Source organism: Micromonospora noduli, from assembly GCF_003264365.1.
In the GTDB taxonomy this organism is placed as follows: Bacteria; Actinomycetota; Actinomycetes; order Mycobacteriales; family Micromonosporaceae; genus Micromonospora; species Micromonospora noduli.
Window position 1 is genome coordinate 1 of the sequence record NZ_PYAK01000048.1, and the last position, 46184, is coordinate 46184.

The 46184-nt window shown below is 70.6% G+C and carries 44 protein-coding genes and 1 pseudogene; 11 read left to right on the top strand and 34 right to left on the bottom strand.

Features of this window, described 5'->3' with window-relative positions; all coding sequences use genetic code 11:
- The coding region (locus GUI43_RS25950) for an SseB family protein (RefSeq protein WP_146765959.1) at positions 1-647 on the bottom strand (647 nt) is incomplete at its 3' end.
- Positions 648-799: 152 nt separating this feature from the next.
- Here GUI43_RS25950 and mycP point away from each other — a divergent pair.
- On the top strand, positions 800-2023 hold the full coding sequence (gene mycP / locus GUI43_RS25955) for a type VII secretion-associated serine protease mycosin (RefSeq protein ID WP_112699993.1): 1224 nt from the start codon (positions 800-802) through the stop codon (positions 2021-2023).
- 127 nt (positions 2024-2150) lie between these two features.
- Here the strand turns inward: mycP and GUI43_RS25960 are convergent, their stop codons facing one another.
- Together GUI43_RS25960 and GUI43_RS25965 are read right to left on the bottom strand one after the other, a co-directional pair.
- A complete protein-coding gene (locus GUI43_RS25960; protein WP_112585712.1) occupies positions 2151-2444 on the bottom strand; it encodes a WXG100 family type VII secretion target in 294 nt (97 codons plus the stop codon).
- Positions 2445-2465: 21 nt separating this feature from the next.
- Positions 2466-2786, bottom strand: a complete 321-nt coding sequence (locus GUI43_RS25965; RefSeq protein WP_091395516.1) for a WXG100 family type VII secretion target — start codon at positions 2784-2786, stop codon at positions 2466-2468.
- A 203-nt stretch (positions 2787-2989) separates the two neighbouring features.
- Here GUI43_RS25965 and eccE point away from each other — a divergent pair, with 203 nt between their 5' ends.
- From eccE to rarD, 4 genes are all read left to right on the top strand, one after another.
- On the top strand, positions 2990-5038 hold the full coding sequence (gene eccE, locus GUI43_RS25970; RefSeq protein ID WP_112699994.1) for a type VII secretion protein EccE: 2049 nt from the start codon (positions 2990-2992) through the stop codon (positions 5036-5038).
- A gap of 62 nt (positions 5039-5100) precedes the next feature.
- Entirely contained in the window at positions 5101-5487 is a 387-nt protein-coding gene (locus GUI43_RS25975; RefSeq protein ID WP_091395522.1) for a phage holin family protein, read from the top strand.
- Positions 5488-5615: 128 nt separating this feature from the next.
- The gene (locus tag GUI43_RS25980) at positions 5616-6113 is read left to right on the top strand and encodes a GNAT family N-acetyltransferase (RefSeq protein WP_112699995.1); all 498 of its coding nucleotides are present in this window, start codon (positions 5616-5618) and stop codon (positions 6111-6113) included.
- On the top strand, positions 6110-7036 hold the full coding sequence (rarD, locus tag GUI43_RS25985; protein WP_112699996.1) for an EamA family transporter RarD: 927 nt from the start codon (positions 6110-6112) through the stop codon (positions 7034-7036). The genes GUI43_RS25980 and rarD overlap by 4 nt, the downstream gene beginning before the upstream one ends.
- Positions 7037-7136: 100 nt before the next feature.
- On the opposite strand, the gene GUI43_RS25990 is transcribed toward rarD, so the two are convergent.
- On the bottom strand, positions 7137-7853 hold the full coding sequence (locus GUI43_RS25990) for an anti-sigma factor family protein (RefSeq protein WP_091395531.1): 717 nt from the start codon (positions 7851-7853) through the stop codon (positions 7137-7139).
- Entirely contained in the window at positions 7850-8365 is a 516-nt protein-coding gene (locus tag GUI43_RS25995; RefSeq protein ID WP_091395533.1) for a sigma-70 family RNA polymerase sigma factor, read from the bottom strand. Before GUI43_RS25995 ends, GUI43_RS25990 begins: the two co-directional genes overlap by 4 nt.
- 227 nt (positions 8366-8592) lie before the next feature.
- Between GUI43_RS25995 and GUI43_RS26000 the strand changes: the two genes are divergently transcribed.
- Positions 8593-10719, top strand: a complete 2127-nt coding sequence (locus GUI43_RS26000; RefSeq protein ID WP_112699997.1) for a PhoX family protein — start codon at positions 8593-8595, stop codon at positions 10717-10719.
- Positions 10720-10821: 102 nt separating this feature from the next.
- On the opposite strand, the gene GUI43_RS26005 is transcribed toward GUI43_RS26000, so the two are convergent.
- Positions 10822-11604 (bottom strand): IclR family transcriptional regulator, encoded by a 783-nt coding sequence (locus GUI43_RS26005; protein WP_091395539.1) that lies wholly within the window; start codon positions 11602-11604, stop codon positions 10822-10824.
- 154 nt (positions 11605-11758) lie between these two features.
- Here GUI43_RS26005 and GUI43_RS26010 point away from each other — a divergent pair, with 154 nt between their 5' ends.
- Positions 11759-12988: an MFS transporter gene (locus tag GUI43_RS26010; RefSeq protein WP_112699998.1), complete on the top strand. Its 1230-nt coding sequence runs from the start codon at positions 11759-11761 to the stop codon at positions 12986-12988.
- Here GUI43_RS26010 and GUI43_RS26015 read toward each other — a convergent pair.
- The 20 genes and pseudogenes from GUI43_RS26015 to mqnC form a co-directional block, all read right to left on the bottom strand.
- Positions 12964-14049, bottom strand: a complete 1086-nt coding sequence (locus GUI43_RS26015; protein ID WP_112699999.1) for a polyprenyl synthetase family protein — start codon at positions 14047-14049, stop codon at positions 12964-12966. The two genes, GUI43_RS26010 and GUI43_RS26015, sit on opposite strands and share 25 nt — an antisense overlap.
- A 90-nt stretch (positions 14050-14139) precedes the next feature.
- Positions 14140-15693 (bottom strand): NADH-quinone oxidoreductase subunit NuoN, encoded by a 1554-nt coding sequence (gene nuoN / locus GUI43_RS26020; RefSeq protein ID WP_112585698.1) that lies wholly within the window; start codon positions 15691-15693, stop codon positions 14140-14142.
- Positions 15690-17225: an NADH-quinone oxidoreductase subunit M gene (locus GUI43_RS26025; RefSeq protein WP_112585696.1), complete on the bottom strand. Its 1536-nt coding sequence runs from the start codon at positions 17223-17225 to the stop codon at positions 15690-15692. The genes nuoN and GUI43_RS26025 overlap by 4 nt, the downstream gene beginning before the upstream one ends.
- A 64-nt stretch (positions 17226-17289) precedes the next feature.
- Positions 17290-19215, bottom strand: a complete 1926-nt coding sequence (gene nuoL / locus GUI43_RS26030) for an NADH-quinone oxidoreductase subunit L (RefSeq protein WP_112604005.1) — start codon at positions 19213-19215, stop codon at positions 17290-17292.
- 12 nt (positions 19216-19227) lie between these two features.
- The gene (nuoK, locus tag GUI43_RS26035) at positions 19228-19545 is read right to left on the bottom strand and encodes an NADH-quinone oxidoreductase subunit NuoK (RefSeq protein WP_091395556.1); all 318 of its coding nucleotides are present in this window, start codon (positions 19543-19545) and stop codon (positions 19228-19230) included.
- Positions 19545-20315, bottom strand: a complete 771-nt coding sequence (locus GUI43_RS26040) for an NADH-quinone oxidoreductase subunit J (protein WP_091395559.1) — start codon at positions 20313-20315, stop codon at positions 19545-19547. The genes nuoK and GUI43_RS26040 overlap by 1 nt, the downstream gene beginning before the upstream one ends.
- Entirely contained in the window at positions 20312-20953 is a 642-nt protein-coding gene (gene nuoI, locus GUI43_RS26045; RefSeq protein WP_112585694.1) for an NADH-quinone oxidoreductase subunit NuoI, read from the bottom strand. The genes GUI43_RS26040 and nuoI overlap by 4 nt, the downstream gene beginning before the upstream one ends.
- Position 20954: 1 nt before the next feature.
- Positions 20955-22307, bottom strand: coding sequence for an NADH-quinone oxidoreductase subunit NuoH (gene nuoH, locus GUI43_RS26050; RefSeq protein WP_112585692.1), 1353 nt, complete (start codon positions 22305-22307; stop codon positions 20955-20957).
- Entirely contained in the window at positions 22304-24811 is a 2508-nt protein-coding gene (locus tag GUI43_RS26055) for an NADH-quinone oxidoreductase subunit G (protein WP_112585690.1), read from the bottom strand. Before GUI43_RS26055 ends, nuoH begins: the two co-directional genes overlap by 4 nt.
- Positions 24811-26127: an NADH-quinone oxidoreductase subunit NuoF gene (nuoF, locus tag GUI43_RS26060; RefSeq protein WP_112585688.1), complete on the bottom strand. Its 1317-nt coding sequence runs from the start codon at positions 26125-26127 to the stop codon at positions 24811-24813. The genes GUI43_RS26055 and nuoF overlap by 1 nt, the downstream gene beginning before the upstream one ends.
- Positions 26124-27296: an NADH-quinone oxidoreductase subunit NuoE gene (gene nuoE, locus GUI43_RS26065; protein ID WP_112604000.1), complete on the bottom strand. Its 1173-nt coding sequence runs from the start codon at positions 27294-27296 to the stop codon at positions 26124-26126. Before nuoE ends, nuoF begins: the two co-directional genes overlap by 4 nt.
- 52 nt (positions 27297-27348) lie before the next feature.
- Positions 27349-28674, bottom strand: a complete 1326-nt coding sequence (locus tag GUI43_RS26070) for an NADH-quinone oxidoreductase subunit D (RefSeq protein WP_112585684.1) — start codon at positions 28672-28674, stop codon at positions 27349-27351.
- A gap of 55 nt (positions 28675-28729) precedes the next feature.
- Positions 28730-29467, bottom strand: a complete 738-nt coding sequence (locus GUI43_RS26075) for an NADH-quinone oxidoreductase subunit C (RefSeq protein ID WP_112585682.1) — start codon at positions 29465-29467, stop codon at positions 28730-28732.
- Complete coding sequence (locus tag GUI43_RS26080; protein ID WP_030486262.1) at positions 29464-30141, bottom strand: NuoB/complex I 20 kDa subunit family protein; 678 nt, start codon at positions 30139-30141, stop codon at positions 29464-29466. The genes GUI43_RS26075 and GUI43_RS26080 overlap by 4 nt, the downstream gene beginning before the upstream one ends.
- Before the next feature lie 14 nt (positions 30142-30155).
- Positions 30156-30521 carry an NADH-quinone oxidoreductase subunit A gene (locus GUI43_RS26085; protein WP_007454588.1) on the bottom strand — a complete coding sequence of 122 codons (366 nt, stop codon included), beginning with the start codon at positions 30519-30521 and terminating at the stop codon, positions 30156-30158.
- 135 nt (positions 30522-30656) lie between these two features.
- Complete coding sequence (locus tag GUI43_RS26090; RefSeq protein WP_112585680.1) at positions 30657-31934, bottom strand: geranylgeranyl reductase family protein; 1278 nt, start codon at positions 31932-31934, stop codon at positions 30657-30659.
- A 139-nt stretch (positions 31935-32073) separates the two neighbouring features.
- Complete coding sequence (locus GUI43_RS26095) at positions 32074-32298, bottom strand: hypothetical protein (RefSeq protein WP_112700000.1); 225 nt, start codon at positions 32296-32298, stop codon at positions 32074-32076.
- Positions 32299-32384: 86 nt separating this feature from the next.
- Entirely contained in the window at positions 32385-33095 is a 711-nt protein-coding gene (locus tag GUI43_RS26100; protein WP_091395591.1) for a demethylmenaquinone methyltransferase, read from the bottom strand.
- Positions 33096-33905: 810 nt separating this feature from the next.
- Positions 33906-34961: pseudogene (locus GUI43_RS35045) on the bottom strand (cell wall anchor protein); the annotation flags it as partial.
- 374 nt (positions 34962-35335) lie between these two features.
- Positions 35336-36526 carry a cyclic dehypoxanthinyl futalosine synthase gene (gene mqnC / locus GUI43_RS26110; RefSeq protein WP_112585678.1) on the bottom strand — a complete coding sequence of 397 codons (1191 nt, stop codon included), beginning with the start codon at positions 36524-36526 and terminating at the stop codon, positions 35336-35338.
- A 177-nt stretch (positions 36527-36703) separates the two neighbouring features.
- Here mqnC and GUI43_RS26115 point away from each other — a divergent pair, with 177 nt between their 5' ends.
- Together GUI43_RS26115 and GUI43_RS26120 are read left to right on the top strand one after the other, a co-directional pair.
- A complete protein-coding gene (locus GUI43_RS26115; protein WP_112700001.1) occupies positions 36704-37099 on the top strand; it encodes a hypothetical protein in 396 nt (131 codons plus the stop codon).
- A 38-nt stretch (positions 37100-37137) separates the two neighbouring features.
- Complete coding sequence (locus tag GUI43_RS26120) at positions 37138-37665, top strand: hypothetical protein (protein WP_112700002.1); 528 nt, start codon at positions 37138-37140, stop codon at positions 37663-37665.
- Positions 37666-37938: 273 nt separating this feature from the next.
- Here the strand turns inward: GUI43_RS26120 and GUI43_RS26125 are convergent, their stop codons facing one another.
- From GUI43_RS26125 to paaA, 6 genes are read right to left on the bottom strand one after another with little or no spacing between them, the layout of a single operon-like run.
- Positions 37939-38340, bottom strand: a complete 402-nt coding sequence (locus tag GUI43_RS26125; protein WP_112605729.1) for a hypothetical protein — start codon at positions 38338-38340, stop codon at positions 37939-37941.
- Positions 38337-39446, bottom strand: a complete 1110-nt coding sequence (gene paaE, locus GUI43_RS26130; protein ID WP_112700003.1) for a 1,2-phenylacetyl-CoA epoxidase subunit PaaE — start codon at positions 39444-39446, stop codon at positions 38337-38339. The genes GUI43_RS26125 and paaE overlap by 4 nt, the downstream gene beginning before the upstream one ends.
- Entirely contained in the window at positions 39443-39937 is a 495-nt protein-coding gene (gene paaD / locus GUI43_RS26135; RefSeq protein ID WP_112605738.1) for a 1,2-phenylacetyl-CoA epoxidase subunit PaaD, read from the bottom strand. The genes paaE and paaD overlap by 4 nt, the downstream gene beginning before the upstream one ends.
- Positions 39938-39960: 23 nt before the next feature.
- On the bottom strand, positions 39961-40686 hold the full coding sequence (gene paaC / locus GUI43_RS26140; RefSeq protein ID WP_112700004.1) for a 1,2-phenylacetyl-CoA epoxidase subunit PaaC: 726 nt from the start codon (positions 40684-40686) through the stop codon (positions 39961-39963).
- A gap of 43 nt (positions 40687-40729) precedes the next feature.
- Positions 40730-41014: a 1,2-phenylacetyl-CoA epoxidase subunit PaaB gene (gene paaB, locus GUI43_RS26145; protein WP_091395615.1), complete on the bottom strand. Its 285-nt coding sequence runs from the start codon at positions 41012-41014 to the stop codon at positions 40730-40732.
- The gene (gene paaA, locus GUI43_RS26150; RefSeq protein ID WP_112585670.1) at positions 41011-42087 is read right to left on the bottom strand and encodes a 1,2-phenylacetyl-CoA epoxidase subunit PaaA; all 1077 of its coding nucleotides are present in this window, start codon (positions 42085-42087) and stop codon (positions 41011-41013) included. Before paaA ends, paaB begins: the two co-directional genes overlap by 4 nt.
- A gap of 371 nt (positions 42088-42458) precedes the next feature.
- Between paaA and GUI43_RS26155 the strand changes: the two genes are divergently transcribed.
- Entirely contained in the window at positions 42459-43445 is a 987-nt protein-coding gene (locus tag GUI43_RS26155; RefSeq protein WP_112585668.1) for a serine hydrolase, read from the top strand.
- Positions 43445-44407: a serine hydrolase gene (locus GUI43_RS26160; RefSeq protein WP_112700005.1), complete on the top strand. Its 963-nt coding sequence runs from the start codon at positions 43445-43447 to the stop codon at positions 44405-44407. Before GUI43_RS26155 ends, GUI43_RS26160 begins: the two co-directional genes overlap by 1 nt.
- A gap of 140 nt (positions 44408-44547) precedes the next feature.
- Here the strand turns inward: GUI43_RS26160 and GUI43_RS26165 are convergent, their stop codons facing one another.
- Positions 44548-45399 (bottom strand): menaquinone biosynthetic enzyme MqnA/MqnD family protein, encoded by an 852-nt coding sequence (locus GUI43_RS26165; protein ID WP_112585664.1) that lies wholly within the window; start codon positions 45397-45399, stop codon positions 44548-44550.
- A partial coding sequence (locus GUI43_RS26170) for an MFS transporter (RefSeq protein ID WP_146765960.1) occupies positions 45351-46184 on the bottom strand: 834 nt, incomplete at its 5' end. The genes GUI43_RS26165 and GUI43_RS26170, both read right to left, overlap by 49 nt.

Genomic DNA, 46184 nt, shown 5'->3' on the forward strand with positions numbered 1-46184 from the left:
CCCCCTCGGCGCGGCGGCTCGGCGGGGACGGGTGGCCGGGGCGCCGGACCCGGCACCGGCGGGGCACCCACCCGAGGGCCCGGGCTCCGCGCGGGCCTTCGGGGTGCGAGCGGAGCACTCTCGGGCCCGGACGAGGTTGCCGCCGTCACCGGAGGCGATCCAGCGGCTGGCGCGGCGTCCCGCGGCGGCATGCCGGGCCGGGTGCGGGCCAACGTCTCGGCCCGCTCCAGGCGAGCGCGGGCACCCATGGCACGGCCGGGCAGTCGCACGTCGCCTCGGGACAGCTGCGACACGAACCAGGCCGGCAGGTAGCCCTCGACCGGCAGGCCCGGATTGACGGCGAGCCACCACTCGTGGTTGGGCCAACTGGCCGCGAGATCGGCGAAGGGGATGCGTCGGTTGCCGCCGGCGTGATCGCCGAGACAGGCCCGCAGGGCGGCGGCGGAGGTGAAGGCCAGGACGTGGGTCCGGCCGCCGGTGGTCCACGTGCCCCATCCGGCGGGTGGCTGACCGGGCTGCGTCGGCGCGGAGACCGGCAGCAGCACATCGGTGCGGGACAGGAGCCGGAAGTAGAGCTCCTGGTCGTTGGCGCGCAGCGCGTCGCGCATCGCCACCTCGGCCTCCGTGGCCGGCTCCCATGCGGTCACGGCCACCTCCCCTTCCGAGAACAGGCCACAGGTATCGCGTACAACCTACAAGGTGGTACCAAGATCACAATGGCTGGCTGCCGGCGGTCAGCCAGGGCGTGCAGGAGGGGATAACATCCCGTTCCGGAGCCGACACGATACGGAGGGTGTCGATGTCCCGATCGATCACACGCCCGGTCCTCGCAGGTCTGGCCGCCAGCCTGTTGACCGTACCGGCCCTTCCGACCGTCGCCGCCACCGCCGGGCTCCGGGCGGCACCGGCCTGCGCGACAGCACTCGCCCCCGTCCGGCCGGTCGCGGCCACGCCCTGGCCACAGCAACGGTACGACCCCGCGCGGCTCGCGCCGCTGGCCACCGGCGCCGGGGTGACCGTCGCGGTGGTCGACTCCGGGGTGGACCGGGTGCACCCGCAGCTGGCTGGGCGGGTGCTGGCCGGCGCCGACCTGCTCGACCCCGGCGGGGACGGTGGTCGGGACTGCGCCGGGCACGGCACCGGTGTGGCGAGCATCATCGTCGCGGCACCCCGCCGCGACGTCGCCTTCCGCGGCTTGGCACCGGGTGCCCGGATCCTGCCGGTGCGGGTGAGTGAGCAGCAGGTGGTGCAGGGGCGGGAGTCGGGGCGTACGGTCAGCGCCGACGAGTTCGCCCGGGCCATCCGGTGGGCCGTCGACCATGACGCCGACGTGGTGAACCTGTCCGTGGTGCTGTACGCGGACGACCCGGAGGTCCGTTCGGCCGTGCGGTACGCGGTCGACCGGGACGTGGTGCTGGTGGCCGCCGCCGGCAACCTGCACGGCAGCGGGGACCCCCGACCATTCCCCGCCGGCTACGACGGGGTGCTCGGCGTGGGCGCGATCGGGGCGGACGGCGGGCGGGCGGCGTTCTCGCAGACCGGCCCGTACGTCGACCTCGTGGCCCCGGGCAGCGAGGTGCTTACCGCCGCACCCGGTGCCGGCCACCATCGGGTCGAAGGCACCAGTTACGCGGCGCCCTTCGTGGCCGCCACCGCCGCGTTGCTGCGGGAATATCGGCCGGAGCTGACCGCCGCCCAGGTGGCGGAGCGGATCATCGCCACCGCCGATCCAGCGCCGGGCGCGGGCCGGGGCGGCGCATACGGCGCCGGGGTGTTGAACCCCTACCGGGCGGTCACCGAGACCAGCGGCGGCCGTGTGGGCGGCGCTCGGCCGGTCGCCGCCCTCGCCGACGATCCGGCCGACCCGGCGCAGCTCGCCCACCAGGCCCGCCGGGCCGCCGCACGGGACCGAGCCCTGCTGGTCGGCGCGGTGGCCGGCATCACGGCGGTCACCGTGGCGCTGCTCGCCCTGGTGGTGCCCCGTGGCGCCCGTCGGCGCTGGCGCCCGGCCGGCCCCGCCTGAGCCCACCCGCGCACGGCTTGAGCCCGCCCACACACGGTCTGAGCCCGCCCGCGTACGGCCCTGACCGCCGACCGGCTGCGGGCGGGGCGCTGACCCGGACACGGTCAGCGCTCCCGGCCCACATCGCTCACTGGAACAGCCCGGTGTTCTTCTTCTCGGTGTCCAGGTAGTCGGTGGCGGAGTCGTTCACCGCCAACCTGATGTCACGCAGCATCCCCTGCAGGTCCTGCGAGGCCGAACGCCACCGCGCCTGGCGCTGCTCGTAGGCCTGCCGCGCCTCGCCCGTCCAGCTCGCCACCAGCGGGGCGGCGTCGCGTTCGAGTTGGCCGAGTTGCGCGTCGAGGGTGTTCAACGCCTTCTGAATGTCAGCGCCGGCCTGCTGCAGCGCGGCGAAGTTGACGACCAGCACACCATGGTCCATCGGATTCACTCCCCAGCGGGATCAGAGCGGCAACTGGATGCCGCCGCGGTTGGTGCCGGCCACCCGGCTGGCCACCTCGTCGTCGGACGCGTGGTACTGCCGGCCGGCGGTGCGGATCGCACCGGCGGTCTCTCGCAGCGCGCGGTGCAGCGCCGCCTGGTCCTGTGACCACTGCTGCTTGACCTGCTCGAACGACCGGCCACCAGCGCCACGCCAGGCCTGCTGCAACACCTCCAGCTCGGCCAGCAGGCCGGTCAGCATGGACTGCAACGACTGGTCCACCTGCTCGAACTTCGCGGCAGTCTGCTGCATCACCGCTGCTTCTGCCTTGGTTTGGGACATCCGGACGTCACCTCGTCTCTCGGATCGCACCTGGCCGTCGACGCGCCCACCCCTGGGTGACGCGTCGTCGCTGGGCCCGGTCGTCGAGCACTGAGACACGGGTCAGCGACTGACTTCGTGGCTGACGGTAGCGAGCTCGTAGCAGTTCTGCTACCCCACCGGCTTCCCCTGTGGACAACCGAGGCGGCCATCGGTCGCTTACGATGTGCCGCAGCCACGTCGCGGCGCGTGACGGGCCGCCGGAGGGCGGCCGGCCGCCCGACCCGGTCCCCACTGGTCGAGGAGGCACGGTGCCGGCGATCACCACCGGAGGGCCGCACCCGCCGACCCCGGTCGGGTCCGAGGCAGGTGCCTCCCCACGGGTGGGCGGGCCAGGCCGACCCACCGACCGCGGTCCGGGGTCGGTCGATCAGCGCACCCCCCGTCGCCGGTCGCCGGTGGCCCACTGGGTCGCACTCGGCCGTCGTGCGGCTGCCGGAGCGCGAGCCGGCCAACTGGTCACCGCACAGGTCGCGGCGGCGCTCGTGCTCGTCGCCCTCGGCCGGCCCGCACCGGTCGTCGCGGCGGCCGTACTGGTGGCCGTGCTGCTGGTGGCCGCCGCCTGGGTGCCGGTGCGCGGGCGGTGGCTGTTCGAGTGGCTGGGCACCGCCATCGGGCACCTCACCCGCCGGCGGGTGTTGACCGGGCCGGCCGACGCGGCCGAACTGCTCGACCTGGTCGCCCCGGGCACTGTGGTCCGCTCGACCGAGTTGACCGGCGGGCCGGCGGCCGTCCTGGAGGACACCACCGGCATGGTCGCGCTCCTGGAGCTCGGCGACCCCGGCGACCTGCTGGGCGACGTGTCCCAGGCGATCCCCGCCCCGGCCGCGTTACTCCCCCCGACCGGGCCGGACCAGCCCCCGCTGCTGGTCCAACTGCTGCTCGCCGGTGCGCCGGCGCCGGTGCCGAGCACCGGTGGCACTGTCGGCACGTCGTACCGGCAGCTCACCGACGGGCGGCTCGCCGGGCGCGAGCGGGCGGTGGTGGCGGTCCGGGTGCTGCGGGTGAACGGTTGGTCCGAGGAGGACCTGCGCCGGGCCCTCGCCGGCACGGTTCGCCGGATCGTCCGCCGACTCGGGCCGTTGGCCGCGCGGCCGCTCGGGGTGCCGGCGGCGCTGCGTGTCCTGGGCGAGCTGGCCCACCACGACGGCGAACCGGTCCGGGAGTCCTGGCCGGCGATCCGGTCCGGCACTCTCGTCCAGGCCACCTTCCGTCTGCTCCACTGGCCCGACGCGCGCGCTGCGGCCGGACGCCGGCTGGTGCCCCGCCTGCTCGCGCTGCCGGCGACGGCCACGACGGTGTCGATCTGCTCAGGTCCGTCGCCGACGGTGTCGACGTCGTCGGGTCCGCCGGCGGCCAGTGAAGTGCCGACCGAGCTGACCGTACGCCTGGCCGCCGGGACGGCGGCCGAGTTGACGGCGGCCACCGAGGCGCTGGTCCGCCTGGTGACCGACCTGGGCGGAAAGCTGCGACGACTTGACGGCGCCCACCTGAGCGGGCTGGCCGCCACGCTGCCGTTGGCGCTGACGGCACCCGGGGCGCGTCCCCGCCCACCGGCACCCGGAGCGCGACCCGACTCGGCGGTCGACGACTGGGAGCTGTCACTGGGCGACGCGGGAATGATGGTCGGCACCAACCGGCACGGCCGAGCGGTCACCGTGCGTCTGTTCCGGCCGGAGAGCACCCGTGTGCTGCTGGTCGGCGGGGTGCGGGCAGCCCAGCTGGTGGCCCTGCGCGCCCTGGCACTCGGCGCCCTGGTGGTGGTGCAGACCGCCCGGCCACGCGCCTGGGAACCGTTCATCCGAGGAGTTGGCGCGCCGGGCGGCACGATCCCGTTGCTCCCTCCCGGTCGGGCGGTCGCCGACGGGGTGGGCACCGCGCTGCGTCCGTTGCTGCTGATCGTCGACGCCGGGCCGGTGGCGGCCGAGGCCGCGCCGGGCCCGCCGTGGCGGGCCACCCTGGTCGTACGCGACGAGCTGACCCCGGCCGATGTGGACGCGTTGAGCCGGGCCGACCTGGCGTTGCTCCAGCCACTGACCTCCACCGAGGCCACCCTGGCCGGAGCCGCGCTGGGACTGGGCGGCTCGGCCGAGTGGCTGACCCGGATCCGGGAAGACATGGTGGCCGTGGTCAACCGTCGGGCGCTGCGCTGGGCACTGCTCTCCCCCACTCCGATCGAGGCGCAACTGATCGGGCCGCCGACGCGCGGCTGAATCCACCGGGACGGCCAGCCGGCGGGTTACGTCGGTGCGGTGTCCGTGGCACGATCCCCGCCATGGGTTTTCTGAAAGGTCTGCTGATTCGGCTGGCCAGCACAGCTCTGGCTTTCTGGCTGGCCACGCTCCTCATCCCGGGCATCTCCCTGGATTCGAACTCGGCCACCGAGACGGTGACCACGCTGCTCCTGGTGGCGGTGATCTTCGGCGTGGTCAACGCGGTTCTCCAGCCGATCATCAAGACCGTCGGTTGTGGCTTCTACCTGCTGACCCTGGGTCTCATCGCCCTGGTGGTGAACGGACTGCTCTTCCTGCTCACCAGCTGGATCGCCGACCAGGCCGGGCTGCCGTTCTCGGTGGACGGTTTCTGGCCGGCAGCAGTGCTCGGCGCCCTCTTCGTGAGCATCGTGACCTGGATCCTCGGCGCCGTCCTCGACCGGGACTGACCGCCGACCAGCCAGCACCGACCCGGTCCGTCCGGGGCTCCGACCTCGGCCGGGGCCCCGGCGGGCCGATGACCAGAGTTCGGGAATTTGGCGGCAAGACCGCCCATCTCGGCGGTTAGCGTCGCGGCATGTTCTCGCTGACGTATTCCGACGGCCACCTGCTCAGCACCGATCCGGCGCGGATCGACCTGGACCTGGTGCACCACTGGTTGTCCACCGACGCGTACTGGGCGCTCGGACGAGACCGGGAGACCACCGAGCGGTCGTTCGCCGGCTCGCTGCCGTTCGGCATCTACCGGCCGGAGGACGGCCGCCAGGTCGCGGTGGCCCGGGTCGTCACGGACGGCGCCACCTTCGCCTGGCTCTGCGACGTGTACGTCGACCGCGCCGCCCGGGGTCGCGGGCTGGGCGGGTGGCTCGCCGGCGCGGTCCGCGATCACCTGGATGAGCTGGGCGTACGCCGGATCCTGCTCTGCACCAACGACGCCCACCAGGTGTACGCGGGGGTGGGCTTCACCCCGCTGGACGCGCCGCAACGGTGGATGCAGCTGGACCGGCGGCCCCCGGTGACCCCGATCACCGGAAAGGAACAAAGCAGCACTACGCCCCTTACGGTGGAAGCGTGACGCCACTCCGCCTGGGATACCTCTACGGCCTCGGCGCGTACCTGCTCTGGGGTTTCTTTCCGCTCTACCTGAAGCTGCTGCGACCCGCCGGCCCGCTGGAGATCCTGGCCCACCGGATCGTCTGGTCGGTGCTCTTCGTGGCCCTGCTGCTGGCGGCGCTGCGCAACGTCGGCTTCCTGCGGGCGCTGCTGCGCCGCCCCTGGGCGCTGGCGGGGATCCTCGCCGCCGCCGCACTGATCGCGGTCAACTGGGGCACCTACATCTACGGGGTCAACTCCGATCGGGTGGTGGAGACCGCGCTCGGCTACTTCATCAACCCGTTGATCGTGGTGCTGCTCGGGGTGACGGTGCTGCGGGAACGGCTACGCCCGGCGCAGTGGGTGGCGCTGGGGATCGGCGCGTCGGCGGTCGCGGTGCTCACAGTGGACTACGGCCGGCTGCCCTGGCTGGCGTTGACCCTGGCGTTCAGCTTCGCCGGCTACGGCCTGGTGAAGAAGCGGCTCGGGCTGCCTGCGGCGGAGGGGCTCTTCGTCGAGTCTGCAGTGCTGGCGTTGCCCGCGCTGGGCTACCTGGGCTGGGTGACGGCGAAGGGCGACCTGGCCTTCGGGCACGTCTCGGCCGGGCACACCGCGCTGCTGGTGCTGGCCGGCGCGGCCACGGCGATTCCGCTGCTGCTGTTCGCCGGGGCGGCCAACCGACTGCCCCTGAGCAGCCTCGGCACGCTCCAGTACCTGACGCCGGTTCTTCAGCTCGGCTGCGGGGTGCTGATCTTCCACGAGCCGATGCCGCCGGCCCGGCTGGCCGGCTTCGCGCTGGTCTGGCTGGCCCTGATCGTCTTCACCGCCGACGCCGTCCGAACCTCCCGCCGCACCCGCCAGCCCCACCAACCGACCTCCACCCCCACCCCTGTCCCCACCCCCTGACCTCGCGATCTTGCAGTTTCGGTCGTCGATATACCCGACACGCCCCTTACAGAAGGGCAGAAATTGCAAGATCGCGGAGGGCCAGGGGTGGGCGGGCGGGTCAGGGGACGGCGTAGGTCAGGAGGGGCGTGCCGTCGGCTTTCTGCAACTCCACGCTGACCAGCTCGGCGTCGGTGAACCTCGTCGCGCCGGTGAAGCTGAGGTCGTCGCCCGGAGCCGCCAGCCAGGAGCCGATCTGCTCGGTGGCGCCGTTCGGACCACGCGCCACCAGCCGGAACGGGTACGCCTTGCCGTAGCTCGTCCGCGCGTCGTACCCGCAACGCATGGTCACCTCGGTGCCCCACTTGGTGCCGGTCAGCCCGAGGTCGGCGTGCACCGGCCCGGCGGCGGCCACCGGTCGCATGGCCACCATCGACACCTGCGGTGCCGGGTTACCCTGCGCGCCGGGCGGCCGGGACTGGTCGACCGGTCGAGGCAGCGCCACGGCGGTGCCCACACCGACCAGCAGCGCCAGCCCGGCGGCGGCCAGTGTGGTCAGTGCGTACCGTCGCCGGTCCGCGGCGCGTTCCCGACGACGGCGCTGGCGGGCCTCGTCGAGCAGCGCGGGCACCCGGGGCGGGGCCGGCGGCGGCAGAATCTGCTCCAACCCCGCCGGGTCGAGGCGCCCGAGCAACCCGGGCAGGACGGCGATCTCGGCGACCGCCTCCCGACACGAGGCGCAGCCGCCCAGGTGCCGCTCGTAGGCCGCCCGCTCGGCGGGGGCCAGGGCGCCCAGCACGTACGCGCCGTCGTCGTACGCGAACTCGCACCGGGTCATCCCGTCACCCCCATCTCGGCCAGGACCAACCGTAGAGACCGCAGCGCGTAGTGGGTGCGGGATTTCACGGTCCCTGGCGGTACGCCCAGGCGGGACGCCGCCTCGGCCACTGACCGCCCCTGGTAGAAGCACTCGACCAGCACCTCCCGGTGGGTCGGGCTGAGCCGGTTCAGCGCCTCGGCGACGGTCCACGCCTCCACAGCCCGTTCGGCCTCGTCGATCGCCTCGGGCGGTTCGGGCAGATCGTCGGTGAACACCTCGCCGACCCGGGTGGATCGCCGCCGCCAGGCGTCGATGGCCAGGTTGCGGGCGGTGGTGAACAGCCAGGACCGCACCGATCCGCGCGTCGGGTCGAGTGACTCCGGATGTCGCCAGGCCCGCAGCAGCGTCTCCTGCACCAGGTCCTCGGCCCGCTGCCGGTCCCCGTTGACCAGCCGCAGGGCATGGGCGTACAGCGCCTCCGCGTGCTCGTCGTGCAGCGCGCGCAGCAGTTGGGCGTCGTGGTCGCTGATGGCGGTCTCCTCGCTTCCGGCGCGCGTCCGGCGGTGCGTTCGCTCGGGAATACGTGCGGTCACGCCGATCGGTTCAGCCCGAGGTCAGACCGGTTGCGTGCCGGTTGCCACGACGAAGGTGTTCATGCCCGGTTCACATCGCGGCTGACGAGCGCTCACCACGTCCTCCTAGCGTCCGGCTGGTACGCCGCCTGTCGTGCCACCGACTTCTCTGGAGGCCTCCCCCCATGAGCGACCGTCCCCGGCTGCTCCCCCTGTTGAACGGCACCCGCCATGGCACCCGTGATGCCATGACCTGTCTGTACCGGTGCGGAAACGCGTGTGACCACCCGGTCCCGAACACCTCCGACAACGCGTACTTCGGTGACGTGGTGAACGCCGAGGTGTCGCGGCGTGGCGTGGTCCGGGCCGGCGCTGTCGGCGCGCTGGTGCTCGGTTTCGGCGGCGCGGCAGCCGGCGCGCTCGCCGGGGCGGCCCCGGCCATGGCGGCCCCAACCGCCCCGGACGTCCCGGAGGGCTTCGGTTTCGGTCGTCCCAGCACCGGGGTCGGCAACGGCGCGCTGACCTTCAAGCCGATCCCACCGAACAAGCTGGACACCCTGGTCGTGCCGAACGGCTACGACCACGCCGTGGTGATCAAGTGGGGTGACCCGGTGCTGCCGGGCGCGCCGGAGTTCGACCTGCACCACCAGACCGCCGCCGCGCAGTCCAAGCAGTTCGGTTACAACAACGACTTCGTGGGCGTGCTACCGCTGGACAAGCAGGGCAAGCGGGCGCTGCTCGTGGTCAACCACGAGTACACCAACGAGGACCTGATGTTCCCGGGCTTCCCCGGCCTGGACGGGCTCTCCGTGGAGCAGCTGCGCACCGCCATGGCCGCGCACGGCATGTCAGTGGTGGAGCTTGAGCGGGTCGCGGGCACCGGGCAGTGGAAGCCGGTCGGCAAGGGCCCGCGGCCGTACAACCGGCGGGTCACCGCCCTGAGCACCAAGTTCGACCTGACCGGCCCGGCCGCCGGCTCGGCCTGGCTGAAGACCGCCGCCGACCCCAGGGGCCGCACTGTCGTCGGCACGCTGAACAACTGCGCCGGTGGCGTGACCCCGTGGGGCACTGTGCTCTCCGGCGAGGAGAACTTCAACCAGTACTTCGTGGGCGCCGACGCCGCCCCGGCCGAGCTGAAGCCGAGGCTGGACCGTTACGGCATCAGCACCGCCGCCCGCTACCCCAGCGGCAGCCGCAAGTGGGAGCGCGCGGACGAGCGCTTCGACCTGGCGAAGCACCCCAACGAGGCACACCGGTTCGGCTGGGTCGTCGAGATCGACCCGTTCGACCCGGAGAGCCGCCCGCGCAAGCACACCGCGATGGGCCGGTTCAAGCACGAGGGCGCCAACGTGATCGTCGCGAAGGACGGCCACGTGGTCGCGTACATGGGCGACGACGAGCGGTTCGACTACCTCTACAAGTTCGTCTCGGACAAGAAGTTCATGAAGGGCAACTCCTGGGCTGCCCGCAAGCACAACCTGACCCTGCTGGAGTCCGGCACGCTCTACGTGGCAGAGCTCTACCAGACCAGCGCCGCCGAGATCGACGGCTCCGGCAAGCTCCCCACCGACGGCGCGTTCAACGGCCGGGGTCGCTGGATCAGGCTGGTCAGCGGCAACCGGTCGTTCGTCGACGGGATGACCGCCGCGGACGTGCTCACCTTCACCCGGCTCGCCGGTGACAAGGTCGGCGCGACCAAGATGGACCGCCCCGAGGACGTCGAGCCGAGCCTGCTCACCGGCAAGGTGTACGTGGCGCTGACAAACAACACCAACCGGGGCGTCGGCAGCAACCCGAAGCCGGACGAGGCCAACCCGCGCAACGCCAACAAGCACGGGCAGATCCTGGAGCTGGTCGAGGACCGCAACGACAACACCTCGGAGACCTTCGCCTGGTCGCTGCCGATCGTCTGCGGCGACCCGACCGACCCGTCGACCTTCTTCGCCGGGTACGACAGGACCAAGGTCTCCCCGATCTCCTGCCCGGACAACGTCGCCTTCGACGCCACCGGCAACCTCTGGATCTCCACCGACGGCAACGCGCTGGGCAGCAACGACGGCCTGTTCGCCACCGCCGTGGAGGGTCCGGAGCGGGGTCACCTCAAGCAGTTCCTGACCGTGCCGCTCGGCGCGGAGACCTGCGGCCCGTTCATCACCGGCGACAACCGCTCGGTCTTCGTCGCCGTGCAGCACCCGGGCGAGATCACCGGTGCCTCGGTGGAGAACCCGGCCTCGAACTGGCCCGACGGTGACTACGCCAAGCCGGGCGTGGTGGTCACCTGGCGCCTCGACGGCGGCCCGGTGGGCAGCTGACGTCACACCCGCGGCCGACGGGCCGCTGACGTTGCTCCGGCGGTCCGGCGCTGGACCGCCCCGAGAGGCCCTCTCCCAGCCCGGGAGAGGGCCTCTCGGCGGTCAGTTGTCGGTGGCGATGCCGTCGGCCACGCCGCGGGCCACTGTGAGCAGCTTGGCGCGTACCACCCGGGCGGAGGTCATCATCTCGCTGGCCGGCAACGCGCAGGCCAGCACGACGCGGCGTTCCATGTCCTTGTCCGGTGCGACGAGCACCGCGGCGCAGGCCACCCCCTGGCGGAACTGCCCCATCTCCAGTTGCATGCCGCGCCGGTCGCCCGCGGCCAGGTCGGCCTCGAAACTCTCTGTGGTGGTCAGCGTGGCGGTGGTGAACGGGCGCATGCCGTACTCGCGCAGATAGCGGTAGCGCTGGTCGGTCGTGAGGGTGGCGAGCAGCGACTTGCCGAGCGCTGTCGCGTGCGCCCCCTCGTCGAAGCCGGGGACCAGATCCTCCAGGTAGGGCGAGCGGTGCCCCTCGGCGACCGCGGTGAGGGCCACCTGACCGCCGACGAACCGACCAAGGTAGTGGCTGTAGCCGGTGTCCAGGGCGGCCCGCCGCAGCGTCTCACCGACCGCCGGCGGACCCCGGAACGCCGTCACCAGCTCCCGGTACCGGTCGGCCACCTCCAACCCCACGATGTACGTGCCGTCCTCGCGACGGATCACGTAGCCCTCGTAGGCGAGGGTGCGGACCAGGTGGTAGGTGGTGGCCACGGTCAGCTCGCAGCGCCGGGCGATCTGCTTGACGGTCAGGCCCTTCGGGGCGCGACCGACCGACTCCAGCACCCGTAGCGCTCGGGACACGCTGCGAATCAGGTCCGAAGGTTCTGCCAAGGGGTCGCGCACAACCACCTCCGCCGCCGGGGACTTACACCATATGAAAAACAGGCCCGGTGCGAAATGCCTGTTCGGGTCGAGGATGCCAGATCACCATCCACAGCTTGTGTCCCGCCGGTCACCAGGAGTGCTGTGAGCGGGGCTCGCGTAGGTTTGCCGAACGATGACCGACACCTCCAATACCCCCGATCCGGCCGTTGCCCAACCTCGTCCGGTCCGGGCCAGCGCCGGCGCAGTCGTCACCACAGTGGCCTGCGTACTCCCCGTCTTCCTGCTCGGCGGTCTCGCCGTGCAGATGGGCACGGACCTCGGCTTCTCGCCCGCGGGTCTGGGCCTGGCCGTCTCCGTCTACTTCGGGGTCAGCGCGCTGGCCTCGGTGCCCTCCGGGCGGTTGGTCGAGCGGTACGGGCCGGCAGTGGTGGCCCGCTGCGGCATCCTGCTGGCCGCCGGGTCGATGCTGGCAGTGGCCGCCTTCGCCCGGTCGTACCCGGTGCTGGTCGGCCTGCTGGCGCTCAGCGCCGCCGCGAACGCGCTCGGCCAGTTGGCCAGCAACGCCGCGCTGGCCCAGCACGTGCCCTCCCGGCGGCAGGGGCTGTCGTTCGGTGTCAAGCAGGCCGCCATCCCGGTCTCCACCCTGCTGGCCGGGGTGGCGGTGCCCACCATCGCGCTCACCGCCGGCTGGCGCTGGGCGTTCGTGGCCGCCGCCGTGGCCGCGCTGACGACGCTGGCCGCCGTACCCCGGCAGTTGCCCGGTTTCGCCCGGCGGGCCGGCGCCACGCGCGCCGGTCGGGCGACGGTGGCGCTGGTGGTGATCGGCGCTGCGGCGACGTTGGCCTCGGGCGCGGCCAACTCGTTGGGCACCTTCCTGGTGGACTCCGCCGCGGGCCGGGGTCTGTCGCCGGGCCTCGCCGGCCTCACCCTGACCCTGGGTAGCGCGGTCTGCGTGGCGGCTCGGGTGGGCGCCGGCTGGTTGGCCGACCGCCGCGAAACCGGCCACGTCGCCCTCATCGCCGCGATGCTGCTCGTCGGCGCGGTCGGGCTGGGCCTGCTCGCGTTGACCGGCTCGGTGCCGTTGGTGGTCGGCGTGGTGCTCGGCTTCGGCCTGGGCTGGGCCTGGCCCGGCCTGATGAACTTCGCGGTGGTCCGGCTCCACCCGCAGTCACCGGCCGCCGCCACCTCGATCACACAGACCGGGGTGTACGCGGGCGGATGTCTCGGCCCGCTGAGCCTGGGCCCACTCGCCGCCCACCTCGGTTACCCGGCGATGTGGACCATCGCGGCCGTGGCGATGCTGCTCGCCGCGGCCCTCATGCTCGTCGGCAGCCGACTGTTGACCCGCGCCGCGACCGCGGCGGGACGGGGCGTGGATCAGCTGGTGCGGTCGGCGATGTAGTCGCAGAGCGACTCAAGCGCGCTGCGGGACGGGCCGGGCGGCAGCGGGGCGAGTTGCGCGCGAGCCTCCTCGGCGTAGCTGCGCACGGTCTCCCGGGCCCGCTTGAGCGCCGGGCTCTCCCGCAGCAGCCCCAACGCCTCGGCGTGCAGCGCGTCGTCAGTCAACGGGCCGGTCGCCAGGATCTCCCGCAGCCGCACCGACGACGCGTCGGAGTCGTCCGCCTCGCGGGCGTAGAGCACCGGCAGCGTCGGGACACCCTCGCGCAGGTCCGTGCCGGGGGTCTTGCCCGACTGCACCGACTCGGAGGCGATGTCCAGCAGGTCGTCGGAGAGTTGGAAGGCGACACCGATCGTCTCGCCGTACCCGGCGAGGGCCTCCACGTGCTCCGGGGCGGCACCACCGAACATGCCGCCGAACCGGGCGGACGTGGCGATCAGCGAGCCGGTCTTCTCGGCGATCACGTGCAGGTAGTGGGCCACCGGGTCGTCGTCGGCGCGCGGCCCGACCGTCTCCGCGATCTGGCCGTGCACCAGCCGGGCGAAGGTGCGCGCCTGCAACCGGACCGCCTCGGGGCCCAGGTCGGCGGCGATGTCCGCCGCGCGGGCGAAGAGGTAGTCGCCGACCAGGATGGCGACCGAGTTGGTCCACCGGGAGTTCGCGCTCGGCGCGCCCCGACGGACGGCTGCCTCGTCCATCACGTCGTCGTGGTAGAGGGTGGCGAGGTGCGTGAGCTCCATCACCACGGCGGCCGGGACCACCTGCGCACCGATCGGGTCACCGAACTGGGCGCCGAGCGCCACCAGCAACGGCCGGAACCGCTTCCCGCCGGCCTCGACGAGGTGCCGGGCGGCCTCGGTGACGAACGGGTCGGCACTGGCCACGCTGGCCCGCAACTCGACCTCGACCGTGTCCAGAAGACCCAGCACGGACGCCTCGACACGAGGATCGGCGAGGTTGAGGCCAAGCGCGCCGAACTGACTCGTGCTCGCCCGACCCCGACGACCGCCGGAGCCGGAGGCACCTGAACGCTCGCCCGCCGGTTTCACCACGCTATCAACCATGCCACACCCGTTCGACCTGCTCCGGCCCGGGGATACGCACCGGGGGCCGGCACGTGAACACGCGCCGACCCCCGGTGATCGATCCTTCGGTCATCGCACGAATTCGGCGGCTCCGGCAGCCAGATCGAGCAGCGGCGCCGGAGCGACACCCAACACCAGGGTCGCCAGCACACCGATCATCAGCGCGGCGGAGGTGAGCCCACCCGGCACCGTGACGGTCGGGGTGGACTCGCCCGGCTCGGAGAGCCACATCATCACCACGACCCGCAGGTACGGGAACGCGAGAATCATGCTGGTCAGCACACCGGCGATCACCAGCCAGGCCTGGCCACCCTCCAGCGCCGGCCCGAAGATGGCGAACTTGCTGGTGAAGCCGCTGGTCAGCGGAATACCGGCGAAGGCCAGCAGGATGAACGTGAACAGCGCCGCGAAGAACGGCGACCGACGGCCCAGCCCGGCCCAGCGGGACAGGTGGGTGGCCTCGCCGTCGTCGTCCCGTACCAGCGTCACCACGGCGAACGCGGCCAGCACCGAGAAGCCGTACGCGACCAGGTAGAACATCGTGCCGGCGAGCCCGTCGCGGCTCGGCGCCAACACACCGACCAGCAGGTAGCCGGCGTTGGCGATCGAGGAGTACGCGAGCAGCCGCTTGATGTCGGTCTGGGTGACCGCGAGCACCGCACCCACCAGCATGGTCAGCACCGCCACCGCGCCGAGGACCGGCGTGAAGTCCCAGTTGGCGTCGGCGAACGCGACCTGGAAGACGCGCAGCAGGGCACCGAACGCGGCGACCTTGGTGCAGGCAGCCATGAACCCGGTGACCGGGGTCGGAGCGCCCTGGTAGACGTCCGGGGTCCAGACGTGGAACGGGGCCGCCGCGGCCTTGAAGAGCAGACCGATGGCGAGCAGCGCCATGCCGGCGAACAGCAGCACCGGGCTGGCCGGCGACTCGCCCACCGCCGCGTGGATGGTGGCGAAGTCGACGCCGGCCGAGCGGCCCGGGATGCCGGAGGTGAAGCCGTAGATCAGGGCCACGCCGAACAGGAAGAACGCCGAGGCGTAGGCGCCGAGCAGGAAGTACTTCATCGCCGCCTCCTGGCTCAGCAGACGCCGGCGACGGGCCAGCGCGCAGAGCAGGTAGAGCGGCAGGGAGAAGACCTCGAGTGCGATGAACATGGTCAGCAGGTCGTTCGCCGCCACGAAGATCAGCATGCCGCCGATCGCGAACGTGGTCAGCGGGTAGACCTCGGTGAGACCGTTGCGCCCCTCGGCCTGCCGCCGGTCGTCGGCCGACTCCGCGGTCACCGCGGCCTGGGCGACGAACGCCCCGCCCCGCTCGACCGAGCGGTCACCGATCAGCAGCAGCGCCATCGCGGCCAGCACCAGGATCGCGCCCTGGAGGAAGAGCGTCGGCCCGTCGATCGCGAGCGCCTGGCCCGCGGTGATGATCCGCTCATCGGCGCTGAGGACCACCATGGTCAGTGCCGCGAGCACCGCTAGCAGCGCCAGCGTCAGCTGCACGACGTGCCGCCAGCGACGAGGCACCAGAGCCTCGACCAGCACGCCGAGCAACGCCGTGCCCAGCATGATGAGGATCGGAGAGATCGCCGCGTAGTCGATCGACGGCAGCTTCAACTCGGTCACTTTGCCGCCTCCTGGACGGTGCCGCCCACGGACGGCGCCGGGTCGGTTCTGCCGATGTCGTCCATGGTCGCCTGGACGGCGGGGTTGATCACGTCAGTGACCGGCTTGGGGAAGAAGCCCAGCAGCACGATCAGCGCGATCAGCGGGGCGACCACTACCTTCTCGCGCAGGTTGAGGTCCCGACGCATGCCGTCGACCTCGGTCAGCGCCGGGTTGAGGGTGCCCTGGGTGGTGCGCTGCACCATCCACAGCACGTACGCGGCAGCCAGGATGATGCCGAGCGTGGCGATGACCGCGACCGGCTTGTTCACAGTGAAGGTGCCGATCAGCACCAGGAACTCGGAGATGAACGGCGCCGTGCCGGGCAGCGCGAGCGAGGCGAGACCGGCGAAGAAGAGCACCCCGGCGAGCACCGGGACGAGCTTGCCTGCGCCACCAAAGTCGCTGATCAACGCCGAACCACGCCGGGAGATCAGCATGCCCACCACCAGGAAGAGCAGGCCGGTGGCCAGCCCGTGGTTGAGCATGTAGAGCACCGCGCCGGTGCCGGCCTGGGTGGTGAAGGCGAAGATGCCCACACCGATGAAGCCGAAGTGCGCGATCGAGGTGTACGACACCAGCCGCTTGAGGTCGTTCTGGCCGACCGCCAGCAGCGCGGCGTAGACGATGCCGATCACGCCCAGGGCCAGCGCCCACGGCGCGAACCACTTCGACGCCTCGGGGAACAGCGGCAGGCAGTAGCGCAGGATGCCGAAGGTGCCGACCTTGTCCAGCACGCCGACGAGCAGCGCCGCCGCCCCCGCCGGGGCGGCGCCACCGGCATCGGGCAACCAGGTGTGGAACGGGAAGAACGGCGCCTTGATGGCGAACGCGAGGAAGAAGCCGAGGAACAGCCACCTCTCGGTGCCGGTGCTGATGTCGACCTGCGAGAGCGCCTGCCAGTCGAAGGTCTTCCCGCCGACCACCCACAGGCCGATCACCGCGGCCAGCATGAACAGACCGCCGACGAGCGAGTAGAGGAAGAACTTCACCGCCGCGTACTGCCGCTGGTGGCCGCCGTAGCTGCCGATGAGGAAGTACATCGGCACCAGCATGACCTCGAAGAACACGTAGAACAGGAAGACGTCGGCGGCCGCGAAGACGCCGATCATCGTGCACTCGAGGACCAGCAGCAGTGCGAAGTAGACGGGCACCGACCGCTTCGACGACTCGGCGTCGTGCCAGGACGCCAGGATCACCAGCGGCACCAGCACCGCGATCAGCATCAGCATCACCAGCGCGATGCCGTCGGCGGCGAAGGTGAAGCTGACCCCCCAGTTCGGAATCCAGGAGTACGACTCGCGGAACTGGAACCGGTCACCGCCGGCGTTGAAGCTGACCCACATCACCACCGAGAGCACCAGCACGAGCAGCGACCAGGCGAACGCCACCTGCTTGGCCAGCTCCGGGCGGTGGCGCGGCAGGAAGGCCACCACCAGGGCGCCCACCAGCGGCGCCACGGTGAGCACCGAGAGGAACGGGAAGTTGGACATTATGCGGCCTTACCTCCGTCGTCACTGCGTGGTCCGCCGGCGGGGGCGGCCGGAAAGAGGTTGATCACGCCAACCACCCCGCCTGCACCGCCAGGAACGCCGCCATCACCAGCAGCGCACCGGCCAGGATCGAGGTGGCGTACGAGCGGACAAAGCCGGTCTGCATCCGACGGAGGCGACCCGAGCCCCCGCCGACCGCGGCGGCGAGCCCGTTGACGAGCCCGTCGATGCCCCGGTTGTCGAGGTACACCAGCGCCCGGGTGAGGAAGATGCCCGGCTTCTCGAAGACCGCCTCGTTGACCGTGTCGGTGTAGAGGTTGCGCCGGGCGGCGGTGACCAGCACCCCGGCCGGCTGCGGCGCGGTGGCCGTGCCGGCCCGGAACAGGAACCAGGCGAGCCCGGCACCGAGCACGGTGACCAGCAGCGACAGGATGGTGATCACGGTGTGCGAGAGGACCGCCGCGTGCTCCGCGTGCTCGCCGCCCAGCCCGGCGGTCTCCGTCAGCCAGTCCGGGACGGACGTGGCGAGCAGGAAGCCTGCGCCGACCGACCCGACCGCCAGCAGGATCAGCGGGATGGTCATCAGCTTGGGCGACTCATGCGGGTGCTCGATGTCCTCGGTCCACCGCTGCGGGCCGTGGAACGTGAGCACGAACAGCCGCGTCATGTAGAACGCGGTGAGCCCGGCGCCGAGCAGTGCCGCACCGCCGAAGAGCCAGGCGGTCCAGTCGTCCCGCTCGAAGGCGGCCACGATGATCGGCTCCTTGGAGAAGAAGCCGGAGAAGGGGAACATGCCGATGATGGCCAGCCAGCCCATCATGAAGGTCAACCAGGTGATCTTCATGTACTTGGACAGCCCACCGAAGCGGCGGATGTCGACCTGGTCCTTCATTCCGTGCATGACCGAACCGGCGCCCAGGAACATGTTGGCCTTGAAGAAGCCGTGCGCCAGCAGGTGCACGATGGCCAGCGCGTACGCCGCGCCGCCGAGGCCGACACCGAGGAACATGTAGCCGATCTGGCTCACCGTCGACCAGGCGAGCACCCGCTTGATGTCGTCCTTGGCCGCACCGATGATGCAGCCGATCAGCAGGGTGAGCGCGCCGACGCTGACCACCACGAGTTGCAGCGTCGAGTTGGCCGAGAAGATCGGGTTGGACCGGGCGATCAGGTAGACGCCCGCGGTGACCATGGTGGCGGCGTGGATGAGCGCCGACACCGGGGTCGGGCCCTCCATAGCGTCCGGCAACCACGCCTGGAGCGGGAACTGGCCGGACTTGCCGGCCGCCCCGAGCAGCAGCAACAGGCCGAGGACCAGCACTGTGGTGCCGGTCAGCGCGCCGACACCGTTGAACACCTCGTCGTACTGGGTGGTGCCCAGGGTGGCGAACATGATGAAGATGCCGATGGCCAGGCCGGCGTCGCCGACCCGGTTCATCAGGAACGCCTTCTTGCCGGCGGTGGCCGCGCTCGGCCGCTCGGTCCAGAAGGAGATCAGCAGGTACGACGCCAGACCGACGCCCTCCCAGCCGAAGTACAGCATCACGTAGTTGTTGCCGAGCACCAGCAGCAGCATCGCCGCGACGAACAGGTTGAAGTACGCGAAGAACCGACGGCGGCCCGCGTCGTGCGACATGTACTCCACCGCGTACAGGTGGATCAGGAAACCCACCCCGGTGATCAGCAGTACGAAGACCGCGGCCAGCGGGTCGAAGAGCAGGCCGAAGTCGACGCGCAGATCACCGACAGCGATGAAGTCCCAGAGGCTCAGCTCGACCGACTTGTTCTCCAGGCCACGCAGCTGGAAGAAGAAGCTCAGGCCGAGCACGAACGCGGCGCCGATGGCGGCGACGCCCAACCAGTGCCCCCAGCGGTCGGCCCGGCGGCCGAGCAGCAGCAGGATGGCCGCGCTGACCAGCGGGATCGCCACCAGCAGCCAGACGCCCCCAAGCAGCCCCGTGGCCTGGGCGTATTCCACAGTCTCTTCCACCGGTGGACCCCTCTAGTACTTGAGCAGGTTGGCGTCGTCGACACTCGCCGAGCGTCGCGTCCGGAAGATGGACATGATGATCGCGAGCCCGACCACGACCTCGGCCGCCGCCACCACCATCACGAAGAACGCCATGATCTGGCCGTTGAGGTCACCGTTGATCCGGCTGAAGGTGACCAGCGTCAGGTTGGCCGCGTTGAGCATCAGCTCCACGCACATGAACAGCACGATCGCGTTGCGCCGGACCAGCACCCCGGCGGCGCCGATGGTGAACAGCACCGCGGCGAGCACGAGGTAGTAGGTCGGCTCGACCGAGAAGAACGATTCCATTACTTGTCCGTCCCCTTCAGCGAGGTCTCCTCGGCGGTCAGCTCGCGCTGCGGAAGGATCGCCGGGGTGCTGCGGTCGGTCAGGCGGCCGTCGGGCAGCCGGGCCGGGGTGGCCACCGAGGAGGAGGTCGCGAAGACGCCGGGGCCCGGCTTCGGGCCGGGGTAGTTACCCGGGGCGAAGCGTGCCTTCATGGTCGACACCTGGTCGATCTTGTCCTGCTTACGCCGCTCGACGTGGGCCAGCACCATGGCACCGACCGCCGCGGTGATCAGCAGCGCCGAGGTCAGTTCGAACGCGAAGACGTACTTGGTGAACAGCAGCCGGGCGATGCCCTGCACGTTCCCCTCGGCGTTGACCTGCTCCAGACCGGCCGTGCTGGTCCGGTCCAGTGCCTGGTAGAGGCCGGTGCCGACCAGGCCGGCGAAGCCCAGGCCGAGCACGATCGCGGCGACCCGCTGGCCGCGCAGCGTCTCGATCAGCGAGTCCGTGGAGTCCCGACCGACCAGCATCAGCACGAAGAGGAAGAGCATCATGATCGCGCCGGTGTAGACGATGATCTGCACCATGCCGATGAACGGACCGGCCTGGAGGACGTAGAACACGCCCAGGCAGAGCATTGTCAGCACCAGCCACAGCGCCGAGTGCACGGCGTTGCGCGCGGCCACCATCCCGATCCCGCCGATCAGCGCGAGCGGGGCGAGGATCCAGAAGGTGACCGCCTCGCCGGTGGAGACCGAACCCGCCGCGGCGAGCACCGTAGACGTGGTCATGCTTCCTCTCCCTTGCCGGCCGCCACGCGCTGGGCGGCCTGCTCGGCGCCGGGGAACGTCACGCCGGGGTGCTCCTCGACCTGGTAGCGGCCGGGGCCCATCGGGGACGTCTCCGCACCGGCGGAGGTGCCCGGGTTGTCCAGCGCGCCGACGTAGTAGTCCTTCTCGCTGTCACCCAGCCGCATCGGGTGCGGCGGCTGCTCCATGCCCTCCAGCAACGGCGCGAGCAACTGCTCCTTCGTGAAGATCAGGTCCTGCCGGTTGTCCCGGGCCAACTCGTACTCGTTGCTCATGGTGAGCGACCGGGTCGGGCAGGCCTCGATGCACAGCCCGCAGAAGATGCAGCGGGCGTAGTTGATCTGGTAGATGCTGGCGTACCGCTCACCCGGCGAGAAGCGCTGCTCGTCGGTGTTGTCGCCACCCTCGACGTAGATCGCGTCCGCCGGGCAGGCCCAGGCGCACAGCTCGCAGCCGATGCACTTCTCCAGGCCGTCCGGGTGCCGGTTGAGGATGTGCCGCCCGTGGTAGCGCGGCGCCGACACCGGCGGCTTGAACGGGTAGTCGGTCGTGACGACCTTCCTGAACATGTGCGAGAAGGTGACACCGAATCCCTTGAACGTTCCGGTGATCGCGCCCACGTCACACCTCCCTGGAGTCCGAGCCGGCAACGATGTTGGCCGGCTCCCGCTCGGCGACCACGCGCGTGATGCGCGGGCTCGGTGGTACCTGAAGATCCATCGGTGGCAGCGGGAAGCTCCCGTGCGGCCGGTTGTCGACCTGTTCCTGCGTCGTCGGCTTCGGCTTCGGCTTCCGGCTGGGCCAGAAGATCGTGGCGATCAGCAGGATGCCGGCCGGGATGCCGACGGCGATCACCTTGCCGCGGGTGTCCCAGTCCTCGATGGAGCGCAGGCCCGACAGGACCAGGATCCAGACCAGGTTGATCGGCAGCAGCACCTTCCAACCGAGCCGCATGAACTGGTCGTACCGCAGCCGGGGCAGCGTGCCACGCAACCACACGAACACGAAGACCAGGGCGATCACCTTGCCGAAGAACCAGAGCATCGGCCACCAACCGGAGTTGGCGCCCTCCCAGATGGTGATCGGCCAGGGTGCCCGCCAACCGCCCAGGAACAGCGTGGTGGTGACCGCGGACATCGTCACCATCGCGACGTACTCGCTGAGCATGAAGAGCGCGAACTTCAGCGAGCTGTACTCGGTCATGAAGCCGGCGACCAGCTCGGACTCGGCCTCGGGCAGGTCGAACGGCGCGCGGTTGGTCTCACCCACAGTGGCGATGAAGAAGATGATGAAGCTCGGCAGCAGCAGGATCGCGTACCAACCCGGTGCCGGGATGGTCTGGCCGAAGACGGTCAGCTGCGTGCCGTCGCCCTGAGCGGCGACGATCCCGCTGGTGCTCATCGTGCCGGCGGTCATGAAGACCGCCACGATGCTGAGCCCCATGGCGACCTCGTAGGAGATCATCTGGGCACTCGACCGGAGACCACCCAGCAGCGGGTACGTCGAGCCGGAGGCCCAGCCGCCCAGCACGATGCCGTAGACGCCCATCGAGGAACAGGCGAGCAGCAGCAGCACCGCCACCGGCACGTCGGTGACCTGCAACGGCGTGTGGTGACCGAAGATGCTCACCATCGGGCCGAACGGCACCACCGACAGGGCGGTGACCGCGCAGATCACCGAGATGGTCGGGGCGAAGAAGTAGACGACCTTGTCGGCCGCCTTCGGCAGGATGTCCTCCTTGAAGGCCATCTTCAGGCCGTCGGCGAGGGTCTGCAGCAGGCCGAACGGGCCGACCTGGTTGGGGCCGGGCCGCACCTGCATGTAACCGACCACGCGCCGTTCGAACCAGACGCCGAGCAGGGTGGCCAGCAGACCGAAGGCGAACGCGAAGACAATCTTGCCGAGAACCAGCCACCACGGATCCCGGCCGAAGTCGGCCAGCGTCGGATCCTGGGCCAGGTAGATCGGACTCACTGGTTACCCCCGGAGTTGAGGAGCGGACCCGGGAGACCGGTCTCGTCGGCCGCCACGCGTCCGGCCGGGATGGCCGTACTCGGTGCGGGGACGGAGATCCGGACGACCGCGCCGGACGTCGCCCCGAGGCTGCGCCGCACGGTCGAGCCGGGTGAGTTGGTCGGCAGCCAGACCACGCCGTCCGGCATCTCGGTGAGTTCCGCCGGCAGGGTCAGCGCCCCTCGGTCGGTGCCGACAGTGACCGCGTCACCGTCGACCACACCGAGCGCCTCGGCGGTGCCCTTACCCAGCCGGACCACCGGCGGACGGGCGGTGCCGGCGAGGTTCTCGTCGCCCTCGGTCAGGGTGCCGAGGTCCACCAGCTGGTGCCAGGTGGCCAGCACGGCCTCCCCGGCGTTCGGCTGCGGCACCCGGCCCGGTGCGACCGACGGCGCGGCCGGCCGGGACAGCCGCGTCGCCGGCAACGTGCCCAGCTCACGGCGCACGCTGAGCACGTCGGCCGTGCCGAGGCGTACGTCGAGCAGCGCGGCCAGCGCGTCGAGCACCCGACCGTCGGTCATCGCGGCGGTGTTCAGCACCGCCTCGAACGGGCGCAGCCGGCCCTCCCAGTCCAGGAAGCTTCCGGCCTTCTCGGCCACCGGGGCGACCGGAAGCACCACGTTGGCCCGCCGGGTCACCGCGCTGGCGCGCAGCTCGAGGCTGACCAGGAACGGCACCGCGTCCAGAGCGGACTCGGCAAGTCGCGGGTCGGCCAGGTCGGCCGGGTCGACACCACCGACGACCAGCGCGCCGAGCTGCCCGTTGGCGGCCGCGGTCAGGATGCCGTCGGTGTCCCGCCCGGCCTGGCTCGGGATCACCCCGGCCGGGATGTCCCACGCCTCACCCAGCTCGGCCCGGGCGGCCGGCTCGGTGACCAGGCGTCCACCGGGGAGCAGGTTGGGCAGGCAGCCCGCGTCGACAGCGCCACGGTCACCCGCGCGCCGCGGCACCCAGGCCAGCTTCGCGCCGGTACGCCGGGCCACGTCGGCCGCCGCGGAGAGCCCACCCGGCACGGTGGCCAACCGCTCGCCGACGATCAGGATCGCGCCCGGTGCGCTGAGCGCCTCGCTGACCGTGGCGTGCTCGGCGAGCACGCTGGCCTCCTCGCCCGGCACCACCCGCGCCAGCTTGGCACCGAGCTTCTCCAGGCCGCGGGTGGCGAAGGGCGCCAGCGCGTACACCGTCAGGGTCTTCTTCAGGTACGCCTTGCGCAGCCGCAGGAAGAGGATCGGGCACTCCTCCTCGGGCTCCAGGCCCACCAGCACCACCGCCGGCGCGTTCTCCACGTCGGTGTAGGTGACGTCGGTGACCCCGGCGACCGAGCTGGCCAGGAAGTCGGCCTCCTCGCGGGAGACCGGGCGGGCCCGGAAGTCGATGTCGTTGGTGTTCAACGCGACCCGGGCGAACTTGGCGTAGGCGTACGCGTCCTCGACGGTCAGCCGACCGCCGGTGAGCACCGCAGTGCCCTGCCCGCTCTCCCGGGCGATGTGCAGCCCTTCGGCGGCAACTGTGAGCGCCTCACTCCAGGACGCCTCGCGCAGCTCACCGGTGTGCTCGTCGCGGACCAGCGGAGTGGTCAGCCGGTCGGCGGCCCGGGTGTACTGGAAGCCCCAGCGACCCTTGTCGCAGTTCCACTCCTCGTTCACCGCCGGCTCGTCGCCGGCCAACCGGCGCAGCACCTTGCCACGCCGCCAGTCGGTGCGCTGCCCGCAGCCGGCCGAGCAGTGCTCGCAGACGCTCGGGCTGGAGACCAGGTCGAACGGGCGGGCGCGGAAACGGTACTGGGCACCGGTCAGCGCACCCACCGGGCAGATCTGCACGGTGTTGCCGGAGAAGTAGGAGTTGAACGGAACGTCGCCGGCGTCGCCCTCTTCGCCGTAGGCGTCGTCCCGGTAGATGTTGATCTCCTCGGCGGACGACCGGCCCATCAGGTCGATGAACTTGTCGCCCGCGATCTCCTCGGAGAACCGGGTGCACCGCTGGCAGAGCACGCAACGCTCGCGGTCCAGCAGCACCTGGCTGCTGATCGCCATCGGCTTCTCGTACTCCCGCTTGTGCTCGTGGAAGCGCGAGTCGGTGCGGCCGGTGGACATCGCCTGGTTCTGGAGCGGGCACTCGCCGCCCTTGTCACACATCGGGCAGTCCAGCGGGTGGTTGAGCAGCAGCAGCTCCATCACCCCCTCCTGCGCCTTCTTGGCCACCGGGGAGGTGATCTGGGTACGCACGACCATGCCGTCGGCGACGGCCTGGGTGCAGGAGGCGACCGGCTTGCGCTGGCCCTCCACCTCGACCAGGCACTGCCGGCACGCGCCGGCCGGGGCCAGCAGCGGGTGGTCGCAGAACCGGGGGATCTCGGTGCCCATCTGCTCGGCGACCCGGATCAGCAGCGTCCCCTTGGGGGCGGTGACCTCGACGTCGTCGATGGTGAGGGTGACAGTCTCGGTCTGCTTGGCTACGTCGGTCATCAGTGCGCCCCTACCAGGGTCTTCTCCGACAGCTTGGGTGCGGTCCGACCCTCGATGTAGTCGAGGTAGTCCTGCTTGAAGTACTGCAGCGAGGAGGTCACCGAGCTGGTCGCGCCGTCACCCAGACCGCAGAACGAGCGGCCGAGGATGTTGTCGCAGGTGTCCAGCAGGGTGTCCAGGTCTTCGTGGGTGCCCTGACCGGCGAGGATCCGCCGGTAGACCCGGACCATCCAGTAGTTGCCCTCACGGCACGGGGTGCACTTGCCGCACGACTCGTGGTGGTAGAACTCCAACCACCGGTACGTCGCGTAGACCGGGCAGTCCTGGTCGGAGAAGATCTGGGTGGCCGTGGTGCCCAGGATCGAGCCGGCCGCCGCCACCCCCTCGAAGTCCAGTGGCACGTCCAGGTGCTCAGCGGCGAGCAGCGGGGTGGACGAGCCGCCCGGGGTCCAGAACCGCAGGTTGTGGCCGGGCTGCATGCCACCGGCCAGTTCCAGCAGCTCGCGCAGCGTGACACCCATCGAGCACTCGTACTGGCCCGGGTTGGCGACCCGGCCGGACAGCGAGTAGATCATCGGCCCGGAGGACTTCTCGGTGCCCATGCTCTTCCACCAGTCGGCCCCACCGAGCACGATCGGCGGCACGCTGGCGATGGTGCCGACGTTGTTCACCACCGTCGGGCTCGCGTACAGGCCGTGGGTGGCCGGGAACGGCGGGCGCAGCCGGGGCTGACCCCGGAACCCCTCCAGGGAGTCCAGCAGCGCCGTCTCCTCGCCGCAGATGTACGCCCCGGCGCCGGAGTGCACCACCAGCTCCAGGTCGTAGCCACTGCGCAGGATGTTCCGGCCCAGGTAACCCTTGTCGTACGCCTCCTGGACCGCGTTGCGCAGCCGACGCGCGGCGTGCACCGCCTCGCCCCGGATGTAGATGTAGGCGCGGGCGGCCCGGATCGCGTACGACGCGATGATGACGCCCTCGACCAGCGCGTGCGGGTCGTGGGTCATCAGCGGCAGGTCCTTGCAGGTGCCCGGCTCGCCCTCGTCGGCGTTGACCACCAGGTAGTGCGGCTTGCCGTCGCCCTGCGGGATGAAGCCCCACTTGAGGCCGGTGGGGAAGCCGGCGCCACCTCGGCCCCGCAGCCCGGAGTCCTTGATCAGCTGGATCAGGTCGTCCGGGTGCGCCTTGAGCGCCTTGCGCAGCGCGGCGTAGCCGTCCAGCTGCTCGTACGTGCCGATGCGCCAGGCGTCCGGCGACAGCCAGCGCTTGGTCAGCACCGGCGTCAGCTTGGCCAGCGTCTCCGGGCGGGGAGTGGTCACTTCTGGGCCCCCGTTTCGTTCGCGTCCGCCGGGCCGGCGCCGTCGGCGTCCGTCCCAGCCTTCGCTTCGGTGAGGTTGCGCTCCTGCGCCCCGGCCTCGTCGCCGGCGGGCTTGCCGTCGCCGGCCGGCGCGTTGGCCGCCACGCCGGCGGCCTCGGCCGCCCGCGCGTCGCCAGCCTGAGGCGCGGTACCGGTGCCGTCCGCCGGGACCTTCGTGCCAGGGGCATCCGGCACCGACGTGCCCGCGTCCGGCTGCCGGGTCTCGGCGGTACGCACCTGCGGCGACTTGTCGTCCGGTGCCTTGACGTCCCGGGTGGTGCTGCCACTGGCGGCCTCCGGCTTCGCCGGCTCGGCGACCCCGGCCGCCCCCGTCGGAGCGGATGCGCCGTCGCCACCCTTGACCGGCGCCGTGCTGGCCTCGACGGGCGCCGGCTTGGCGGCCTCCGCCTTCGCCTTCGCCTCGGCGGCGGCCTTGTCGGCCTCGGCCTTGCTGCGGATCGGGGTGTTCGGGTCGAAGCCCGGCACCGAGACGCCGTGCTGCTGGGCCAGCCGCAGCCCGCGCAGGGTGGGCTCCCCCGGCCCGCCGTCGGCGACCGCGCCGTCGCGCTCGTCGGCGAAACCGGCGAGCTGCACCGCCATCTCCTTGAGCGTGCAGAGCCGCGCACCCCGGGTCGGCATCGGCCGACCGCCGGCCCGCAGCTCGTCGACCACACCGACAGCGGTGGAGGCGTCCACGCCGTCGAAGAAGTCGTAATTGACGGTCATCACCGGGCCGTAGTCGCACGCCGCCAGGCACTCGGCGTGCTCCAGCGTGATCGTGCCGTCCGCTGTGGTCTCGTCGTGCCCGACGCCCAGGTGCTCGGCGAGGGTGTCGTAGACCTCCTGGCCGCCGAGCACGTTGCACATGGTGTTGGTGCAGACGCTGACCAGGAAGTCACCGGTCGGCTTGCGCTTGTACATCGTGTAGAAGGTGGCCACCGCGCCGACCTGGGCCTTGTTCAGCCCCAGCACCTCGGCGCAGAACGCGACCCCGGCCGGGGAGACGTACCCCTCTTCGGCCTGCACCAGGTGCAGCAGCGGCAGCAACGCCGAGCGGGACCGGTCCGCCGGGTAACGGGCGATGATCTCGCGCGCCCGCTCCCGGGTCTCGTCAGTGAAAGTCGTCGTCATCAGAGCCGCCTTCCGTTCGCGACTGCGGGGCTCGCAAGCTCACTCCTCGCACTCACCTGTCACACCCGCCCATGACCGGGTCCAACGAGGCGCCGCCGGCGATCACGTCGGCGATCAGACCGCCCTCGGCCATCGCCGGGAGGGCCTGCAGGTTGACGAAGCTCGGCTCCCGGTAGTGCACCCGGTAGGGCCGGGTGCCACCGTCGGAGACCGCGTGGACGCCCAGCTCGCCGCGGGGCGCCTCGATGGCGACGTACACCTGGCCGGGCGGGACCCGGAAGCCCTCGGTCACCAGCTTGAAGTGGTGGATCAGCGACTCCATCGACTGACCCATGATCTTCGCGACGTGCTCCAGCGAGTTGCCCATGCCGTCCACGCCGATGGCGAGCTGCGCCGGCCAGGCGATCTTGCGGTCGGCGACCATCACCGGGCCCGGACGGAGCCGGTCCAGCGCTTGCTCGACCAGCTTCATCGACTCCCGGATCTCGGCGAGCCGGACCTGGTAGCGACCCCACACGTCGCCGTCGGGGTGGGTCGGAACGTCGAACTCGTACGTCTCGTAGCCGCAGTACGGCATGGTCTTGCGCAGGTCCCAGGCGAGGCCGGCGGAGCGCAGCACCGGACCGGTGATGCCGAGGGCCACGCAGCCGGTGACGTCCAGCACCGCGACGTTCTTCGTCCGCTCGGTCCAGATCGGCTGGCCGGAGAGGAGGTCCTCGTACTCCTTGAGCTTCTTCGGCATCATCTTGAGGAACTCGCGGATCTTGACGATCGCCTCGTCCGGCACGTCCTGCGCCACACCGCCCGGCCGCACGTACGCGTGGTTCATCCGCAGGCCGGTGATGGTCTCGAAGATGTCGAGGATGTACTCCCGCTCGCGGAAGCCGTAAAGCATGATCGAGATCGCGCCCAGCTCCATGCCGGTGGTGGCCAACCAGACCAGGTGCGACGAGATCCGGTTGAGCTCCATCATCAGCACGCGGATCGTGGTGGCCCGCTCGGTGATGTCGTCGGTGATGCCGAGCAGCTTCTCGACCGCGAGGGCGTACGCCGTCTCGTTGAAGATCGGGGCGAGGTAGTCCATCCGGGTCACGAACGTCGAACCCTGGACCCAGTTGCGGTATTCGAGGTTCTTCTCGATGCCGGTGTGCAGGTAGCCGATGACCGAGCGGGCCTCGCGGACCGTCTCGCCCTCCAACTCCAGGATCAGCCGCAGCACCCCGTGCGTGGACGGGTGCTGCGGACCCATGTTGACCACGATCCGCTCATCGTTGATCGGGTCGGTGCCCGAGACGATCGTGTCCCAGTCCCCACCGGTGACGGTGAAGACCCGACCCTCGTCGGTTTCGCGCTCGCTGGCGTAGTTCGACGTCGTCACAGTGCCGGCCCTCCGATCGCGACTGCGGGGCTCCGCTCCGCTGCACTCCTCGCGCTCACTGGTACGACCTCCGCTCGTTCGGCGGCTGGATCTCCGCGCCCTTGTACTCGACGGGGACGCCGCCGAGCGGGTAGTCCTTGCGCTGCGGGTGGCCCTCCCAGTCGTCCGGCATGAGGATCCGGGTCAGGTTGGGGTGGCCGTCGAAGACGATGCCGAACATGTCGTACGCCTCGCGCTCCTGCCAGTCCGCCGTCGGGTAGATGGCGGTCACGCTGGGCAGGTGCGGGGCCTCGACGGAGACCGCGGCCTCCAGCCGGACCCGCCGCCGGTACGTCATCGAGGTGAGCAGGTAGACCACGTGCAACCGGCGCTCGTCGGCGCCGAGGTAGTCCGCACCGGACACCGAGGAGCACAGCTCGAACCGCAGCGCCAGGTCGTCCCGCATCACCTGGCACACCTCGGCGATCCGCTCCGGGCGTACGTGCAGGGTCAGCTCACCCCGGTCGACCACGACCTTCTCGATCGCGTCGTTGAAGGCCGGGTACGCCTCCTCCAGCGCGTCGCGGACCTCGTCGAAGTAGCCCCCGTACGGCCGGGACGCCTCCTCGATGGGCTGGCGCTGGCGGACCAGGCCGCCGTAGCCGGACACGTCGCCGGTGCCCTGGTTGCCGAACATCCCGCGACCCGCCGGGCTGGCCGGCGGGTACTCGGCGGGGGCACCACTGGTGGCGCCAGCCGGCACCACCGGCAGCGGCACTCCGCCGTCGTTTGGCTTGTCCGTGGGTGACGTCATTTCGGGCCTGCCTGCGGGTGGAGGTGGTTCTGAGCGTTCATCCAGTTCTCGATGCGCAGCTGCTCCTCGCGGCCCTCGCGGACCGCCCGGGTCCACTCGGCACGCCGGGCCTTGTCGCTGCGGTACGAGGAGGGCATCGAGCCGTAGGGCACGACCGGAACGTCGCCGCGCTCCTGGCGGGCCGCCAGCATCTTGCGGCCGTTCGGGCCCAGCGGCTCATACATGATCTTCTCGCGGAGCTTGAGGATCGCGTCGATGAGCATCTCCGGCCGGGGCGGGCAGCCCGGCAGGTACATGTCGACCGGCACCACGTGGTCGACGCCCTGCACGATCGCGTAGTTGTTGAACATGCCGCCGCTGCTGGCGCAGACGCCCATCGAGAGCACCCAGCGCGGCTCGGCCATCTGGTCGTAGATCTGGCGCAGCACCGGGGCCATCTTCTGACTCACCCGGCCAGCCACGATCATCAGGTCGGCCTGCCGGGGCGACGCCCGGAAGACCTCCATGCCCCAGCGGCCCATGTCGTAGTGCGGACCACCGGCGGCCATCATCTCGATGGCGCAGCAGGCCAGGCCGAAGGTGGCGCCCCACACGGACGACTTCCGAGACCAGTTGACCAGCTTCTCCACCGAGGTGAGCAGGACGCCGGCGGGAAGCTTCTCCTCGATGCCCATCTGACGTTCCTTCCTCAGTCCCAGTCCAGGCCGCCGCGCCGCCACACGTAGGCGTACGCAACGAAGACCGCGACGATGAACAGGACCATCTCCACGAAGCCGAAGATCGGCAGAGCGTCGAACGAGACCGCCCAGGGGTAGAGGAAGATGATCTCGATGTCGAAGACGATGAAGAGCATCGCCGTCAGGTAGAACTTGATCGGGAACCGCCCGCCGCCGACCGGCTGCGGGCTGGGCTCGATGCCGCACTCGTAAGCCTCGAGTTTGGCCTTGTTGTAGCGACGGGGACCGGCGAAGCGGGCGGCGCCAACGGAAAACAGCGAGAACGCCGCGGCGAGGGCGAACAGCCCGATGATCGGTGCGTAAGGCGAGAGCGACATCGTTTTCTCCTGCTCGTCCTTCCCTGCCCTCGGTGCTTGACGAAAATCACACTATTCACGTCCCTCGCAGTGGCAGTCGGCGGGGGTCGATCTTTGTCGGCATCGGCGCCGTGACCAGCGCCGATGCCGTCCTACTTATACGGCTGGGGCGGCCTTCGTCATCGCGTTGATGACCCGATCCATCGCATCCCCGCCGCGCGGGTCGGTCAGGTTGGCCAACAGCTTGAGCACGAAACGCATCAGCGTCGGGTGCGGCATGCCGTGTTTGGTGGCGATCCGCATGATCTCGGGGCGGCCGATCAGTTTCACGAAGATGCCGCCCAGTCGGTAGTAGCCGCCGAGCCGGGCCTTCAGCTCGTTCGGGTACGCCAGCAGCGCGCGCTCGCGTTCCGGGCCGGCCGGGCGGGCGAGGGCCTGAACCATGACCTCAGCGGCCAGTTCGCCGGACTCCATCGCGTACGCGATGCCCTCACCGTTGAACGGGTTGACCATGCCGCCCGAGTCGCCGACCAGCAGCACGCCCCGGGTGTAGTGGGGCACCCGGTTGAAGCCCATCGGCAGCGCGGCACCGAGGATCGGGCCGTCGGCGTTGGTCTCGTCGGTCATCCCCCAGTCTTCCGGGGTGTTGGCGAGCCAGTCGGTGAGCAGCCGGCGGTAGTTGGTCTTGCCGAACGCCGAGGACGAGTTGAGCACGCCGAGCCCGACGTTGACCCGCCCGTCACCGAGGCCGAAGATCCAGCCGTACCCGGGCAGCAGGTTGTCGCCGCTGTCCTTGCTGCGCAGCTCCAGCCAGGACTCCAGGTAGTTGTCCTCGTGCTTGGCCGGCGAGCGGTAGTAGCGGCGGACGGCCACACCGATCGGCCGGTCCTCCCGCTTGGCCAGCCCCAGCGCGAGCGGGAATCGGCCGGAGACGCCGTCCGCCGCGACGACCAGCGGGGCGTGGAAGGTGGTGGGCTCCTTGCCCGGCCCGACCTCCGCCTCGACGCCGGTGACGCGGCCGTCGCCGTCGAGCACCGGGCCCAGCACGTTGACGCTGGTCCGCAGTTTCGCGCCGGCGGCCACCGCCCGCTGGGCGAGCAGGTCGTCGAAGTCCAGGCGCGTGCGCACCAGACCGTAGTTGGGGAAGCTGGCCAGCTCCGGCCAGTCCAGTTCGAGGCGCACCCCGCCGCCGATGACCCGCAGGCCGCGGTTGTGCAGCCAGCCCGCCTCGGGCGAGGTGTCCACACCCATCCGGATGAGCTGGCGCACCGCGCGCGGGGTCAACCCGTCGCCGCAGACCTTCTCCCGGGGGAACTCGGTCTTCTCCAACAACAGCACCCGTACGCCGTGCCGGGCCAGGTGGTACGCAGTCGCTGACCCACCGGGACCGGCGCCCACGACAATGACGTCGGCGTCGTGTTCCACCGCGGTCATTCGCGCCTCCTCCCGCACGCTCGTGAAATGCTTCACAAGCCAGACGGGACGAGTGTATGACCGGCGTCATACCAGCGCAGGATCAGGGGTACCTAACTCGCCGATGTGACACCTCATCACCGTCCACAGCGGTCAGGTGTCAGGCCGGGCTGGAGGCGTCCAGGCCCGCATCGACCCGAATTGTCTCCGGTAGATGCTCGCGGAGGGCCCCACCCGCCGCCCGGTCCAGTGCCGCCAACACCTCGGCGACCACCTGCCGAACCTCCACCGGGTCGGCCCCGGCCAACTCGCGCAACTGGGAGATGAGTTCGGCCGCGTCGTCGTCGGTGGCGGCCGCCGGGTCCGCCGGGTCTGCTCCGGTCATGCGATCGAGCGTACGGGGCAAAGTGGACTAAAGACCGATATTCACGAAACCTGAATAATGTCCGTGCTGTCCGTACCGGTCGCCGGCTACTCGCGGATCCCCCGGTGCAGGGCCACCACGCCACCGGTCAGGTTGCGCCACGCCACGCGTCCCCACCCGGCCGCGGCCACCCGGCCGGCCAGCGCGGACTGCGCCGGCCAGGCCCGGACCGACTCGGCGAGATAGACGTACGCCTCGGGATTGCTCGACACCGTGCGGGCCACCGCCGGCAGCGACCGCATCAGGTACGACAGGTAGACCGTCCGGAAGACCGGGTTGACCGGGGTGCTGAACTCGCAGACCACCAGCCGGCCGCCCGGCCGGGTCACCCGGGCCAGCTCACGCAACGCCGCGTCGGTGTCGTTGACGTTGCGCAGCGCAAAGGAGATGGTCACCGCGTCGAAGCTGGCGTCGGCGAACGGCAGCCGCAGCGCGTCTCCCGCCAGCAGCGGCACCTCGGGCCGGGCCCGCTTGCCGGTGTGCAGCATCCCGAGTGACAGGTCGACCCCGACCGCGTACGCCCCGGACTGGGCCAGCTCGCGCGTCGAGACGCCGGTGCCCGCACCCACGTCCAGCACCCGCTCGCCCGGCCGCAGCCCGAGCGCCGCCCGGGTGGACCGGCGCCAGGAGCGATCCTGGCCCAGCGAGATCACCGTGTTGGTCAGGTCGTAACGCTCTGCCACGCCGTCGAACATCGCGGCGACCTCGTGCGGCTGCTTGTCCAGACTGGCGCGCTGGCCCTGCGGGGTACGGCTCACCCCCTCACTCTGCCAGCCGCCCGCCAACCGACGTTCGCTGGGTGGGCGGCACGTAGCCCGTACGCGAAAGGGCGGGGTGGTCGCCCACCCCGCCCTCGCGTCGTGCCCGCGACCGTGACACCTCGGTCAGAACGCCTGTCACCATCGCACCCGTCGCGGTCGCGCCTCGCCTGCGCGCCGCTGGTCAGGGCACCTGTGTCAGTCGGTCGACTTCTCGTCGGTCGGCGAGACCAGGACCACCTTGCGGCGACGGGTGAGCACCAGCAGCGCCCCACCCACCAGCAGGATGATCACGCCGATGCCACCGATGAGGCCGACCTGCACACCGGTAACCGGCAGGCCGCCACCGCCCGAGCCACCACCGGCGGAGCCGCCACCGGCACCCGGCGAGACCGTCGTGTCCGGCCTCGTCGTACCGCTGGGGATCGGCGTCGGCGTGGCCGTCGCGGTCGGGGTGACCGGCGGCGTCGCGGTCGGGGTGACCGTCGCGGTCGGCGTGACCGTCGGCGTCTCCGTTGCGGTCGGGGTCGGCGTAGCCGTGGGCGTCTCCGTCGGAGTGACCGTCGGCGTCGGGGTCGGCGTCTCGGTCGGGGTGACCGTCGGCGTCGGCGTCTCGGTCGGGGTCGGCGTCTCGGTCGGGGTCGGCGTCTCCGTCGGCGTCTCCGTCGGCGTCGGCGTCTCCGTCGGGGTCGGCGTCTCCGTCGGGGTCGGCGTCTCCGTCGGGGTCGGCGTCTCCGTCGGGGTCGGCGTCTCGGTCGGGGTGACCGTCGGCGTCGGGGTCGGCGTCTCGGTCGGGGTGACCGTCGGCGTCGGAGTGACCGTCGGCGTCGGCGTCGGCGACCCCGACGGGGTGACCGTCGGCGTGGGCGTCGGCGTCGGGTCGACGGCCAGGTCGACGAAGACGTCGAAGATCGCCTGGTTGTCACCTTCGTCGATCTCGGTGAAGGCCTTCCGCTGGGCGGTGCTGGCCCGCCGCGGCTGCTCCTCGGGCTTGCCGGCTGCCACGTCCAGGCCGTGCGCCACCAGCTCGCCGACCCGCAGCACCGGCTCGGTGACGTCAGTGCCGACGGTCACCTTGATGTCCGCCGTGTAGTAGTCACCGGGACGGATCACCGCGCCGTCGTCCTGGCAGAGCGCCTGAGTGACGCCGAAGGTCTGCGTGGTGCACGTGTCCGGCAGGGTGTCGAAGGTGACGCCCGCCGGCAGGGTCAGCACGTAGGCGAGGCCGGTGGCCTTACGGCTGCCGTCGTTGTAGACCGCCCAGTCGACCGGCACCGTCTCGCCCGGCCGCACCGGCCGAAGGTCGGGGTCGTCGCCGTTGACGCCGTTCACCACGACGTTCGCGTTGACGTCCTGCACCCAACTGGTCAGGTCGTAGCCGGGCTCGGTGACGGTGATGTCGTGCTCGACCTTGTTGTCTTCCTCGTTGGGGTCCTCGGTGGCCGAGCGGATGGTGACCACCAGAGTGCCGGCGGCGCCCTTACCACCGGTGGAGAAGATCGGGATACCGAAGTCCTCGCTGGTGCCGGCGGCCAGGTCGCCGAGGCGGCAGGTGAACTTCTTGCCGTTCACCCGGCAGCCGTCGGGCACCACGACCCGGACCTTGTTCGTCTTCAGCTTGCTGGTGTCCACCGTGTAACTGACACCCTTGGCGTCTTCCTTGCTCCGGGTGTTGTCGACCGAGAACTTGAACGGCTTGCTCTTGGCCTCCGTCACACCCTTGGCCAGGTTGTAGCTGAGCGGCACCAGGGCCAGATCGGCCTCCTCGGCCGCCAGCACCGGAGCGGCCACGGCGGCGATGCCGCCGGCCGCGAGCAGCGCCACGACACTGGCGCGCACCAGCGTCGAGCGGTGGAACGCTGTCATCAGTCCCCCGGGGGTAGGGAAGAAAGAATGGTTGCGGAACGAGCGGACGTTATCGGAGGCCGATCTTCCACGCCAGCAGGCGGAGCCGTTTTCATCCGTCCGGCCCGAGCTGCGCAGACAGTACGGGCGGGATGGTCACCCATCCCGCCCGTACTGCCGTGCGTTATATGAACGACCCGCAGCGGGCCGATGGAGGACAGACTCGTCGGTCGACGATGGTGACGAATATGAGCCGGGACGCTAGCCGCCGACGATCATCTCCACCAGCCCCATACCGGACAGGCTGACGCTGCGGCGGCGGGGACCACCCGTACCGCCGGGGTGATCCGGCGGGAGCATGAGCGTCGATCAGCCGAACGGCCGGGTGTCGACAGTCAGCTGACGTCCACCAGGGGCAGGGACTTCCCCGCGCCACCGCCGGGCAGTGCGATCGAGGAGAAGTGCGAGACCACCCGCTCGTCGGTCGGGTCGTCGGCCGGCGTGTGGTGCACGGCGAGCCGGTTGTAGAGGGTGTCGCGCTGCGCCGGGATCCGGTCCGCGGAGCGGATCATGCCGATCAGCTCGTGAAGGTTGGAGCGGTGCCGGGCGCCGGCCGAGGAGATGACGTTCTCCTCCAGCATGATCGAGCCGAGGTCGTCCACGCCCATGTGCAGCGAGAGCTGTCCGACGTCCTTGCCGGTGGTCAACCAGGACGCCTGCAGGTGCGGCACGGTCTCGAAGAAGAGCCGGGCCACCGCGACCAGGCGCAGGTATTCCAAGGTGGTCGCCTGGGTGCGGCCCTTGAGGTGGTTGTTCTCCGGCTGGTACGTCCACGGGATGAAGGACCGGAAACCGCGGGTGCGGTCCTGCACGTCACGGATCATGCGCAGGTGCTCGATCCGCTCGGCGTGCGTCTCGCCGGTGCCCATCATCATGGTGGCTGTCGACTCGATGCCCTGCCGGTGGGCCAGCTCCATGACCTCCAACCAGCGTTCGCCCGACTCCTTGAGGGGGGCGATGGCCTTACGGGGCCGCTCGGGCAGCATCTCCGCGCCGGCGCCGGCGATCGAGTCCAGGCCGGCGGTCTTGATCCGGGCGATGGCCTCGTCCAGGCTCACCCCGGAGACCTTGGCCATGTGCAGGATCTCGCTGGGGCCGATCGAGTGGATGACCAGCTGCGGGTACGCCTGCTTGACCGAGGAGAAAAGCTCCTCGTAGTACTCCACGCCGTAGTCCGGGTGGTGCCCGCCCTGGAGCATCACCTGGGTGGCGCCCAGCTCGACCGCCTCGCCGCACCGGCGGAGGATCTCCTCGGTCGGGTGGGTCCACCCTTCCTTGTGCTTGGGCGCCCGGTAGAACGCGCAGAACTTGCACGCCGTCACGCAGACGTTCGTGTAGTTGATGTTGCGGTCGATCAGGTAGGTGACGACGTTGTCCGGGTAGCGTCGCCGACGCACCGCGTCCGCCGCCTCGCCCAACGCGTGGAAGGGCGCCTCGGTGTAGAGCAGCAGCGCCTCCTCGGGCGTGATCCGCCCGCCGTCCGCGCCGCGCTGCAGGATGTCGTCGATCTCCCGGCTCACCGTCACACCCCCGAGCCTACGTCGGCCCCCGACCCACCCCTCGTTCCGGGGATGTGGATGTGACCACGACAGGACACTCATCATATTTCAAGATCATATATAAGTTATACGAGAATGCTTGACAAGGTGTGTCTCTGAACACGAACATCTTCTTCGCGGCCTCGGCTTACGGAAGGGTGCGATATGAGCGAATTGGATACCGCTCCGGGCATTGCCTCCCGGTGTCGAGCCGACGGCGGGCTAACGGAAGCCACCCTCGGTGAGTTACGGGACGAGTTGGGCTACCGAAAGCTAGGCCGTTGGGTCCTGGTGGAGATCGCCGACCGGCTCAGAGCGACCGGCCTCGGCTTCTTTCCTCAAGAACGGCTCGACGCGGAACTCAACACCGAGCCCCGCCAGTCACAGACGGTGTGGATCTACATTCGAGACGGCGGGCCCCGGGCACGGGTGATCGACGCCGTGCTTCAGCCTGACAACTGCGACGTTCGGGCAGAACTCGGCGCCATCGGCACCAAGCACCTCGAACCGCTGACGCCTCAACAGAGGCTGGATCGAATCCGGGACATCGTCAACGCCTGAATCGGGCACCTTGGCCGCCACAGGAAGGGTCCACGCGCATGAACGCGCACGTCTTCGTGGACGAGACCAAGGAGCGAGGGCTTCTCGTCGCGGCCGCAGTTGTACTACCGGCGGACCTCGCTGCCGCACGCCGGACCATTCGGGACCTGATTCTGCCGGGTCAGCGCCGCATCCACTTTCACAAGGAGAAAGACGACCGACGCCGGCAGATCATCGCTGCTGTCGTGACGCTGTCCGCCCACGCGATGATCTTCGATGCGAGAAGGCACCGTGACCCCAGGGTGGCACGCGAAGCCTGCCTCATCGAGCTCGTGGAGCACGCAGCGAAGATAAACGCTGCACGCCTCGTCCTGGAGCGTGATGACTCGACATTCCAAGCCGACCAGCGACTGCTCTTCGAGCAGGTGAGAAAGTCGGGGACGTCCGGCAACCTGCGTTACGACCAACTGAGAGCCCGCGAGGAGTGCCTGCTGGCCATTCCGGACGCACTGGCGTGGTGCTGGGCCAAGGGCGGCCGATGGAAGGCCTCCGTGCAGCGCATCATCAGAGAGTCGCGGCAGGTTTGACGAGGCGCAGGAAACGCGAAACCCGGCTCACCCACCGTCCGGAAGGCTGCCGGGTCCACTTCCAAGGAGCTACTGCCCCTGGCAGTTGCCAGGTTACCTCTGTCCGTCACTGACGGACAAGGAATTGGGCCGCTCCAACTTTCGCGCCCCATCCGGCCCTCCGAAGCGCGTCCGTTCATCCGGAGGTGCGCTCCGATGGCATGCGACAAGCACCGCTCCGACGGCAGCTACTGGACCGCGCACGTCCGCCCCAACGACTGACGTCGGGCTTACTCAGCTCTCGCGTACCTCGACGTGTATGCCGTAGGTGTCCCGCAGCTCCGCCGCGAACTCCGGCCCCGCCCACGCCGGCACGTGCGCCTGCCACCACGACCCCTCGGAGCCCCACGGCATCGGCTGCTCGGAGAGCACCGCCCGGAACCGCTCGTCCGCCGCCTCGATCCGCTCCCGGACCCACCCCATCTGCGGAAAGCCAAACAACCGTGGGTCGTTCAGCATCCTCTCGATGGCGTCGCGAATGCTGAGGTCGAACCAGTACTCGTCGAGAATGTCGTGATAGCCCTCCTCACAGAACCCGACGAACTGCTCCCACCCCTCCGCGTAGCTGGTCGGAAGCCGACCCCCGGTGACCTCGGCGAACCGCTCGACAAACTCCCGGTCGTTCGGCGTCGTCATGCGTCGTAGTCGACGGTGAGCTTGTCGGTGGTCGGGCTGGACTGGCAGGTCAGCACGTAGCCGGCGGCCAGCTCGTCGGGCTCCAACGCGTAGTTGCGGGCCATCGTGACCGCGCCGTCGACGACCTTCGCCTTGCAGGTCGAGCAGACGCCACCCTTGCAGGCGTACGGCAGCTCACCCCGCACCTTCAGCGCGGCGTCCAGCACCCGTTCCTCGCGACCCATCGTGAAGCTCGACGACCGGCCGTCCAGCACGATGGTCACCTCGGCCCCGGCGCCCGCCTGGTCGACGGGTCGGCGCACCGGCTCCGGTGGCGTGTCGACGTGGAACAGCTCGGTGTGCACCGCCGACTCGGACAGCCCGCGTGCGGTCAGCACGTCCCGGACGTCGACCACCATGCCGTACGGGCCGCAGAGGAACCACTCCTCGATCAGGTCGCCCGGCACGATGGTGCCCAGCAACCGGCCCAGCCGCTCGGCGTCGATCCGACCGGAGAGCAGCGGCGACTCGCCCTGTTCCCGGGAGAGGACGTGCACCAGGTGCAGCCGGGTGGGGTGACGGTCCTTCAGGTCGGCCAACTCCTCGGCGAACATCACACTGTTCGCCGTGCGGTTGCCGTACACCAGGGTGAAGGTGCTGGCCGGCTCGACGGCCAGGGCGGTCGCGACCAGCCCGAGCACCGGCGTGATGCCGGAGCCGGCGACGACAGCGCCGTAGTGTCGCACCCGGTCCGGCGCGAACGCCGTGGTGAAGGTGCCCAGCGGCGGCAGCACCTCGACGGTGTCGCCACCGCGCAGCGCCCCGCACGCGAACGCCGAGAAGGCGCCGCCGGGGATCTCCCGCACCCCGATCCGCAACCGGCCGTGCCGGGCCAGGTCGTCCGGGGTGGAGCAGATCGAGTACGACCGGCGCACGTCAGTGCCGTCCTCCGCGGCTCGCCGCACGGTGAGGTGCTGACCGGCGCGGAACGCGAAGGTCTCCCGCAGTTCCTCGGGTACGGCGAAGGTAACCGCCACGGAATCGTCGGTGAGCCGGTCGACGGCGGCGACGGACAACGGGTGGAAGACCGGCCGGCGGCGAACCGGGCGGGTGATGGTGACAGTCACAGCGCCTTCAGGTGGTCGAAGGGTTCGGAGCAGGAACGGCACCGCCACAGCGCCTTGCACGCGGTGGAGCCGAACCGGCTGACCTGCTCGGTCTCCGGTGAACCGCACTGTGGGCAGCGGACCGCGAGCGTCAGCGACACGACGCCGGCGGTGCGCACCGGGGCCGGCGGGGCGATCCCGGCGGCGGCGAGCTTGGCCCGCCCACCCTCGGAGATCCAGTCGGTGCTCCACGGTGGGCTGTAGACGGTCCGGACCTCCGCGTCCGGGTGGCCGGCGGCGGTGAGCGCGCGGCGGATGTCGGCCCGGATCACGTCCATCGCCGGGCAGCCGGTGTAGGTCGGGGTGATGGTGACGGTGACCCGCCCGCTGGCCGGATCCTCCTCGACCGCCCGCAGGATGCCCAGCTCGTCGATGGTGATGACCCGGATCTCCGGGTCCACCACGCTCGCGGCGGCTTCCCGTGCGCTCGCCCTGCCGGTGCCGTTCGCGATCGTGGGGCTAGCGCTCCTCGCGCTCACCACTTCGCTCCGGGGTGGGCGCGGTGCAGCACCTGCATCTCGGCGAGCAGGTAGGCCAGGTGCTCGGTGTGCACACCGGCCCGCCCACCGGCCGGGGCCCAGGCACTGTCCGGCTGGGTGAGCGTCGCCTCGGCCAGCACCGGGCCGACGACCTCGTCGAACGCCGGCCGCACTGTGGCCGGGTCGACCGGCGCCGCCGGGTCCGCGGCGAACAACTCGTGGGTGTACGGCCACACCTGGTCGACGGCCGCCTGCATCCGACGATGCGACTCCTCGGTGCCGTCACCGAGCCGCTTCACCCACAGCGCGCCATGGTCCAGGTGGTACGCCGACTCCTTGCGCGCCTTCGCGCCGATCGCGGCCAACCGCTCGTCCGCGCAGCCGGCCAGCGCCGTGTACAACGGCAGTTGGTACGCCGCCAGGAAGAACAGCTTCGCCATCGTCGCCGCGAAGTCGTCGTTGGGCAGCTCGACCACTAGCGCGTTGCGGAACTCGCGGTCGTCGCGCAGGTACGCCAGCGCGTCCTCGTCACGGCCGGCGCCCTCCAGCTCGCCCGCGTACGACAGCAGCAGGCGCGCCGCGCCGAGCTGGTCGAGGGCGATGTTGGCCAGCGCGATGTCCTCTTCCATCTCCGGCGCGCGGGTGGTCCACTCGGCCAGCCGCTGGGCCGCGATCAACGCGTCGTCGGCGAGAGCGAGGGTGAAGTCGAAGGGTCCGTTCACGCCGTCACCTCGCTGCGCTGCCTGGTTCGTTCGCTCCGCTCGTTCACAGGTGGGCCACCCCGTCCGGCACCTCGTAGAAGGTGGGATGGCGGTAGACCTTGTCGGCGGCCGGGTCGAAGAAGGCGTCCTTCTCGTCCGGGCTGGACGCGGTGATCGCACCGGCCGGCACCACCCAGATCGACACGCCCTCCTGGCGACGGGTGTAGAGGTCGCGGGCGTTGCGCAGGGCAAGCTCGGCATCGGGGGCGTGCAGGCTGCCGACGTGCGTGTGCGACAGCCCGCGCCGCGCCCGCACGAAGACCTCCCAGAGCGGGGTGTGTTGCGTCATGCTGCGACCGTCTCCTTCTGTCCCGCCCGCTTCGCGGCGTATGCCGCGGCGGCCTCGCGTACCCAGGTGCCGTCGGCGTGCGCGGCCCGGCGGTGGGCCATCCGCTCCCGGTTGCACGGCCCGTTGCCGGAGATCACCTGCATCAGCTCGTCATAGTCCGGCTGGGTGTAGTCGTACGCCTGCCGCTCGTCGTTCCAGCGCAGGTCCGCGTCGGGGATGCGCAGCCCGAGGATCTCGGCCTGCTGGACGCACATGTCGACGAAGCGTTGGCGCAGATCGTCGTTCGAGAAGCGCTTGATCTTCCAGGCCATCGACTGGGCGGAGTGCGTGGAGTCGCCGTCCGGCGGACCGAACATGGCCAGCGACGGGTACCACCAACGGTCCACGGCGTCCTGGGCCATCGCCTGCTGCGCGGGGGTGCCGTGTGCCAGGGTGTGCAGGATCTCGTAGCCCTGCCGCTGGTGGAACGACTCCTCCTTGCAGACCCGGATCATCGCGCGGGCGTACGGGCCGTACGAGCAGCGGCAGAGCGGGACCTGGTTGACGATCGCCGCGCCGTCCACCAACCACCCGATGGCGCCCACGTCGGCCCAGCTCAGGGTGGGGTAGTTGAAGATCGAGCTGTACTTCTGGCGACCGTCGAGCAGCAGTTGGACCAGCTCGTCGCGGCTGATGCCGAGGGTCTCGGCGGCGGCGTAGAGGTAGAGGCCGTGACCCGCCTCGTCCTGCACCTTGGCCAGCAGGATCGCCTTGCGCTTGAGCGACGGCGCCCGACTGATCCAGTTGCCCTCCGGCTGCATGCCAATGATCTCGGAGTGGGCGTGCTGGGCGATCTGCCGGATCAGCGTCCGCCGGTACGCGTCGGGCATCCAGTCGCGGGGCTCGATCTTCTGCTCGGCGTCGACCACCTCGGCGAAGTACGCCGCCAGGTCCTCGTCCGGCGCGGGCCCGCCACGCCGCCCGCGCGCCGCCGCTGCCCGCAGCTCGGCCTCGGCGGCCTCGACCTCGCCCAGCAGGCCGCCGGGCGCCTCGTCGGTGGCGCCGTCCGGGGCGGAGAAGTCGTTGCCATACATGAGGCTAAGTGTTACAGCTTGCGCCACGTTGCACCAGGGGGTGTAACAGGAATCCGGGCATCCCATCTGTGAGCGGATGAGTGCTTTGCGCTACTTGGACACCGTCGTGTTGCCGTGACCTAGGCCACGAAACAAAGGTGAATCCCTGCAAAAACCTCATACCGACCTCATATCCCGTCTTTATCGCAGGTTGCCTAGTGTCGAACCCTGGCGGTCTGCCGGTCCGGACGTAGACTTCTGCCGGACAACCGATCGGCTGCCGACATCGACATCTCCACAGAGGCCACCTCCCCCGGCCTCGGCGATCGCACCCGATTCGTCCCGACGACAAGCCGGTCCCCCCGGCCCTGACACCTGGAGTTCACCCACTCATGCGATCTCGCGTGACCCTGGTGCTCGCCATCACGGCGGTCGTGCTCGGCGGCGTCCTACTGGTCCCCACCGCGTACGCCCGGCTCGCCAGCGACAGCGGCGGAGGCGGCGGAGGAGGTACGTCGAGCGTCGCCGCGCCCGCGCCCACCCCACCACCGCCGCCCACCCTGGCCGCCGGCCCGGTGTCGGTGAGCTTCAAGGGTGAGTTCTTCTCGTGGGCTCTGCTGGACCGGAAGACGGGCAAGATCTCCGGGTCGCCGAACATGACAGCGACCAGCTCCACCGAATCGATGATCAAGGCGTGGATCGTCTCCGACTACCTGCGGCAGCTCGGCGACAAGGAGCCGCCCGCAGCGATGAAGGAGATGGCCCGACTCGCCATCGTCGACAGCAACGACGGAGCGGCCAACAAGATCCACGCTGCTGCGGGTGGCTCCTACAAGCCCTCGTCGAGCAGCGTCCCCGACGCGGTGATCCAACGAGCGATCAAGATTTGCGGGCTGACCGACACCAAGCGCGGCAACGTCAAGCCGTACACCGGCTACTGGAGCTTCACCCGGATGTCCCCCCGCGACGCGGCCCGGGTCGGCGACTGCATCGCCGACGGTAAGGCCGCCGGCCCGAAATGGACCAAGTGGGTGCTGGACCAGATGAGCAAGGTCAAGGGCACCACCGCGGCCAAGGACCAGCGGACCTCGTCCGGTGGTGGCCGCTGGGGGATCATCGACGGTCTACCCAAGTCGATCACCGCTCAGGGGCCGGTCAGCATGAAGAACGGCTGGACCCCCATCTACGGCGACGGCAACTGGCACGTCAACTGCCTCGCCGTCACCAGCAAGTGGAGTCTCGCGGTGATGCTGCGCTACCCGATCAGGACCGGTCTGGACTACGGCGCGAAGGTTTGCGCCAGTGTGGCCACCCAACTGGTCACCCCGCAGCCGGGCGCCGCCCTCAAGGTGCCGCAGCAGCCGGTCGGGAAGCTCTGATGGCCGGCAACCGTCGGGGCGAGCGCCGCAACGGCGGCGAGGCCTCCCCGATTCGACTGATCGCCGTCGCGGTCATCCTGATCGGGCTGGTCCTGGTGTCGCTACGGCTGCTGCCCGGGTCGCCGTTCGAGTCGTCCGCCGCGGCCAAGTGGGGCGACGCGGGCTCCGGCACCAGCGACCGCCCCACCGGCGCCGGCACCGACCGCAGCGCCCGCCAGCCCTCCTCGCCGTCACCGAGCCCCAGCCCGTCGCTGGAGCCGCTGCCCTTCATGGCGAAGAACCTCGATCTGGACATCAAGGGCTGGTACTCCTGGAGCGTCCTCGACCGCCGAACCGGAAAGATCATCGGTTCGAAGAACATGGGCGAAACCAGCACGACGGCCTCGATGATCAAGGCCTGGATCGTTGCCGACTACCTGCGTCGCGCCGCCGACGCCGGCCAGACCCCGAGCGACGCCAAGCTCGCCGACGCGACGCGGATCATCCGGGACAGCGACAACACCCGGGCCGAACAGTTCTACAACCAGGTCGACCGGGACGCCTCGATCAAGCGGCTCATCTCCATGTGCAAGCTGACCGACAGCAGCGTCGCCCCCGACCGCGGCTGGAGCCGGACGGCGCTCTCCCCCCGGGACACCGCCCGGATGGGCAACTGCATCGTCACCGGCACCGCCGCCGGGCCGAAGTGGACCAAATGGCTGCTCAACGAGATGAAGCTGGTTCGCGGTGCCGGCGACTTCGGTATCCGCAAGGCCTTCCCGGCGGCCGAGCAGAAGAAGATCGCCATCAAGAACGGGTGGATCGACCGGACCAGGGAGCAGGAGATGCACATCAACTGCCTGGCCATCGGTGACACCTGGACGATGGGCGTGATGGTCAAGTACCCGATCAACATGGGCTACGACTACGGCATGAAGAACTGCGAGAAGATCACCGAGGCACTGCTCCGCCCCGGCACCTGAGCCCCTCAGGCCGCCGCCGGCCGCTCTGGCCCGAGGTTTTGGCGGGCCTGGATTGTGCCGACCCGGCGTAGTGACGGGCCGGCGTAGTGACGGGCCGGCGTAGTGACGGGCCGGCGTAGTGACGGCCCGGCGGCCGGCGGTCAGCCGGCGAAGAACTCCGGGCCGCCGTCCGGCAGCGCCGGGGCCTCGCCGATGGCGGCGGCCCGTCGGGCCCACTCGCGCAGCCCCGCGACCTGCCGGTCGCCGAGGGAGAAGTCGAGGGTCCGGAAGTACGTGGCCAGGGTCTCCGCGTCGAAGGTCTCCCAGCGGGCAGCCGCCTCGGCGACCTGGTCCAACTCCGCCAGGCAGAGATCCCGCGAGCGCAGGAATGCCTCGTGAACCTCCTTGACCAGACCCGGGTGGGCGGCGGCGAAGTCGCGGCGGACCGCCCAGACGGCGAAGACCATCGGAAGCCCGGTCCACTCCCGCCACGCCTGCCCGAGGTCGGTGACCGTGAGGCCCTTCTGCGGTGCCTCGTAGTACGCCCGCAGCGCCACGTCCCCGATCAGCACGGCGGCGTCAGCCTCCAGCAGCATCTGGGTCAGATCCGGCGGGCAGCGGAAGTACTCGGGCCGCACGTTGTACTGCTCGGCGAGCAGCAGCTGAGCCAGCATGACCCCGGTCCGCGAGGTCGAGCCGAGCGCCACCCGGGCGCCGTCCAACTCGCCGAGGGGACGGGTGGAGACCATGTTGACCGAGAGCACCGGCCCGTCGCTGCCCACCGCCAGGTCCGGCAGGAGCAGCAGTTCGTCGGCGTGCTTCAGGTACTCCAACAGCGTGATCGGGCCGATGTCGAGGTCACCGGCGACCAGCGCCGCGCTCAACCGGTCCGGCGAGTCCTTGTGCAGGTCGACGTCGAGCAGGGCACCGGAGCGCATCAGACCCCAGTAGATCGGCAGGCAGTTCAGGAACTGGATGTGCCCGACCCGCGGGCGTGCGATGCGCTCAGCCATGGCCCGACCGTATCCCCGGCGGCTGGCTCCGGCTCGGCGGGCCGGCCCGGAGTGGCCAAGCCCGCACTTGACGACCGTCGTACCGCCCGGGTCACGAACGGCACGAAGACCAGCACCACCAGCAGCCCGACCACACCGGCACCGGCGATCAGCGGCCGAGGCGGAACGACCGCGAGCAACGCCCCGCCGATCAGGAAGCCCGCCATCGAGCCACCCTGCACCGCCGCGCCGTAGCTGGCGTACGCCCGGGCGCGCATCGCCTCCGGCACCCGCCGAGCGGTGAGCAGGTTCGCGAAGACGTTCTCGCCACCGTTGGCCGCACCACCCACCAGCCAGAGCGGCACCAACACACCTGCCGCCGGCACCGTCGACGCGAGCAACACCATCAGGCTGCACACGGCCAGAGTGGCCAGCACCCCGCGTACCAACCCGGCGTCGTCGTCGAGCCGCCTGGCAAGTCGTACGGCGAGCCAGGTCCCCGGCAGCATGCCGGCCATCCATGCGGCACTGACCAGGCCGTACGTGGTCGCCGAGCCCTCCAACGTCTCCCGGATGAAGAAGACCTCGATCACGTTGATGCCGCCGATCGCCGCGATCACCACGGCGGTGCTCACCACCATGACGAGCATCAACGGATCGCGGCGCAGCCGCCAGCCGATCTCCGTACCCCCGGGGGTTGCCACGCCGCCCGAGACGGCCGGGCGGTTCGCGGCGGCAGCCGGGCTGGCGGCGGCCTGGCTGGCGGCGGCCTGGCTGGCGGCGGCGTCGCTGCTCACGGCGGCGGG

Bases quoted from the DNA above. Each gene is read 5' to 3' on its own strand.
- GUI43_RS26080 (WP_030486262.1), bottom strand. From the start codon at position 30,141: ATGGGCATCGAGGAGAAGCTTCCCGCCGGCGTCCTGCTCACCTCGGTG.
- nuoE (WP_112604000.1), bottom strand. From the start codon at position 27,296: ATGACGACGACTTTCACTGACGAGACCCGGGAGCGGGCGCGCGAGATC.
- nuoK (WP_091395556.1), bottom strand. From the start codon at position 19,545: ATGGAATCGTTCTTCTCGGTCGAGCCGACCTACTACCTCGTGCTCGCC.
- GUI43_RS26055 (WP_112585690.1), bottom strand. From the start codon at position 24,811: ATGACCGACGTAGCCAAGCAGACCGAGACTGTCACCCTCACCATCGAC.
- GUI43_RS26010 (WP_112699998.1), top strand. From the start codon at position 11,759: ATGACCGACACCTCCAATACCCCCGATCCGGCCGTTGCCCAACCTCGT.
- GUI43_RS25960 (WP_112585712.1), bottom strand. From the start codon at position 2,444: ATGGACCATGGTGTGCTGGTCGTCAACTTCGCCGCGCTGCAGCAGGCC.
- GUI43_RS26015 (WP_112699999.1), bottom strand. From the start codon at position 14,049: ATGGTTGATAGCGTGGTGAAACCGGCGGGCGAGCGTTCAGGTGCCTCC.
- paaB (WP_091395615.1), bottom strand. From the start codon at position 41,014: ATGACGCAACACACCCCGCTCTGGGAGGTCTTCGTGCGGGCGCGGCGC.
- GUI43_RS25975 (WP_091395522.1), top strand. From the start codon at position 5,101: ATGGGTTTTCTGAAAGGTCTGCTGATTCGGCTGGCCAGCACAGCTCTG.
- GUI43_RS26075 (WP_112585682.1), bottom strand. From the start codon at position 29,467: ATGACGTCACCCACGGACAAGCCAAACGACGGCGGAGTGCCGCTGCCG.
- paaA (WP_112585670.1), bottom strand. From the start codon at position 42,087: ATGTATGGCAACGACTTCTCCGCCCCGGACGGCGCCACCGACGAGGCG.
- GUI43_RS26000 (WP_112699997.1), top strand. From the start codon at position 8,593: ATGAGCGACCGTCCCCGGCTGCTCCCCCTGTTGAACGGCACCCGCCAT.
- GUI43_RS26115 (WP_112700001.1), top strand. From the start codon at position 36,704: ATGAGCGAATTGGATACCGCTCCGGGCATTGCCTCCCGGTGTCGAGCC.
- GUI43_RS25980 (WP_112699995.1), top strand. From the start codon at position 5,616: ATGTTCTCGCTGACGTATTCCGACGGCCACCTGCTCAGCACCGATCCG.
- GUI43_RS26160 (WP_112700005.1), top strand. From the start codon at position 43,445: ATGGCCGGCAACCGTCGGGGCGAGCGCCGCAACGGCGGCGAGGCCTCC.
- GUI43_RS26155 (WP_112585668.1), top strand. From the start codon at position 42,459: ATGCGATCTCGCGTGACCCTGGTGCTCGCCATCACGGCGGTCGTGCTC.
- GUI43_RS26125 (WP_112605729.1), bottom strand. From the start codon at position 38,340: ATGACGACGCCGAACGACCGGGAGTTTGTCGAGCGGTTCGCCGAGGTC.
- GUI43_RS26025 (WP_112585696.1), bottom strand. From the start codon at position 17,225: ATGTCCAACTTCCCGTTCCTCTCGGTGCTCACCGTGGCGCCGCTGGTG.
- GUI43_RS26040 (WP_091395559.1), bottom strand. From the start codon at position 20,315: ATGACCACGTCTACGGTGCTCGCCGCGGCGGGTTCGGTCTCCACCGGC.
- GUI43_RS26085 (WP_007454588.1), bottom strand. From the start codon at position 30,521: ATGTCGCTCTCGCCTTACGCACCGATCATCGGGCTGTTCGCCCTCGCC.
- GUI43_RS26165 (WP_112585664.1), bottom strand. From the start codon at position 45,399: ATGGCTGAGCGCATCGCACGCCCGCGGGTCGGGCACATCCAGTTCCTG.
- GUI43_RS26095 (WP_112700000.1), bottom strand. From the start codon at position 32,298: ATGACCGGAGCAGACCCGGCGGACCCGGCGGCCGCCACCGACGACGAC.
- eccE (WP_112699994.1), top strand. From the start codon at position 2,990: ATGTGCCGCAGCCACGTCGCGGCGCGTGACGGGCCGCCGGAGGGCGGC.
- GUI43_RS26120 (WP_112700002.1), top strand. From the start codon at position 37,138: ATGAACGCGCACGTCTTCGTGGACGAGACCAAGGAGCGAGGGCTTCTC.
- GUI43_RS25965 (WP_091395516.1), bottom strand. From the start codon at position 2,786: ATGTCCCAAACCAAGGCAGAAGCAGCGGTGATGCAGCAGACTGCCGCG.
- GUI43_RS26090 (WP_112585680.1), bottom strand. From the start codon at position 31,934: ATGACCGCGGTGGAACACGACGCCGACGTCATTGTCGTGGGCGCCGGT.
- GUI43_RS25990 (WP_091395531.1), bottom strand. From the start codon at position 7,853: ATGACCCGGTGCGAGTTCGCGTACGACGACGGCGCGTACGTGCTGGGC.
- mycP (WP_112699993.1), top strand. From the start codon at position 800: ATGTCCCGATCGATCACACGCCCGGTCCTCGCAGGTCTGGCCGCCAGC.